Genomic DNA, 57671 nt, shown 5'->3' with positions numbered 1-57671 from the left:
TAGAAGTTAAATCAGTAAGTACTATAAAAGAAATTATGGATATTGTTTTTGAATAATGAAATAGGCTTCCTTGAACTAGGAAGCTTATTTTAAATTAAAGTTTAGACTGTGTTTTATTAAATTCAAAAAGGGAGGACTGTTTTTGGAATCACAAGTTATGAGAACTTTACCTCAGAGTATAGAAGCTGAACAATCGGTAATAGGATCTATGATTATAGATAAATCTGCTATTGCTAAAGTCTTAGAAAGCTTAGAAGAAGAAGATTTCTATAGAGATGGTCATAAAGTAATATTTAGAGCTATATTAGATATGTTTAGAAAAGATATGGGTGTAGATTTAATTACTTTATTAGAAAACTTAAAAAGTACGGAAATGCTTGAAAGAGCAGGTGGAGTAACTTATATAACAGAAATAAGTGCATCAGTTCCTACTACAGCAAATTTATCTTCTTATATAAAAATAGTAGAAGAAAAATCGGTTTTAAGAAAACTTATAAAGGCTTCAACATCAATAATAGAATCCAGCTATAATAATCAAGGCGAAGTTGAAAATGTATTAGATGGAGCTGAAAAAAGAATATTTGATATAGCTGAAAAGAAAACATCAAAGGATTTTGAACCGTTAAGTGATGTTTTAGAAAGAGGTTTTCTTGAAATAGAAAGACTTTTTAATAATAGAGGTGAAATTACAGGGGTAGGCTCTGGTTTTGCAGATTTAGATTCTAAAACATCAGGATTTCAAAAAGGTGATATGATTCTTATTGCTGCTAGACCATCTATGGGGAAAACTACATTTGCATTAAATATAGCAGAACATGCAGCGTTAAGAGAAGGAAAAAGCGTAGTTGTATTTTCTTTAGAAATGTCAAAAGAACAATTAGCATATAAATTACTTTGTTCTGAAGCAAATGTTGATATGTTAAGACTTAGAACAGGTGAGTTAGATGATAAGGATTGGGAGAATATAGCTAGAGCTACAGGTCCATTATCTAAAGCAAAAGTTTATATAGATGATACAGCAGGGGTTTCCGTTATGGAAATGAGATCTAAATGTAGAAGATTAAAAATGGAATATGGAATAGATTTAATAGTTATAGACTATTTACAACTTATGTCTGGAAGTACTAGTAGTGATAATAGACAACAAGAAGTATCAGAAATATCAAGATCGATAAAAGCGCTGGCAAAGGAAATGGAATGCCCAGTTATAGCATTATCGCAATTATCGCGTGCTCCAGAACAAAGAGCAGACCATAGACCAATGTTATCGGATTTAAGAGAATCTGGTTCTATAGAACAAGATGCTGATATTGTTATGTTCTTATATAGAGATGAGTATTATGACAAAGAAACTGAAGATAAGAATATTGCTGAATGCATAATAGCAAAGCAAAGAAATGGTCCAGTAGGAACAGCTAAACTTGCATGGCTTGGTCAATTCAGTAAATTTGGAAATTTAGATGTTATTCATAAAGAATAAAATATTTACATTACTATTTTTAAGTCAATATTTAAGAATAATAATATACCAGGTAAGATATATTACTTAGTGAAAAACTGAGAATGAGCGTGTTTAGTTTAAATTTTAAGACAATACTAATAATCAAGAAAAAATTCTTATTTGGAATTTTAAAATATACATTTTAAAGTCTTTGATTTTAAATTAAAACTCTCAACTCTCAATTTAGCAATTTTATTTTTAAATACATCTAATTTTTTTTACTTTAGGAATATTAATTTTAATTTCTTTTTTTTCTTTGAAAAGAGAGATTTCTTCTACATTAATATCTTCTAAATAATAAATTCTTCTAAAATTATAATTTACATCATTATATTCATAAAATTCGAAAATTAAAAAATTATTCTTATAGAAGATTTCTAAAAAATAATTCCTATTAGAGGAAAATAATATATCTATATAATAAAAATTATAAGTTTCCTTTAAGTTAATCTTAGGAATTTTTGAGTCTAAGGTTTTTTTATCTAAAAAGTAATTTATAAAATCTTCTTTATTTAATAAAGAGTTATAACAAAGCATAGAATCATTGTTCATAGATATTAACCTCCCTTCTAATGTCATTATTAGTTTATGAAATAGAAGAGTAGCTATACTATGATTATAGTGGAGAAAATTTTAAAAATAGGCTATGTTTTAAGAATGTGTTGATATATGCATAAGTAGGTGTACAGAGTAATTGAATTTAAAAATGTTATTTTAAAACATGCATTTAAAATGTAATAAAAATAAAAAAATGGGGGCTTAAATTATGGATAGAAAAATTGGTTTTATAGGTTGTGGAAATATGGGAAGTTCTATGGTTGGAGGATTAATTAATTCAGGATCTTTTGAATCTAAGAACATATTTGTTTCTACAAAAACAGAAAGTTCAGCAAGCAATATGAAAGATAAATTCAACATCAATGCTAGCATTAATAATAAAGATGTAGTCAAAAATTCTAATATAATTATTTTATCTGTTAAACCATATATGTTTAAAGATGTAATTAATGAAATTAAGGATTATTTAACTGAAGATAAATTAATAATTAGTGTAGCAGCTGGGATTACAATTGAAAATTTAGAAGAGTTAATAAGTAAGAAGCATAAGATAATTAGAAGTATGCCTAATACTCCAGCCTTAGTTGGAGAAGCAATGTCTGCAATATGTCCAAATGCAAATGTATCTAAAGAAGATATGGAAGTATGTAAAAAGATATTTGAAAGCTTTGGAGAATGTGTTGAAATATCAGAAAAAGATTTTCATGCATTTATTGCTTTATGTGGATCGTCACCAGCATACATATTTATGTTTATAGAAGCTATGGCAGATGGTGCAGTAAAGTTGGGAATACCTAGAAATAAAGCTTATAAGATGGCAGCACAAAGTGTATTGGGTTCTGCAAAAATGGTTTTAGATACAGGAAAACATCCAGGAGAATTAAAAGATGCAGTTTGTTCACCTGGTGGAACTACAATTGATGCTGTAGTTGAATTAGAAAAGTTAGGTTTTAGAAGCAGTGTTATAGAAGCTATGGATAAATGCGCAGAGAAGTCTAAAAATATGTAGTGTATCTAAAATAGATTATGTTTTAAGAGAGTATTTATATATGCATAATCGAAGTGGACTGAGTAATTGAACTTAAGAGTTCTATTGCATATATAAATACACATTAAAAATATAATTATAAAATTTAAAAAATAAATATAGTTTTTCTTTTAATTAATCATAAAAAATAAAAAAATTATATTGCTCCCTCTGTTTTGTGGACAAAAATTTAAACTTTTTTTGGGGATAACTTTTTTAATTATGAATTGTGGATAAATTTCAAAAAAATTTTATGTGGATAAGTATTTTGAAAATTTGTGTGAATAATTTTTAAAAATATAAATAAAAGCATCGTAAATTCATAAGAACTATTACGATGCTTTTCGTTTTAGATTGTATTTAAATAATATTTTAGTTAAATTAAGTATTGTTATATTTGTGCAGCTCCGCTTTCAATTGCAGCTTTTTTCACAGCATCTGCAACAATAGTTTGAACTTCTAAATTAAATGCTTTAGGAATTATAAATTCAGCACTTAACTCTTCATTGGAAACAGAATTAGCTATTGCATAAGCAGCAGCAACTTTCATTTCTTCATTTATTTCTGATGCTCTTACATCTAATGCACCTCTAAATATGCCAGGGAAAGCTAATACGTTATTTATTTGATTAGGATAATCTGAACGTCCAGTGCCCATTACAGCAATTCCAGCTTCTTTTGCATCTTCAGGGAATATTTCTGGAGTTGGATTTGCCATAGCAAATATTATTCCATTTTCATTCATAGTCTTAACCATTTCTTTTGATACTATATTAGGAGCAGACACACCTATAAATACATCAGCATTTTTTATTGCATCTTTTAAGTTACCACTCTCATTATTAGGATTAGTTATTTGAGCTAATTCCTCCATATATGAATTATTAGAATCCTTACCTTTTGTAATTATTCCATTTATATCACACATAACAACATTTTTAACTCCTGAAGATATTAACAATTTACATATAGCAGTTCCAGCAGAGCCAGCACCATTTATAACTACTTTAATATCATCTAGACTTTTATTTACTATTTTCAAAGCATTAATCATACCAGCAAGAACAACAATAGCAGTTCCATGTTGATCGTCATGAAAAACTGGTATATTTAATTTTTCTTTTAATTTCTTTTCTATTTCAAAACATCTAGGAGCTGAAATATCTTCTAGATTAATTCCACCTAAAGTTGGAGCTATATTACAAATAGTAGAAACTATTTCATCAACTTCTTTAGTATCTAAAACTATAGGAAATGCATCAACATTTGCAAATTCCTTAAATAAAACACTTTTACCTTCCATAACGGGTAATGCTGCAAGTGGTCCAATATCACCAAGTCCTAACACTGCTGTACCATCTGATATAACAGCAACAGAATTCCACTTTCTAGTATACTCATATGCTTTATCAGGATTTTTATGTATTTCTCTACAAGGCTCAGCTACTCCAGGGGTATAGGCTAGGCTTAAGTCTTTAGAATTTTTTACTTCACAAGTTGATTTAATTTCTATTTTACCTCTTTTTTCTTTGTGGAACTTTAAAGATTCTTCATAAATATTCATACCAACACTCCTCAATAGTTTTTATAAAATTTAACGGTATAATTCTAATGATAATTCAATTATACGAATTATTATTAAAAAAATCAAAAAAATATTCGATGCCTAGTTGACCATATGATTTGACTTTGCTAATATTTAAAAGGAGAGTTATTTAAAAATTAAATAAACATCCAAATATTTTTACATAAAAGCTATTAAAGCTTGTATTTAAGGAGGCAAACGAATGTCAGCATTTATTGTTTTAGGAGCCCAATGGGGAGATGAAGGAAAAGGAAAGATGACAGATTATCTAGCAGAAGAAGCTGAGGTTGTTGTTAGATTTCAAGGAGGTAATAATGCTGGTCATACTGTAGAAGTTGGAGATAAGCAATATAAATTGCACTTAATTCCATCAGGAATACTATATGATGATAAATTAAATGTTATTGGAAATGGAGTAGTAGTAGATCCTAAAGCTCTATTTGAAGAAATAAATTATTTAGAAGGTGTAGGAGTTAAAGTTACACCAGAAAAATTAATCATAAGTGATAGAGCACAACTTATAATGCCATATCATAAAACACTAGATGTTTTAAAAGAAAAAGCAAGAGGTAAAAATGATATAGGAACTACAGGAAAGGGCATAGGTCCATGTTACACAGATAAGTTTGAAAGATGTGGAATAAGAGTTTGCGATCTTATGCATGAAGATGTTTTTAAAGAAAAATTAGAAGAAAATATAAGAATGAAAAATGACTATATTACTAAGGTATTAGGTGGAGAACCTTTAAACTTTAGTGAAATATTAAATGAATATTTAGAATTTGCAAAGAAATTAAGACCTTTTGTTCAAGATACTTCAGTTAATGTTTATAACAATATTAAAGAAAACAAAACTGTACTATTTGAAGGTGCGCAAGGAATGCTTTTAGATATAGATTATGGAACATATCCTTATGTTACATCATCTAACACAACAGCTGGTGGTGTATGTAGTGGTATAGGTATTGGACCTAACATGGTAACTAATGCAGTAGGAATAACAAAAGCATACACTACAAGAGTTGGTAAAGGACCATTCCCTACAGAATTAGTTGATGAAACTGGAGATTGGATAAGAGAAAAGGGTCATGAATATGGAGTAACAACAGGAAGATCAAGAAGATGTGGTTGGTTAGACTTAGTTATAGTTAAAACTGCTGCAAGAGTAAGTGGATTGACTTCATTAGCTGTTACTAAGATAGATACACTAGCAGGATTAGAAAAATTAAAAGTATGTGTAGGATATAAATTTGATGGTAAAGTTATAGATTACTTCCCAGCAAGTTTAGAAGATCTAGCTAAATGTGAACCAGTATATGAAGAATTTGATGGTTGGGATGATAGTGTAGCAGAAGCTAGAACATATGAGGAACTACCTGAAAATGCTAAGAAATACTTAAATAGAATAGCTGAATTTACAGATACTAAGATTTCTATAATAGGTGTTGGACCAAAGAGAGAACAAACTATAAGAATAGATAGTATATAATATTAAGTTTTCATGTTATTGACTTTACTTTTAGTATAAAATATAATTCATAGTAGATAATATTTGTATGAATTGAGTTTTATGAATAAGAAGGTGAAAAATATGATAACAAAGGACATGACAATTGGTGAAGTAGTTAAAAATGATTCATCTAAGGCTGAAGTTTTAATGAGCTTTGGTATGGGATGTGTCGGATGTCCATCAGCTCAAGCTGAAACAATAGAAGAAGCTGCTATGGTACATGGAATTAATTTAGATGAATTAATAGAAGCATTAAATAAATAATACTTAAAAAGAAGAGGCTGTTGCAAAAATGCAATGGTCTTTTTGCTATTAAATTATGATTTACAAAAATTTAAACTGTGCTGTATAAAAAACATTATATATAGGAAGAATTTGCAGTATAATAGATATTATGTATATAAAGGAGGGGGGAAATATTACACAGTAAATAGGGATTATTTTTACTTTAGTAATATTATAATTATGGGTAAGATTTTTAGTAAAGAATATGAAGTTAATTATTATGATGTAGATTCAAATTTAAAATGTAAGCTATCATCTATTATTAACTATATATGTGATGTAGGTAGTAGACAGTCTGAATTAATAGGCGGAGGAATGGAATACTGTACAACGAATAATTGTTCGTGGGTGTTTTATAAGTATGATATAAAAATGTACAGATATCCTAAGTTTGGAGAAACTATAAGTTTAACAACACAAGCTATAGGTTTTAAAAAATTCTATGGATTAAGAAAATATTCTATTAAAGATTCAGATGGTATTTTAATAGGAGAGGCATTAGCACTATTCTTTTTAATAAATATTGAAAAGAGAAGACCTATGAGAATACAAAAAGAACAATATGAATTTTATGGGGTAGATGGTGATTTAGATCATGATGTATCAATGGAAGATATAGAAAAGGTTGAAGAAGAACAATTTACTAAAGAGTTTCAAATCAGATATAGCGATATAGACTCTAATAAGCATGTAAATAACGTAAAATATATAGAATGGGCCATTGAAGCAGTTCCACTTGAAACAGTAAAAGAATATGAATTAAATAGAATTAAAGTGCTATTTGCTAAAGAAACTACTTATGGAAAAACAATTTCGTCAACAGCGACTTTAAGACAAATAGATGAAAATAATTTAAAGACCTATCATAAAATAAAAAATGATGAGGGAACTGAAATAACATTCTTGGAAGCAGATTGGATAAAAAAATAATATTAATGATAATAAAGCCATATCAAAGTATAAACATTAAACTCTACTTTGATATGGCTTTATGTTTTTAAAACACTAAAATTTATTTTTCAGCAGCAGATTTACCCGCTAAACATCCTGAGCTCCAAGCCCATTGTAGATTAAATCCTCCACAATCACCATGGACATCAATTATTTCACCACAGAAATAAAGATCTTTTACTATTTTGGATTCTAAGGTATTATCGTCTATTTCTTTAGTATTAACTCCACCAAGTGTTACTTGAGCGTTAGAGAATCCATTAGTACCAGTGCATTTAAATTCCCAGTTTTTTAATCTAGAAATCAATATGCTTAAATACTTCCAATCTAATTCAGAACAACAAGAATGAATATCTTTAATACCAACGTCTTTTAAAAGAGTAGATATCATTTTTTTATTTATCACACCTATTAGGCAAGATGAAATTTCTCTATAGTTAAAAATTGAAAAATGACTGTATATAAAATTCTCTATTTCTTCTTTTGTTTCATTAGGGAACATATCAACACTAATTTTTACATCTTTGTTCTTATAAAGTGCTTTTGAAGCATATGAAGATAATTGTAAAATTGGTGGACCTGATATTCCGTAGTCATTAAATAGTACTTCACCTTTTTCTGTTCTAATTACTTCACCATCAACTAGAATACTTACTTCACCATCAAATTTAATTCCTGATAATGCTTTCAAATAAGGGTAGTCTAATTTAAGCTGAACAATGCCAGGAAGAGGTTCTACTATATTATGACCTAGTATTTTGCTAAGTTTAAATCCAGAGCCATCAGAGCCTGTTTTAGGGGCAGATTTACCACCACAGCTTAAAATTAATTTTCTAGAGCTAAATTCTTTAAATTCTTCATTATTTGTATTAATGGTGAATTTCTTTGATTTTCTTATATCTGTAACTTTGCAATTGGTGTATAGAGGAATATTTTTATCATCTAAACACATTCTCAATATATCAACTACTGAAGATGCCTGAAGTGATTTTGGAAACATCTTACCATTTTCAAGTTCTACAATAGGTAAACCTAATGATAAAAATAAATTTTTTGTATCTTCAATTGTAAATTTATTTAATGTTTTAGTAAAAAAATTATTATTTTCGCTATGAAAATTAACAAATGGAGAACAGATATTATTATTAGATATATTACATCTACCATTTCCAGTGGTAAGAATTTTTTTACCTATTCTATCAGTTGCTTCTATTATAGCGACATCTTTTCCTAAATCCTTAGCCATTATTGCAGCAATTAATCCTGAAGCTCCACCGCCAACAACTATTAAATCATGATGAATCATATATGTTAATCTCCTTATATTTAAATGAATTATAAAGTAATACTTATATAAGTGTTTTCTAAATTACTTAAATAAATTCTAACATAGTAATATAAATCTTAAAAGCAAGGAATAATAAACTTAAAACAAAGCCAAAATATTTATAAGAAGTGGTGATTTTAGCTATGAAAGCAAAAGTTATTAATAAAGAACTAGAAGACTATGATTCAGTTTTTCAAATTAGAAGAATGAATTTTGATCAAGCTGTAATAAATTATCCTACAGGAAGTGGTTTAAAAACATTTCAAATAGAAGATATAGAATTAATTCCTGAAAACAAGGTTGATGAATTTTTAATAAGCAATAAGCAATTTTTAAAAATTAAACTGACAAAAGGAATATCTGTATTCTTTTATATGGCATTATTGGAGTCCCTGGAAGATGAAATAAATGAAAAAGTAATAGAATTAAATGTATTAAAAGATAAATATAAGATAAATAGAAGGGGTATATGGGATAAAGAAATATTAATATTTGTAAATAATAAGTTCCCTATAGAAGTATTATCTTCAGGACAAAACTTCAAAAAAGAAGGGTATAGCATAAATATCAATAAAGTTTCTGAAGAAAACTTTTTAAATATTTGTTTTAATGAAATCAATAAAATTGAAAAAGAAATACAAGATAGAAATAGGATGTTATCTGGGTTTGGGAAGGCTATTAATGAGATAAAAGGAAGTTATAATAATGAGCAAAAATTGTTGATTTAGCACTAAATAAAAATATAATAATAAAAAAAATTAAAAAATGTGTTGACACATAATATAAAATTATGTATTATAGTCTATGTGGTCGGGAACACGGTCACGAAAAATAAAAAACCAAGGCTCCTTGGTCAAGCGGTTAAGACACCACCCTTTCACGGTGGTAACAGGGGTTCGATTCCCCTAGGAGTCACCATTTTCTATCTTATGGGCGCATAGCTCAGCTGGGAGAGCATCTGCCTTACAAGCAGAGGGTCACAGGTTCGAGCCCTGTTGTGCCCACCATAAGATGGCTCAGTAGCTCAGTTGGTTAGAGTGCCGGCCTGTCACGCCGGAGGTCGAGGGTTCGAGCCCCTTCTGAGTCGCCAATTAAATTAGCTGGCATGGCTCAACGGTAGAGCAGCTGACTTGTAATCAGCAGGTTGTAGGTTCGATTCCTATTGCCAGCTCCATTTAAAAATATTTTTGAAAAATTAATATGGCTCCTTGGTCAAGCGGTTAAGACACCACCCTTTCACGGTGGTAACAGGGGTTCGATTCCCCTAGGAGTCACCATTTTTTATCCTTATGGGCGCATAGCTCAGCTGGGAGAGCATCTGCCTTACAAGCAGAGGGTCACAGGTTCGAGCCCTGTTGTGCCCACCATAAAACATAAAAAATAATATGGCTCAGTAGCTCAGTTGGTTAGAGTGCCGGCCTGTCACGCCGGAGGTCGAGGGTTCGAGCCCCTTCTGAGTCGCCAACAAAACTCTAGTAAAACTAGAGTTTTTTGTTTTTAACGTCAATAACTACTTTTATATATATAAATAGCTTCTAAAATTATTAGAAGCTATTTTTTTATCTATTTTTTTGTAGGTTTTTCTTAATTCTTATATCTTCTGAATAGAACTTACAAAGTTTAAAATCACCAAGTAATCTAGAAGCAATTCTTTCTGTATATTGCTTTGTTATACCTGGTAATGTTAAATTAGTAGAAATAAGCATTTTCTTTTTAGTTAATATTCTTTTATTAATAATATTAAATAATTCTGTTATAGAAAATTCATTTAAATGTTCTGCACCTAAATCATCAATTATTAGTAAATCACAATTTAAAAGTAGTGCCTCTAAATTGGCATTATTATTAAATCTTATTTCACTTAGATTTTTAATTAATTCATCAGATGTTTTATATATAACTAGATAACCTTTATCTAATATTGCTTTAGATAAGCAATATGATAAATAAGTTTTTCCACTACCGGGATTACCATAGAATAATAAATTTATATTTTGAGATGAAAAGTTCGGAATATAATCATTTAAAACATATTCTAATATATTTTCAATATTTTTTCTTGGAGAATACTTTTCATCACCTAATCTATGGGTAGAAAATAGATTTAAATCAAAATTATTAAAATTATTTTCTTTTATAGTATTTTCTAATTCGGAATCTTTGTAGTGTAATCTAATTAATTTTTGTTTGTAACAAGTACATTTACTTGCACCTATAAATCCAGTATCTTTACATTTGCTACATGTATACTTTAAATTTAAATATTCAGGATCATAACCATTTGCTACGAGCATTTCACATTTTCTTACTCTTAAGTCTGTAATTTTTTCTTTATATTGTGTTAATGTTTTTTCACTGTCATCAGCTTTTATGATTTCTAAAGACATTCTTAAAGACATTCTTTGTATTTCATTATCCAACTCTAAAATTTCAGGGCATATATTAGATACTTCTAGCCTTCTTAATTTTAGATTTTTGGCTTCATTTTCTCTAATATTCTCATATGTTTTTAAGATTTCTGCTTGATATCCATTAATCATTATTATCCCATCCTAGTAATTTTTTTTCTAAAGAGTCATAATCATATTCTCTTGCTTCAAAGTTATTAAACTTAAGAGGTGGCTTTTCAGAAGAATAGTTAGTTTTTTTATAATTTTTATTTTTAGGGGTTTTATCTTTAAGTGCTATATCCTCTAATGTTTTTATATTATTCTTATACCAGTTAGATAATATACCATCGATATATTTAAAGTCTGCCCTATTTAACCTTTCAAAACATATATCACAGGCTTTAAATATAATCTCTGTAGGAAATTTATAAACTAAAAGCCATTTTTCTATAATATCTTGTTGAGGTTTCATAATTTCAGTATTTTTTATACCAAGATAATTTAGTATTTTTCTTATGTTTAACCATTTATCTTCTGTTTTCTTTATTAAATTTTGAGCCTGATCAATGGTTCTTATTTTTAAATCATGCCAAGATAAAGCAACCTTTTCTATATATCTTGCATCAGACTTTCCTTTAGATATACAATATTCTATTAATATTAAAATTAGTTCTGAAGAAAAACCTAATTCCCTTTGCCAATTTAAATAAATTGACATTTCTTTAGGGGATAGTGGTCTTGCAAGTAACTTTTCTATATGTTTTAACATATCTTTTGTATTATTTTCATCAAGTGCATTAAGTAAATCAACTTGTTTTGAATCATCTAAATTTTCTTCTGATAAATTTAAGAATTCTATATTAAAATTTCCCATGTTATCAATAGGAGTAAATTTTATTACACCTTCATCATTCCAATAATTAAAGGCATTCATAATATCAGATTCTAATAAATTAAGAGAGGATGCTAGTATTGATGAGCTGACTCCTAATTCGTTACAAGTATTATACTTTAGCATTAATAAATAAACTTTTATAAATTCTCCTCTAGCTTTAGGCATATACTTTTCGATAAAAATATTACTTATAGGAGTAAATGTTGGTACCTTATTTTTTAGCATAAAAGTGCTCATACTTATCACTACCTACCTTTCATAATAAAGTCTTTGTAAATTATTATAACAAACCAATATTATAACCACAATGAATACAGAAAACAACTAATACTTTAAACTAATGAATAAATTTGTTTGTAATAGGATAGATTATAAATTGTATTTTTAATTATAAAAGTGAAAGGATTAAATTATGAACACGAGAAAAATGAAAGTAATTAAATTTATAATTTGTCTTACAGTTATATTTAATTCAATAATTTTAATAGCAAATGCAAATTCTAATAAGGTATTTGAAGCATATGTTGATGGAAGGCTAGTAGGTTATATTTATGATAAGAAAGAATTTAAGCAAATGTATAGTGAGGTTAATGATGAATTAAATAAAAGACTAGGTACTGATTTAGTACAAGATAAGAAATTAAGATTTAAGACTAACAAAGAAAATATAGAAAAATCTAGTGAAGAAAATATTAAAAAGAATATAAAGAAAATCATTAATGATGAAGTTGATGCAAAGTTAATAAACATAAATAATAAAGATTACGGAATAGTATTCAATGAAAATGAAGCTAGTGATGTTTTTAAAGATTTCATAATGCAAAATTTAAATAAGTTTAATATAAAATTAGATTCTGTACTTAATACTGAGATTAATGCTAATGTAAAATACTCAGATGTTAAAGTTCCAATTTCAAATGTAAATGATATTAAGCAAATAGTTGACAACATGATAAATGATGAAAATATAAAAGTAGATGTTAAAATTAAAGAAGAAAAAGAAGTAACTGTAGCGCCTAAAACACAAATAAAAAGAGATGATTCTATGTATATAGGAGAAAGCAATATCAAAGAAGGTGAGACTGGTAGCAAAAAAGTTACTGCTGAAGTTACTTACCGTAATGGAGAAAAGCTGAATGAAAATATAATTTCAGAATATGTAACAAAAGAAGCTAAAGATAGGATTGAATATAGAGGTAGCAAAACTCCAATTGGAACTAAAGCAACATTTTTACAATATCCAACTAGAGGTAGATACATCACATCTAAATTTGGTCCAAGATGGGGGAAGACTCACAATGGAATAGATATAGCAGGGAATACAGGGGACCCTGTTACAGCGGCTTTTGATGGGGTTATTGAAGACGCTGGAGTTGTAAGCGGATATGGTAATATGATTAAAATAAAACATGAAGATGGATTAGAAACACTTTATGGTCATTTAAGCTCAATTCATGTGAAGAAAGGACAAGAAATAAAAAAAGGAGATGTTATTGGTGCTGTTGGTAGTACTGGAAGAAGTACAGGACCTCATTTACATTTTGAATTAAGATCAAAGGGAACTCCAATAAACCCAGAGTCATATATAAAGCAATAAATAAAAGGATCTATTTTAAATGTGTGTTGATATATGCAATAGGTAAAAGTGGCATATATCAACACTCTACTAATATATAGAGCCAAATAAAAAAATAATAAATACTAAAAATATTTATAGTATTTATTATTTTTATAATTTATGGCATCAATATATCAATATTTATAATGCCTTCACCACAAATATTTTTAGGAATATCATCAACAGGATCACATGCAACTTTTAATAATGAAGTTAAATCATTAAAAGTTAGTTTAGGATTATTTTCAAATAGCAAAGCACATAATCCACTAACATATGATACGGCAAGTGATGTTCCGGTAAAAGTTTTATATGGTGCTTCAAGCTTTTTAGGATAAATCTTTAAGCCATTTTTTTCACTTAAGTAATTAGTATCACTGTTCAATGAAACTATATTTACACAAGAAGCAGATAAATTAGGCTTTCCAGATTTTCCAAATGGACCTGATGAAGAAAAGGTATATGGCTTTATTATTGGAGTAGTGCTGTCTAAGCCTGCAACTGTAATACAATTATCACACGTAGATATTCCCATAATAGAAGACGAGTTATTTAATGTACTTCCACTAGGTACTATAGGAATAACATTATTTAATATTGCATATTTAAATGTCAAATCAAAGCAAGAGATGATAAATGTATTATGACTTAATAATTCAAATGGTAGACATAATACTTTTATGTTATTTTCTTTAGAGATTTCTACTAAAGATTCTATTGAATATAATATGTCAGAAGCAAAACCCTTTCCTAGTTTATCAAAAGCTTTATAACAAAATAATTTACTTTTATGTGCTATTCCTTTGTACATATTATTTGAGGCAAGTCCACTACTACATAAAATGCCACTAGTTGATGTACCGTGACCATTATCATCGTATGGATAATTAAAATCATTAATTAAATCAACAAATAATGATATTTTATTGCTAGGAGATATTAAATCAGGATGTGGAAATACACCACTATCTACAATCCCAATTCCTACACCAGCTCCTGACAACTTATATTTCTCTGAAAAGTGTACTTTGTTAGCTGTAGCAACACTCATACCGCAAAGAAATAAATATTCGTCTAAATAAACTTTTTCTATTTCTGGATATTCAACAATTCTTTCAATACCTTTAGAAGTTAAAGTAGCACTTATTAAATTAGAACATTTTATAACATGATGTAATTTACCTTTATATGATGTAACTTTTTTCTCTATAGAGGATTGAAAATTTTTATATTTTATCAGCACTCGATAATTTTTATAACAATTATTAGACATATAGTGTTTTAAATTAGGATCTAGCTTATTTTTATATGAAAATGCAAACATATTCTTCTCCCAATTATTTATTTCAATATATAGTATATGAATAATAGGTGTTTTGTTAATACACAAGTTAACTAAAATATTTACAATTATATTTAGAAATATATAATATAAGTATTTATATAAAGAATAAGACTAGAAAATAAACGTTTCTCCAATATCAATTATCTTTATATTATTATCTTTTAAGTTTTTTAATATCAATTCAGTTTCATTGAAATCTTCTAATGATATTATAAATGTTTTATAGTGAATAGGTATCATTACTTTGGAATTCATCATTTTAAACATTTCATAAGATTCAAGAGGAGTACAATGCATATGAGAAAATCTTTCTGGAATATAACATCCAACTGGCATTAAAGCAATATCAGATACAATTCCTTTAAAATTATCAGTAAATGCAGTATCACCAGCAAAAAAAACTTTTTTATCGTTTCTTTCAATCAGATAAGATAAGCTTTCATCATCAATTCCTACATAAAATCTTCTTCCATCATGATTTGCTTCATATGCAGTTATTTTAATATTATCATCTTCATAGGTTTCATCAGGATGCAAAAGAAATACATTTTTAAATCCTAATAATCTAAGGATTTTCTTATATCCTTTAGGCGCTATAACAATAGCATCTTTATTTAGTTTACTAAGAGATGGAAAATGCATATGATCCATATGTCCATGAGATAGAATTATATAATCTATTTTTAAATCTTTTAAGTAATTAGGTTTTTGAACAACTCTTTTAAAATAACCTAATACATCGGATAATACAGGATCAGTTATAATTACTTTTCCACTTAAGTTTATAACTGTTGTAGCATGACCAAACCAATTAACAGAGTTAAATTGTAGTTGATCAAATTTAATAGCATTTTTTTCTTTAAAATATTCCTTTAAATTGTTGTTAGTTAAATTAAATAAAAAATTTATATTTTTAAAAAAATTTGACATAGAAGGTCCTTTCTATATTTAAATGATTGTTTTATTTTGGATATTTTTTAGTAGAGCACTGATATATGAATAAGTAAAGCTTAGCAGAATTATCAAAATTAAATTACAATGCCACTTTACCTATTCCATATATCAATTACCGTATTTAAAATATGTAATTCAAAAATATTATACAACGATTAAATTAGTGTTTCCATTTAAATATTATAATTCCAACTATCATAATTGCTATTCCTAAAAATTCATGAAGTGTAAATTTGATTTTTTCAGTGCCAAACAATCCAAAGGCATCAATTATTCCTGCTGCTAAGAGTTGAGCTATTAATATAGTACCTATACCAAAGGTAGTACCCATTCCACCAATGCTTTTCATTACAGTAAATATAATAACAACTCCAAGTGTTCCTCCTAAAAGAAATATCTTATTAGCATTTTTTATATTAGAATAACTCCCTTTTCCACAAAAAAAAGATATAACTAAAGTTAAAATTAGTCCAGTAAGCTGTACTATAACATTTGTTTCCCAAATTCCTATTTTTTCACCTAATTTTGTGTTAAATACGCCTTGTAAACTCATTGAAATTCCAGAAATTATAGCATATATTATGCCCATCATAAAAATCACCTCAAAAATATTATGTCCTTACTATGAGGTAAATATTAAGGTTATAAAAAAATGTGAAGGTGATTTTTGGAATTATAAATTATATGATTTATAATTTTTTAAACAATAAAAAAAGTAGCTCCAAATTAAAGAGCTACTTTTTCATACGTATTTTTAGAAAATTCATTTTTTAGTTCAGTTTGAGTAAATCCTAAGGTTATTGCTAAACTTAAGATGTCTTCGAATAAAGTAAGGTAGTGATCTTTTGATGGTGATATAATTAAATCGTTTATATCAATATATAAGTTTAAAAATTGATCACTTAAACAGTAGTCATTAGGTTTTACATCAATCTCAGTTATATCAGAATAATTATTATCTAGTCCGATAGTAATAATTTGCGATAAACAGGATACATATTTTCTAAATACAACTTGCATATCTATAAAATTGTTAGTATCCATCAAGTATTTAAAGCATTTAGTTTCATTAGCTAGTTCGCTAATCTTAACGTTGAATTCCAAATATTTTCTAGTTTGAATCTTACAGTCATCTAATTGATTATTTAATGTTAAATTTTTATTTATTATTCTTTGAGTTTCAAAGAGGTCTTTAACATTCATACTGAATCCCCCTACTTTAATAAATCATTATTTTTATTTTACAAAAGTTTTAAAATAAAAGAAAGTGGAGAAAACGAATACAATAAAAAATATTTTTAATTTTCTTAAAAATACAAAAAATAATAGTAAAAGGGAATGATTAATTATCAAATTCTCTTTTACTAAAACAAATAAATATATTTAAAATTTTTTTAAAACAAATGATTTTAACGGTAAATCTTTTTTAGATGTAGGTATTTTCCAAACTTCTATTTTTTTAATCTTTAATTTTATATAAGGATTATTTTTATATAGGTATGGAAAATTTAACTTTATATCCTGCTTTTTATAGTCTTTTGATATATAACCTAAATTTGATAGAGAAACAAAATTTTCATCAAATGTTTTAATATTAAATCCACTTAAAATAAGCATGTCACTAAGAGCACGAGAAATTCTCTTAATATATCCTCTATTATCAATCCTTAAATTAACGCTTCTAGTATTATCGTATACATAAACAGAATCCAAAGCATCAATCCTAAAAACTTTATATGGCGATATAATTTTGTTTATAATCGGATAAAGTTTATCGAAATTAGGATTATCAACAATACATAAAGGAATAAATGGCATAGGTGAATTTCTATTGCCTCTAAATTTTTTTGACATATTTTTTTGAATAGGTGAAATTAATTGATATGTTTCATCATCAAATACCGCAACTATATAATACTTCATGTAAACCTCACAATCTAAACTAATGTCTTGCTATTACAAAGTTTTAATAAATTATAACACAATAGAACAAATAAAAAAATAGAAGAATAATTAAAATATGAATGATAATAATAAAAATGTAATTAAGTAAATAATTTTACATAATACCCATAATTTATATCGTTAAAATTTGACTATATTACATTTAATATTATAAAAAGGAAATTTATTAAGTAAAATGTTTAAAAAACTATTAATATAAGGAAAAAAATATATTTAAATAAATTAAGTTTATGATATAATGATAAAAGTAGATTTTAATAAATATAATAGGACAATAATGTCTAATGAAAATATAGATATAATCAGGAGTTTGACGTATTTAAATATAGATTTTATGAATAGGGTGAATTCGATGGAAAGATTGATAATAAATGGAGGGAATATTCTTAGAGGTTCTGTTGAGATCAATGGTGCTAAAAATGCAGCTGTAGCAATATTACCAGCAGCAATAATGGCCAGTGAAGGAAAATGTGTAATTGATAATATACCAGATATTGAAGATGTACATTGCCTTGAAAGAATATTAGAAAGTTTAGGTTGTAATACAGTAAAAATAGATAATAATACATTAGAAATAGATAGTACAAATGTAAGTAATTTTGATGCTTCAACTGAGGATGTAAGAAGAATGAGAGCCTCTTATTACTTTATAGGAGCTTTATTAGCAAGATTTAAGCAAGCAAAGGTTGTGTTACCTGGTGGATGTCCAATTGGTGTTAGACCTATAGATCAACACATAAAAGGATTTGAAGCTCTTGGTGCAGAAGTTACTATAGAACATGGTGCTGTAATAGTAAAAGCAGAAAAATTACAAGGAACAAATATATTTTTTGATGTAGTATCAGTAGGTGCTACAATAAATGTTATGATTGCAGCAACATTAGCAGATGGTGTTACTACTCTTGAAAATGTGGCAAAAGAACCACATGTAGTTGATGTAGCTAATTTTTTAAACTCAATGGGTGCAAATATTAAAGGTGCTGGTACTGATGTTATTAGAATACAAGGTGTTGAAAAACTAAAAGGTTGTTCTTATAGTGTTATACCTGACCAAATAGAGGCTGGTACATTTATGATAGCAGCTGTTGCAACTCGTGGAGATGTTTATGTGAGGAATGTTATTCCAAAGCATTTAGAATCAATTTCAGCAAAACTTAAAGAAATGGGTGCAGTAATTGAAGAAGATGATGATTGTATAAGGGTTTGTGCTAGTGATGAACTAAAAGCAGTAAACGTAAAGACCACCCCTTATCCAGGATTCCCGACTGATATTCAACAACCTATGTCAGCTTTATTAAGCGTTATTTCTGGAAAGAGTATAGTTACTGAGTCTATATGGGAAAATAGACATAAACATATAGATGAACTTAAAAAGATGGGCGCTAACATAAAAGTTGAAGGTAGAGTAGCTATTATTGAGGGTGTTAAAAGACTTACTGGAGCAGTAGTAAAAGCAACTGATTTAAGAGCTGGAGCTGCTATGGTTATAGCTGGTTTATTAGCTGAAGGAAGAACAGAAATAACAAGTATAGAACATATAGATAGAGGATATCCACATATAGAAAATAAATTAAGAGCTTTAGGAGCGGATATAAAGAGAACTATAGTAGAATAGGGTGGCTTTTTATGTTATCATAGGAGGAATTTAAATGATATTCTGTTCTTTATACAGTGGAAGCAGTGGGAATAGTATGTTTGTTGCTTCTGAAAAATCAAAAATATTAATAGATGCTGGACTTCCAGGTAAAAGAATTGATGAAGCATTGAAATCAATAAATCAGTCACCAAATGATTTAGATGGTATTTTTGTAACACATGAACATAGTGATCATATAAAGGGTGTTGGAGTTTTATCAAGAAAATATGATATACCAATATATGCAAATGCCAACACTTGGAGTGCTATGGAATCATTAATTGGAAAGATAAAAGAGCATAATATAAAGGTAATTGATAAAAGATCAGTTACTCAAATTAAAGACTTAGATGTGAAAGCCTTTAATATTCCTCATGATTCAATATCTCCTATGGGTTATACTATTGCTAACAAAAATAAAAAAGTTAGTGTAGCAACTGATTTAGGAACATTTACAAAAGAAATATATGATAATATTAAAGAATCAGAAATTATTTTACTTGAAAGTAATCATGATGTCAGTATGCTTAAATATGGACCATATCCGTATAGCTTAAAAAGAAGAATATTAAGTGAGATAGGACATTTATCTAATGATGATTGCGGTGAAGCTATTGTAGAAATATTAAAGAATGGCTTTAATAAGAAGGTTATTTTAGGACATTTAAGCAGTACTAATAATCAACCTGATTTAGCATATCAAACAGTAGTTAATGTATTAAGAGAAAATGGAATTAATGAAAAGAATGACATAACATTAACTATGGCAAATAGACATGAACCTAGTGAATTTATAGAATTTTAAATTGGTTACTATAAAATAAATTTATAAATATAAAACAAAAGCAACATTAAGGGAGGATTTTAAAAATGAGTTTATATACAGATTGGACTAATATGGTTGTAGACTATGTAAAAACTAAGGGAGAAAATGCTTTCTGGCAAGAATATAGTAAGTTAGAAAAAAGCATTTATAAAGATTTATTAGCAAAACATAAAGAACCTAAGAAGACAACAATTGCTGGTTTAGCAAAAGAATATGATTCTTCATTAGAATTTATAATGGGATTCATTGATGGAATAAATGATAGTTTAAAAAATCAATATGATTTAGAAAATTTAGATGAAAATACTGAATTAGTATTAGATATTGATTTAGAAAATTTATATTATAATATGTTAGATGCAAAAGCTGAATATCTTTACACTTTACCACAATGGGATGGAATATTCTCAGAAGAAAAGAGAAAAGAAATTCAAAAACAATTTAGAGATTCTAAAATCATTAGAAATAATGAAAAAGTTGGAAGAAATGACGATTGTCCATGTGGAAGCGGAAAGAAATATAAAAAGTGTTGTGGTAAATAGTTTTCTAAAAAGGGATCTACAATGATCCCTTTTATTTATATATAGAAAATTTTAATGGACAACCACTGTAAAAATATATAAGAATTTAAATTCATAATCAACTATGTTTCTTTTGGGTATTAGTTGATAAATACAGTAAACCTTTTATTAATAAAAGATAATATACATTTTAAAATTAAGTGAAAATATTATAGGGATATTATTTGATTTCCATATGGTAAATTTTGTATAATGATATTATGATTTATACTCAATATGATTGATTGGGATTATAAATACAATATAGCGTGGGGTGATAATATGGACAATAATATTATGTTGGTAAATGAACAAAAAATATTAAGAACAATAGATGAGTTAAGAAAAAGTAATATGAATGGGTATTTTGCTAAATCTAAAGATGACTTAATAGGTATTATAGAAAATATAATAGAACCAGGTAATAAAATTGCATTTGGAGGATCAATGACCTTATTTGAATGTGGGGTTATGGATTATCTTAAGAATGGAAAATACAATTTATTAGATAGAAATAAACCTAATATCACACGTGAAGAAGTAAATGAAATATACAGACAAGCATTTCTTTCAGATGCTTATTTCACAAGCTCAAATGCTATTACTGAAAAAGGTGAAATTTATAATGTTGATGGTAATGGTAATAGGGTAGCAGCTATTCTTTATGGACCAAAAAAAGTAATAATAATTGCAGGCGTAAATAAGATAGTTCCAACTATAGAGGATGCAATTAAAAGAAATAAAGAAGTATCAGCACCAGCAAATACAAAAAGATTAAACAAGGCTACACCATGCTCAAAAATAGGAAAATGCATGGACTGTAATAGCAAAGAAAGAATTTGTAATGAATACACATTAATTAAGAGACAAATTGATAAAGATAGAATACATGTAATATTTATAAATGAAACTTTAGGCTATTAAAACAGAATTGTGTTTTAAGTGTATATTAGTATTTTAGTATAGGTAGAACTTTTAGTTTTATATCTTAGCTTGTAGAAAAGATTAAATTTTACGAGCTTATTTTTGTACTAAAATATTAATAATTACCTAAAATATAAGGTGAAAATAAAATAGATTATGAGACTAAAACTAAGGAGAAAATATGAATATAACAATTATTTCAGTAGGAAAACTTAAAGAAAAATACTTGAAACATGCTATAGATGAGTATTCTAAAAGATTATCTCGTTATTGTAAATTAAATATAGTGGAGCTACAAGATGAACAAACTCCAGACAATGCGTCTGAAAAGGACGAACTCATCATAAAAGATAAAGAAGGCAATAAGATTTTAAATTCTATAAAAGATAATATGTATGTAATTACATTAGATCTTAAAGGTAAGATGATGTCATCAGAAGAACTATCTAAATTCATTGATAATTGCGGAGTAAGAGGTAATAGCAACTTATGCTTCGTAATTGGAGGAAGCTTAGGTTTAAGTGAAGCTGTTTTAAAAAGATCTAATCATAGTCTTTGCTTTAGTAAAATGACATTTCCACATCAACTTTTCAGAGTTATGCTATTAGAACAAATATATAGAGCGTTTAGAATAAGTAACGGAGAACCGTATCATAAGTAAATGCGAACTTTACTAAAATTGGATAGAAATAAGATATACTTATTAAAATAAGTATATCTTATTTTTTATACTATAATTCTGTGCTTTATGAAAAATAATTTTAATAAAATACAGAATAGCTGAGTAATTTAAAGTCTATATATAGAAAAAAATATACTATATGAATAAATTATTAGTTATTTGTGAAAAATAAATGTTGATCTTTTCCAAAAATTAAATTATAATATAAGTATAATTAAAAAACGTATGTACGTATGAAAATACTATATTGATAACTCACGATAAGAGATATAAAAACAAGAGAGAGAGCGTGTATAGATGATAGAAAAAACAGTATGTGAGCTATTTGCAGGTGTTGGGGGCTTCAGATTAGGGTTAGAAAAGGCTTCTAAAGAATGGAATACAGTTTGGGCAAATCAATGGGAGCCAGGAAAAAAGGTACAACATGCCTTCGAATGCTATTGTAGTCACTTTGGAAATAGTGAGAATCATGTAAATAAAGATATAGGAGAGATTGATAAAAGTACAATACCTAATCATAATTTACTAGTAGGAGGTTTCCCTTGCCAGGACTATTCTGTTGCGAGAACAGGTGCAAAGGGAATAAATGGAGTAAAAGGTGTACTTTGGTGGCAGATAAGGGAAATATTAGAGAAGAAATCACCCAAATTTGTGTTGCTTGAGAATGTTGATAGATTATTGAAGTCTCCTGCAAATCAAAGAGGTAGAGATTTTGGAGTTATGTTAGGATGCTTTAATGATTTAGGATATAGTGTGGAGTGGAGAGTTATTAATGCAGCTGAATATGGATTTGCACAACGTAGGAGAAGAACGTTTATTTTTGCATATAAAAATACTACAAAGTATTTTAAACAAAGATATAATGACACAAATAAAGATATAATCAATAAAAGAGGCTTTTTTGCTACTACTTTTCCGATTGAAGAATGTACAAATATAAATGTTAAGGAACTTGAATATAATGATATTTATGATATATCAGATAATTTTAGTTATGAATTCTGCAATTCGGGATTAATGCATAATGGTGAAATTGCTACAGTTAAGGCGACTCCAATATTTGAAGAATCAGTAACAATTAGGAATATAATTGATACTAATGTTGATGATAAATATTATTTAGGTGAGGAACTTTCAAAATGGCAATATTTAAAGGGTTCAAAAAAAATAGATAGAGTAAGTAAAAGTGGTCACGCTTATACTTTTTCAGAAGGACCAATAGCATTTCCAGATCCAATAGATAAGCCAGCTAGAACTATGCTTACAAGTGAATCTAGTGTTAATAGAAGTACACATGTAATCGAAGACCCAGAAACAAAACAACTACGACTAATTACTCCGTTAGAAGCTGAAAGAATACAAGGATTCGATGATAATTGGACTAATACAGGAATGCCTGAAAAGTTTAGATATTTTTGTATGGGTAATGCACTAGTTGTAGGCGTTGTAGAGAGAATGGGAAAAACATTAAATGAAATTTTTGATAAAGAATAGAAGAAATACTCTTTTGTATTTCTTCTATTTTAATTATATTAGGAAGTCTTCATTTAATTGACTTAATATATAACTATTGTTTATCCAAAAACTTTGAGTAGTCATCCATTGACCATCTGGGAGTTCATTCGCATCACGATAAATATTTCCAATGATACTACCATCTTTAAATAAATAAGCACTTTTTTGAGCATGTGGTCTAACATGGACAATAGAATTATCAGATTTTTTAGGGAGATTATTAGAAATTATTATTGATCCATTTTTATTTTTACTCATTGTAAATTTGAGTCCATTAAGAATAGTGTTACGAACATTATTCCAACCACTATACACGGTATTATTTAAATCATAATATGGCATATTCCAAAGCTGACTGCCTTTTAGTATGTAGCTATTTCCCTCCTTTTTATATATAACAAATAGGAAAGAGGTTTCGTCAAAGTATGTAAACAAATCTGAATCTTCCCAATCTTGATTAATCAAGTCCTTAAATTTAAATGCAGGGAAAGACATACTTTCTTTCATGCACATATTTTCTTCTATTCTAATTGCTTTTACAACAATATTAGCTTTTACAAATTCTTCAGCTTGATTAGATTTTATGCCTAACATTCGATAAGTTAAATCAATCCATTGTGATTTATTATTATTGTATTCTCTATTAAATAGCATACATAATTCCATATCAGACATTCCCATGTAGGAATTGATTTTTGATATTATATATTCTTTAAAACTTGTACCACTTAAAACATCAGGATTTTTAATTATTGGTTCATATGTAGTTTTATTTGGTATAATAAAAGTATTAAGTACATATGTCATATATGATGTTTTAAATGAAAAAGCTCTAGGTTTTGCAGGAATATCAGAAAAAGGTTGTCCTCTTCTATTGGAAGAAGAAGAAGATTTTGTAGCAGCTCCTAAGTAAACAGTATCTGATTCTGAAAGTTCATGAGCTTTACCAGATTTTATTTTGCTAATAATAGTTTCATAGTCATCTTTTATTATTTTTATATCTTCTTTAGTTGGTGAAAATAGTTTAGAATAATTTATTTGATAATCTAGGCGATTACTAATACTTTTATTATATAAATAGTATACAAGTAATATTAATTGACACTTATTCCATAGATGGCTTGAAAAGAAATCCTCATGAACTACCTCAAAATAGTCAATCATAGTTATGATTAAACGTTCTTTAGCTGAAATAGAATTATTTTTATTAATTTTATATGGAGTTACTTTAAGCTCTACACCAGCTTTATCAAAATCAGCATTTGAATCATTATTACATTTATAATGAAAAAAACACTCCTCAATTAGTTCACCTAAGCCACCTTTACGTTTTTTATTTTCATGAGATATTCCATAGTCAGAAGAATCTTCATTAATTAATGTGTTATTGTAATCTTGTTCAAGTATGTCAGCAAAAGTTTTACCAATAAGATTTTGTGAATATGCTTCAATGCTTAGAGGATTAGTTTCATCATATTCCCTAGCTACCATAATAATTTCCTCCTGTTAATTGTAAAATTATACATACAATTATACTATAATATGTGTTTTAAGTAATGTATAAATATATATTATTATTAAGGGAAAATAATCAAAAGGAGAAGAATAATATGTGCAATCAAAATATAAGAATAAAAATAGTGAAATTCCTTCAATGGAATGATAAAAATGGATGTTATACTGATGAAAACTGTGATATTGAAGGTGTAGAAAAAATGTCTTATGAAGATGCAGTAAAATATTTCTTTGGAGTTATAAATGAAGATTTCTACTACAACATTACAGACAATATTTTTGAGCTTACATATGAGGATGCAATAAGATATGCAAAAGAAAATAATTTGTATGATAAAACAATCAATAAGCTTAATACATTAATCAATGCAGAAAATCTTGATAATACATTATATAGAAGCTTATTGGATTAAATATTAACGATAAATATATATTATAATAATAGATTAATATAAGTAAAGGTAATACTTAGAGCAATAAGAGCTTTGAGTATTACCTTTTCTATTTTGAGGAGGAATTGAATATGAAGAAATTATACAAAGTTGTACAACTAGAGGAACTAAAAGAAAAATACTCAAAGGAGATGCTAAAAGAAACAGAAGAAATAATAGTACTATTAGATGAAAACTATGGAGCTAATAGAGATGTAGACAAAGATTTAGGTGGTTACATTGCATTATTGGAATCAAAAAAAGATGTTTCGGAAATAAAAGATAATAGTATAAAAGGACTACTTCCAGAGTATACAGATATTATAAAGTGCGATGATGGTATTGATTACTATTCATCGCTTTTTCTATTATCCGATGATTATTCGATTGTAGTATTTTCAACTAAGGAGCTTCATGAAATTCTAATAGAAAAGGAGTTGTAATTGAAATGGCAAAGCAAACTGAAACTAAAATAATAAAGGAAACAAGCTATTGCAAAATCTATAATAAAGTAAGCATAGAAGATGATGATTACTATAGTTGTATAGAGAGGATAGAAGTCAAAGAAAAAAAGCGTGAGGAGATACGATTTGCATTGTACAAAGATACAATAAGAGGAGATAACAGATACATTCCCAAAAGTCTTGATGTAACTGAAATACAACTGTTGGAGCTAATAAAAAAGGCGATACAAAACAAAGTGTTTTCAGATGAATTCATTGATATCCTGAAACAAGAATTGAGTAATAACAAAAAATCCTAATTGCTAAATTAATAGTGATTAGGATTTTTCTATGTAGAGCTTATTAATAGGATAAATTCTACAAAGTTTATTTTACTATAAAAAAGTAGTCAGATGTAATAAAAAATTGATGTTAATAAATAATATTTTCTAAAAGAAAATAGTAACAAGATAATTAAAGGTACTATGACTATTACTGGTGTAATTATTGCAGTATTAGTAGCTAATTATATCTATGAAAATACTATAAATAATGACCAAGAAGAATCTGAAGACAATCAAATTGATTCGGAAACAATACCAGAAAATCATGAAGAAAATACATCGTATAAGTATTATGATACTGCTGATAAATTTTTAGGGTATTATTTCCAACGATTAGAATAAGTGATTTAAGTGATGAGGAAAAACACGAAAATATAGACAGATATAATAGAGAAATAAATGAACTCAAAGATAAATGTAATGATTTGTGGGAAGAAAAGAAATCTTGGTACTGCTCAAATCCAGAGTATGATTCAATGGAAGAAAAAATAAATGATACATTATTTGCAATAAGTGAAAGGGAGAGATATATTGAAAATATAAATATTTCTTTAGATAGTGACAACTATTTTTAATAAACTTGATGTACAAAAAAATGTTATCACTTACTACTGATACGGTGAACCGTACCATAAGTAAATGAAGTTTATAGCCTTAGGCATTGATATAACTTGTCTAAGGTTATTTTTAAACTGAAAATACTGTATCATAAGTAATGATAAATTAACAAAATATGTTATAATAAAATAGAAAAATTTTTAAGTGATAGACAAAATAATAATTTATTTGAAATGTTAGATAAAGTTTTATATAAATAACTTATTGGGGGGATTGAAAATGAAACATATAGATAAATTAAAAGTTGGTAACTCTATTGGTATTTTTTCACCATCATCACCAATAACATATTCATGTCCTGAAAGATTTGAACGAGCAAAAAAATATTTACAAGAAAAAGGATTTAATATTATAGACGGAAATCTTACAGGGAAAAATGATTTTTATAGATCTGGAAGTATTAAAGAAAGAGCAGAAGAATTAAATGAGTTGATTAGGAATCCAGATGTTAAATGTATTATGTCTACAATTGGAGGAATGAATTCAAACTCTATTCTTCCTTATATAGATTATGAAGCATTTAAAAAAGATCCTAAGGTCATAATAGGTTATTCAGATGTTACTGCAATACTGCTTGCTATATATTCACAAACTGGAATAAATACATTTTATGGACCTGCATTAGTTGCATCATTTGGTGAACTACCTCCATTTGTAGATTATACATATGACTATTTTAAAGAAATTATTATAGAGGATATAAAATTTCCTTATAGTTTTAAAATGCCTCAATTTTGGACTGATGAATATATTAATTGGAATACTCAAGATAGAGGAAAAGAAAATAGAAAAAATAGTTGGATAACGGTTTGTGAGGGCGTCGCACGTGGTAGAGTTATTGGCGGAAATTTAAATACAATGCAAGGAATATGGGGCAGTAAATATATGCCTAAAATAAAAAATGGTGATATACTCTTTATAGAAGATTCGTTAAAAGATATTGCTACTATTGAAAGAAGTTTTTCTTTTTTAAAGATAAATGGTGTATTTGATAAGATTTCTGGAATAATACTTGGTAAGCACGAGTTATTTGATGATTTAAAAACAGGTAAAAAACCGCATGAAGTTTTATTAGAAGTTTTAGTTGATAAAAAGATACCATTTATTGCAGACTTTGATTGTTGTCATACACATCCAATGTTTACATTACCTATAGGATGTAAGATTGAACTTAATGCTACGGAAAAGAAAATATCAATTATAGAATAGTAGAATTAATGAAATATTATTTTATAAAGATGAACTCCCTATAAATGTATAATATGTATAAGATGTTATAATTTCTGTCCTAATAAAGCACAAATGACGAATAAAACAAAAAATATAGTCAAGTATGTTAGATATGATGGACCTGAAGGGTTAGGAATTAGAACTACATTTAATAAAAATAAATAAAAATGTTTAATTTATATAAAAATTTGATATAATATAAATAAGAAAAGCTTAGTGCGTCAACACTAAGCAATCTTTAGAACAAAAGCAGATAACCCAAATCTTAGATTTGGTGTTAGTCGCTTTCACAGCGTGCTTATTTTGTTTTAGGGCTATTGGATGAATTAAATAAAGATTTAATTAAGAGTGAAGCACTATTCTTTGTCGGATGGGTGCTTTTTCTCTTTGCCATTAAGTTCTATATGAATACCAAGAAATTTAATCTTGATAACTAACTTTGAATAAAAATGATAACTTAATAATGTACCTAAGTAATGGAGGAGAACCAAGTCCAGATGGAACTGGAGGAGGTTCTCTTCCTTATTTTGTTTTCAGAATAAATTTAAATTATTTTGAGTGACAAGATAAAATTAAAAAATATTTTAGCAAGATATTAATTGGGTAAGCCTTGTGGGTTTTTGCAATGATTTTTAGGAATTAAGGTTTATTTAAGCTTATATTAAAGATTGAAGTTTATTCAAAATATATAATATTAGACAAATAGTAAATCTACTTCATGTACCAAGAGAGATAACTATCAAATTTATTGATATTGAAGATAAATATATAAGTATAGAAATTTATAAAAATGAAACGCTAGTATTTTGTACAAATTTTGAAGATTATGAACAAAGTATGACTAGAATTGAAAAGTTTTTGAGAATAAATAAAGGAGTTATTATGATTAAATTAAAACACATTAATAAATATTATGGTGATTTTCATGTTACCAAAGATTTAAACTTGCATGTAAAAAAAGGAGAGATATATGGTTTAATAGGAAAAAATGGTGCAGGTAAGACAACTATTTTTAAAATAATCCTTGGTTTATCAGATTTTTCAGATGGAGAGTTGTCTATCAAAAACAGTAAGAATTATTCTGAACTATTAACTAATAGAAAAAAAATAGGTTTCTTTATAGGAAAAAACTTTTTTGACTATCTTGATGCAAAAGAAAATTTACAATATTATCGTAAATTAAAAGGTATTAAGGATAAGAAGGAAATAGAACGAGTCCTTAAAATAGTTGGATTGAATACTACTAAAGCAAAATACAAATCTTTTTCAATGGGAATGAAACAACGATTAGGAATTGCAAGTGCATTACTTGGAAATCCAGAGATTCTTATATTGGATGAGCCGACAAATGGACTTGACCCTCAAGGAATTGTAGATATTAGAAATCTGGTAAAACAACTGAATCAGGAATATGGAATGACAATTATTGTTTCCTCACATATATTAGGTGAACTTGAACATACTGCAAATAGATTTGGCATTGTGCATGAAGGAAAAGTATTACGTGAAATTACTCTAGACGATTTAAAAAGTGAATCAGATACTATCCAAATAAGTGTAAATGACATAGATAGAACTAGAGAAATTTTAAAGTCAAATCATATTGAAATTTTAGCAGAAAAATCTTCTACTAAAACTTTAGAAGATTATTACTTTGAACTTGTGGGAGGGAAAATAAAATGATTAATTATATTCTAGCTGATATTCGTAGGATTAGTCGTAAGCAATCATTTATTTATACACTAGGTGGATTTATTGGATTGTTTCTACTAATGATTTTTATATATTATAATCCAACATTTAATCAGAATGCATATCTTGAAAAAACAGATACATTTTTAGGTTTCTTTCCATTGGTTATGGGACTTTCTATTTTTTTATCAATTTATTATGATGATTTTAAAAGCAAGTCTATGCAGATTGCCATTGGATATGGAATTTCAAGAAGTAAAGTTGTTTTAACAAAAATTATTGAAGTGGCTATACTTTCACTCTTATCAGCATTATTGTTGGGAATTGTGATTTTAGTTATTCCAATATTTTTAAAAATGTCTTTATCAAGTAAAGAAATATTTACAATTATTTTAGGCGTTGGCGCAGAAGCATTAAGAATTATTGGATATATCAGTATGTCAACTATATTAGTTTATTATTCACAAAATGCAATGATAGGTACTATATTCTACGTTTTGTTATCATCAAAGACTGTTATGCTAATTTTAGCGACTATTTTAGGGCAAGGTTTTATTATAAATTCAATTGGGGACTTGACTAAATTCATGTATACAATAATTTTATATAAAGAAAAATTATCTTTCATTGAAACAGGAAGTTTTGACTTTTTAATCATAGCAGGAATTTTGGTATATATTGTATTACCTACCATTATTACAATAATAATGTTTAGAAAAAAAGAATTAGAATTTTAGGAGGAATAATTATGAAAAAAATAATAGGAATTATTGCTATAGTAATCATTATATCTGGAGCATTTTGGGCCAAAGGATACTATAATAGTAAATATGTTGTTTCAGATACATATTACACTCAAATACCATTAGATGAAGTAAATGAGGATTCATGGTTAGTTGATAATAAAGGTGAAAAGCAAGAAAAAGGAAAATCATATGATTTAATTGGATTTAATAAAGAAGGAAAAGAAAGAGAAGTTCATTTTTTCAAACGAGGTACTGCTAAAGATTACTATGAACCAGGAACTTATATTAAAGTAGATGTAAGCAAAACTATTGAATTAGATACCAATGTAGTTGAAAAGCATAATGTTCCAGAAAAGGCTCTAGAAAAAATTAGTGAAAAAGGTACTAAGAAATAAATTATTATTTTATTTCTTTGATAAGTCCAAAATGGTTAATAGGTGTCAGCTTTAAGTTGACACCTAATTTTGTAGATATTACTTGGTTAAAGCTACTTTTATGAACAAAAATTAGAGAATATCTTAAGATATAATAGTAAGGCAAATTACCAACTAAAATTCACAATAATGTATATATTACNNGTAATATATACATTATTGTGGTATAATTGTTTCCGGAATAAAAATATATACTAATTTAAGAAGGGGTAGATAGCAAATGAAAAAAAAAGTAATAGCCTTTTTTTGCGGAGTAATTTGCACTCTATTAATAGTAGGGTGTAGTGGAGGCAGTAAAGTAAAAGAATTAACAGATCAGGATACAAAAACATATGCAGAACAAATGAAAGAAGATCCTTTATCTGGAGATATTAACTTGAATGGGGTCAAGTTATCGTTGCCTATTAATGTAAAAACGTTGGCTGATAATGGATTTAAATTTAATGATTATGATCATAAGTCACAAGAATTAGAAAATGATTATTATGTAGATGATATAATAATGGATGATGGAAAAAAAGGTGAGGATACTAGAATTAGGGTAACAATTTATAATAATAGTGGAACAACAGTGAAGTTAGATGATGCTAAAATTGGTGAAATCAAAATTAAAAAAAGTAAAGAACCTTATAAGAACACTGTTGTATTACCTAAAGGTATTACTTTAAATTCAACTTATGATGATGTTATAAATGCATATGGTAAGCCAAAAGTAGATTATATGAATGAAGCTGGTTTTGTTAATTACTTTACAAGCGATATTGGGGAATATGGTCAAAAGATGGAAATTTATTTTGATAAAACTACAAAAGTAGTTAATTCTATAGAATTAAAAAATATACCATATCAGTAATTAGTAAAGATAAAATCTGACATTAGTTCAATAAAAGTTTTTTATTGTTTCTGAGGATATTATAAATAAATGATGCTATTTTACTAAAATAATTGTATAATAATTATGAGAGACTCTCGCTATAAGTATGGGTTTGTTACTTACATATAGCTAGTGTCTTTCTTTGTTTTTTGTAAAGAAATAAATATAAGAGTTTATTTTAATAATATAATTTATGAGGGCAGTGAATTTGTATAATGCCCTAAAAAGGAGAAAAGATGTTATTTAAAGATTTAAATATAATAGAACCAATTCAGAAAGCTTTAACAGAAGCGGGATACACAAATCCAACACCAATACAAGAACAATCAATTCCATCATTATTAAAGGGAAAAGATTTTCTAGGATGTGCACAAACAGGTACAGGTAAGACAGCAGCTTTTGCTATTCCTGTTTTACAAAACATAGCAAAAAATCAAAAGAAATCAGATGAACCAAGAACAATAAAAGCTTTAATATTAGCTCCAACTAGAGAATTAGCAATTCAAATAGAAGAGAATTTTACTCTTTATAGTAAGCATACTAATATTAAAAATACAGTAATCTTTGGTGGAGTATCACAAAAACCCCAAACTAGAATATTAGGTGAGGGAGTAGATATCTTAATTGCAACACCAGGTAGATTACTTGATTTAATAGATCAAAAATATATTGATTTAAGTAATGTTAAACATTTTGTGTTAGATGAAGCTGACCGTATGTTTGATATGGGAATGGTTCGTGATGTTAAGAAAATAGTAGCTAAGTTACCAAAGGTTAGACAAAATCTTTTATTCTCTGCGACTATGCCTTCAGAAGTTAAGAGCTTAGTAAACAGTATTCTTAAAGATCCAGTAAAAGTTGAAGTAGCACCTGTTTCATCAACTATAGATACTATTACTCAAGGAGTATATTTTGTTACAAAGAAAGATAAGAAGTCTTTACTTGTTCATCTTCTTAAAGATGAATCTATTAAGTCATTATTAGTATTTTCAAGAACAAAATATGGAGCAAATAATATTGTAAAAGATCTTGCTAAGACTGGAACTGAGTCTCAAGCAATTCACGGTAATAAGTCTCAAAATGCAAGACAACTTGCTTTAAGCAATTTTAAAGAGGGGAAAATAAGGGTTTTAGTAGCAACTGATATAGCTGCAAGAGGAATCGATGTAGATGGATTATCACATGTTATAAATTATGATTTACCTGACGTACCAGAAACTTATGTACATAGAATTGGAAGAACTGGTAGAGCTGGACATAGTGGTGTAGCAATATCGTTTTGTGATGTTGATGAAAAAAGTGCACTTAAGGATATTGAAAAGACAATAGGAAAAAACATTCCTGTAATGAAGAATGTTGAATTTGAAAGAATAGTTATAACTAGAGAACCAGCTCAAAAGAAAGAAGCAGATAAGAAGACTACTGATGCTAATAAAAAACCAAGAAGAAATTGGTATGCTGATAAAAGAAGAAGCCAAGGCAATGGTAGTCAGCAAGGAAAGAGACAAAGTGGTAGAACTCAACAAGCTAGATAGAATATAAGTATATGATAAGTTTGTTGTAATACATATAAAAATTACCGATAGTTAGAAGAAAAACCTAAACTATCGGTAACTTGTTTTTATTTAGCCTGTTCAGGTATACTTATACATGGATTAATACGTGACTAAAGTATAAACATTTATTTAAATTATTTAATTGGTCCTTCGCTTTTAGCCTTTACTCCGATATCAGCGAAATCTGTAAATAAACCATCTACATTAACTTCAAATAATAATTTTCTAATGAATTGGTCTGCATCTTTAGCGTATTTTGGTAGATCATCTTTACGCACTGTATATGGATGTATTTCAAGATTATTAGCATGTGAATCTTTTACAAAGTTTGCATTAGCAACTAAAGCACTCTTCTTTTGATTTCCGTTTTCATCTAATATTTGATCTGTACATGGGCCTACGCCATCAGCAAATTTTGCAATTTCTTTTAATCCCTTAGCAGAAAGCATGTATGGAACATCATCGCCTTCATTATCTTCCCAATCTGAATGACCTATTAATTGAACTAATTTACATTTAGGGTTTAATGTTTCTTTAAAACTCTTTAAATAAGTTGGGTCAAAACATTGAATATAACATTTAGCATCTTTTTGGTTGTAACCATATTTATCAAGCATTTTTAAAGTGATAGCTCCAATATCATGTCCATTTTCTTTATAGAATTTAGGGAATTTTAATTCAGGATATATTCCCACATTACGTCCTGTACTCTTGTTAAGTCCTTGTATTAATTGAATTTCTTCTTCTAAAGTAGGTACCTCAAAATGAGAACTTCCTAGAGGAAATCTATCTTTGAAAACAGCATTTCCTGTATCAAGGTCTATACGTTCATGCACAGTAAGGTTTTTAATTTCTTTTAAAGTAAAGTCAACTATATAGTATCTTCCATCAGCACGTTTTCTGTTTGGATAAAGCTCAGCTACATTAGTTGTTGTATCTAGATGCGTGTCATGCATTACTACTGGAACACCATCTTTAGTAATATTAACATCTGCTTCTATATAATCTACTCCCATTGCATATGCTAAAGAATATGCTTCTAAAGTATGTTCTGGTAAGTAACCTGAAGCTCCTCTATGAGCAATTATTATTTTATCAGACTTATTAATACTTTGATTTGCTTCTCTTGAAGCTGAGATTGTTGCTGCATTACAGCTCACTTGTCCACAAACAACAAGACCTACACTTAAAACTAATGCAGTAGCTAAAGCTACTAATTTACGTGTTTTTTTCATTAATACCACTCCTAAACGTTTTCATTTAATTCGTAATAATAAAATTAAAAAAGCGCTATTAATAAAGGCAAAAAATGCATCTTTAAAAATAGCGATCAATAAACTCTCTTACTATAAAATATTATTCAATTATGGTTAATATTGCTACCACAATTGAATGATACTACAGATTTAAATTTCTAGCAAGTATCATTTAAGGATTTTTTTACCACAAATTTAGACATTGAATTTTAGTTTTTATATTAAATAATTTATGGTAATAATAAAATAAACCAGTTATTATGTAAATAATTAGTTAATTTATTATTTTTTAGGATAAAAATACATAATAAATAAACTTAAAAGTAATTATTTTACATACAAAATAATAGACTCTTATTAGCGTTTATAAGTTAAATACTTTACATAAAATATTAAATCTATGTTAAATTTCTAAAATTTTACTCAAACCAGTTTAAAAATTTACCACAAAAGGAATATAATTATTTTGGGGTTAAAATCAGATATAATATTTTTATATTAATCTAGGAGATGAAATAATGTTTAATTTTAATTGTAAAGAAGATAAATTTTACCAGATGTTATTAAAATCAGCTGAAATTGTTAATGAAGCGGCTATTGAATTGAGAAAAAGTTTGGAGTGTTTAGATAAGAGAGAGATACAAGTAAAGAATACATCAGAATTAGAAAACATTGGTGATGAATTAGTTCGCACTTTAATTAAAGAATTAAATGATGCATTTATAACACCTATAGACAGAGAAGATGTATATGAAATCATAAAAGAAATGGATAATATTTTAGATTCCATTAATTCAACAGTTCACAGATTTATAATGTTTGATATAACAGAAAGTACAGAAGAATTAAGAGAAATATGTAATATGTTAGTACAAGCTACTAAAGAACTTGTAGTTTTAATGAGTGAGTTAAAAATACATGGCTGTAAATCTAAAAATATAAATACTAAAATCATGAATATAAGTAAAATTGAAAGTGAAGCAGATAAAATATTTAGAAAAACTGTACAGCAATTATTTAAACATGAGAGAGATCCTATAACAATTATAAAGTGGAAAGAAATCTATCAGATTTTAGAAGACACAGTGGATAATTGTGAAAAAGTAGCTAATATAGTAGAAAGAGTTGTAATTAAAAATGCATAGTTCGTTAATTGTAACAATACTAATAATAATTTTTGCAGTAGCATTTGACTTTATAAATGGTTTCCATGATACAGCTACAGCAGTTGCAACTTCAATAACTACAAGGGCACTTACCCCTAAACAAGCTATTATAATATGTTGTATATTTAATTTTTTCGGTGCCTTTATGGGAACAGCAGTTGCAAAAACAGTTGGCGAGAACATTGTAAGCCATGCATCTATACCACAATGGGTAATAATGTGTGTATTAATTTCGTCTATAATTTGGAATTTACTAACATGGTATTTTGGAATTCCAAGTAGTTCATCTCATGCCTTAATAGGAGCACTTGTAGGAGCGGGAATTGCATATACTAGTACTCTTAATGTTGTTAATTGGTACAACCTTTTTCACAGCGTAATTTTATGGTTATTTCTTTCACCTGTGATAGGATTTATAGTTGGATATATATTAATGATAATATTAAATTTTGTATTAAAGTCTTATACGAGAACTGTTGTGAATAAGATATTTTTAAAATTACAAGTATTAGCTGGCGCATTTATGGCATTCAATCATGGTGGAAATGATGCGCAAAAATCTATGGGAATAATAACTATGGCGTTACTAAGTGGTGGATTAATAAGTACATTTGAAGTGCCTACATGGGTAATTTTTATTTGTGCATTATCAATGGCACTTGGAACTTCTATAGGTGGTAAAAAAATAATAAAAACTATGGGAAGTGGAATGGCAAAATTAACTCCTGTAAATGGATTTGCAGCTCAAACTGGTGCTGCTTGCGTAATATTAACAGCAACATTATTTAATGCACCAGTAAGTACAACACATATAATAACAACAACTATAATGGGGGTTGGAGCATCTAAAAGATTTAAAAATGTAAAATGGGGAGTAGCGAAACAAATAGTTTGGGCATGGTTTTTAACTATTCCAATAACAGCAATATTTTCAGCATTGTTTATATTAATAATTAAATTATTTATATAATAATGAATACATAACATACGCAATAAAAATAATTTTATAGCTATATAATTAAAAGTGCTATCTTTGAAATAAAATGTACTCTATGATTTAAATACATTTTATAATCAAAGAGCGCTTTTTTATTTGTTTTAAAAGTCTTATTTTATTTCAATAGACTATAAGTAAGATGAATATATAAAGTTAAAAAAATATTAAAAAAAATCTTTTATTATAAATGAACCATTTTTAAAGTTAAAGTCTCTTATATATAGATGCATCTAGAGAGGCCTTTAAGGAAGGAGATATAAAAGTGAGTGAAAAAGAACTTGTTCAAAAAATCCAGTCTGGTGATATTAACGCTTTAGGCGAAATATTTGAAATATACAAAAGTCAATCATTAAAATATGCATATTTAATTACAGGTAATAAATTTACTAGTGAAGATATTGTACAAGAAGCATTTATAAAATGTTATTTAAGTGCTAAGAGTCTAAAAAATATAGAACAATTTAAACCATGGTTTTTTAAGATTCTAACAAGAATTGCCTGGAAACATGTAGGTAAAGAGAAAAAAGCTTTGCCTTTTGAAAATATTTTTGAAAAAGCAAATGATGAAAGTATTGATAAATCAATTGATATATATATAAGAGACCAAGAGGCAGAAACACTTCATGCTGAAATTGAGCATTTGGATTTAAAGCAAAAAACAGTGATAATACTTTTTTATTTTAATGGATTAACTGTAAAGGAAATTGCAAAAATTATGGGATGCTTTGAGGGAACGATAAAATCAAGGCTTTATACTGCAAGAAAAAAATTAAAAGAAACCTTATCAAAAGATAAAAAGTGTGAAATATCAAAAGCAAAGGAGTGTGAAGTTTAATGGACAGAAAATTAAATGAAAACATAGATGAAAAAATTATAGATTGTTTAAATAAAAAATCTGATGAAATTTCAGCTCCAGAAAATATGTTTTTTAAAATTAGAGCTGGAATTTTAGAGGAAAAAGATAGGGGAGTGTTATTTAATATGAAAATTAGATTTTTAAAAGCGAAAACCATGATAGTAGTAGGCCTTTTATTTATAGCAACAACTGCAACTTGTGTTGCAGCAACAGGAGGATTACACTGGAATTCAAGCAGTTCTAGAATGAATGAAATTAATAAGTTTCCAACAGAAGATGTAGTTAAAAAAACAGTCGGCTATTGTCCTAAATATGTAGATGAATTTTCAAATGGATTTAAGTTTGAATCATTTAACTTTTCAGATAGTTCATTAGAAAATGATAATGGTGATTCAGTTTTAAAAACTAAAGATGCAAATTTCAGCTATAAAAAAGATGGTGCTAGAAAAGATCAAAGTTTATTTTTGGAAGCAACACCTATTAGTGAAGAATATTTTAATAAAGATTCGGAAGATAAAAAAGATATTACTGAGTACAATGGAATCAAGGTATATTACAACAATTTTAAATATAAAGCTGTACCAGTAGATTACGTAGAATCAGAAGAAGAATCAAAGTTAATTCAAGAGGGAACTTTGCAAATTGGATTTGGAGCTGATGAAATTAGTGAATCTAATACACAATTTGTAAGATGGTATGAAAATGGTATTCAATATAGCATTATGAATATGGGGTATGATGATGTTGATAAAGATCAAATGATTGAAATGTCTAAAACAGTTATAAATAAATAACATTAAAAAAGAGAGAGTAGTTTTTAGATTTAGAATGCATTATATTTCAAATGTATTTTAAAACAAATAACTACTCTTTTTATTATTGCAACAACTATACAAAAATTTAATATTATAGAGTTTAATTAATACTATTAAAGAATTTTATATTAGATAATTATATTGATTTAATGTTATAGTAATCTAAATTTAAAATATTTTTATATGGTAAAATTATATAAAAAGTAGTGAAAAAAATAATTTATATTTTGGGTTAGAGGTTAGATTATGGAAAAAAATCAACTTAAGGAAATTAAAAAGCATGGAACTGTAAATTTTCCATGTGCATTTTACTATACAGGAAGTGATTCGGAAGATTTAATCGTGAAACACCATTGGCATGATCAATTAGAGTTAATTCACATGAAAAAAGGTGAATTTCAAGTAGAAATAGATATGGATAAGCATGTTGTACATGAAGAAGCTATTTGTTTTATCAATAGTGAGGAGCTTCATTTTATCAAATCAAATCACCCGTGCAAAGAAAGTGCTATTGTTTTTGATTTAAAAATGCTTAGTTTTGATATGTTTGATTCTATACAAGGCTCATTAATTCAACCATTATTAAATGGTGAATTAAAGATGCCACATTTTATTTTTAAGAAAGAAAAATATGGAGAAGAAATTTTAAAAGAGTATTATGAGATTTTAGACGCATATAAAATAAGTGGACAAATATCACAAAATCCAGAAGGTAATATTGCAGAAAAATTATCATCACAAATAAAAATAAAAGCATCTTTATTAAAAATTTTAGCAATACTATATGAAAATAATTTGCTTATAAAAGAGAATGATAACAATAAAGATTATAGAGTAGATTATATAAAAACAGCTATTTCTTATATTCAAAATAATTATTCAGAAAAGATACATATAAAAGATTTAGCTAAGCAAATTAATATGAATGAACAATACTTTTGCCGTTTTTTCAAAAGGATGATTGGTAAAACGCCTATGGAATATGTTAATGAATATAGAATAAAGAAGGCTAAAGAACTGTTAAGGGAAACTAATAGGCAAGTCATGGATATATGTCTAGAGTGTGGATTTCACAATATGGGGAATTTCATTAAGGTATTTAAAAGGCATACAGGAATAAATCCAATGAAATACAGAAAAGATTTTGGTAATAAAAAGTCATAAAAACGTAACTTTAAATCATTAATACGTAAGAAAACTCAAATTTAAGATTGTATTATATAATTATAGTAAAACAACGAGAGTCTTATGAGGAGGTGAATTTTAGTGAGAGATTTATATGAATTTAAATATTTAAATCTCTTACTAAATATAATTATGATAAAAAAATGGTGGCATGACAAAGTAGCATATCAAATATATCCTAAAAGTTTTAATGATTCTAATGGAGATGGAATAGGTGATTTAAGAGGAATTATTAATAAACTTGATTATCTAAAAGAATTGGGGGTAGATATAATTTGGATTTCTCCAGTTTATTGTTCTCCAATGGTAGACCAAGGATATGATATTTCTGATTATTATAATATAGATCCTAGATTTGGAACAATGGAAGATATGGATGAATTATTAAAGGAAGCTAAGAAAAGAGATATGCATATATTAATGGATTTAGTTGTTAATCATTGTTCAGATCAACATGAATGGTTTAAAAAAGCAATAGAAGATCCAGAGGGAGAATTTGCTGATTATTTCTATTTTAGAGAAGGTAAAGATGGAAATCCACCTTGTAATTGGCGTTCATATTTTGGTGGAAGTGTATGGGAAAAGATACCTAACAGCAATAAATACTATCTTCATTTATTTGCAAAGGAGCAACCAGATTTAAATTGGGAAAATCCTAAACTAAAAAAGAAATTATATGACATGATTAATTGGTGGCTTGAAAAGGGTTTATCTGGATTTAGAATTGATGCGATTATTAATATAAAGAAGGATTTAAGATTTGAAGATTTCCCATCTGATAGAGAAGATGGACTTTGTAGTATGCACAATATGTTAGATGCAGCTGAAGGTGTTGGGGATATGCTTAAAGAATTAAAAGAAGAAACTTTTGATAAGTTTGATGCTTTTACAGTTGGAGAAGTGTTTAATGAAAAAGAAGGCGAGCTTTATAAATTTATAGGCAAAGATGGTTATTTCTCTTCTATGTTTGATTTTAGTATGAACATACTAGGAGAAAATGAAAAGGGTTGGTATGGTTATAGAGATTTTACTCCAAACGAATTAAGAAAGGCGATTTTTGATAGCCAAATAAAAACAGCTGATATTGGATTTAAAGCAAATATTATTGAAAATCATGATGAGCCAAGAGGGGTAAGCAGATATCTTCCTACTGAAGAGTGTAATGATTATAGTAAAAAGATGTTGGCAGCTATATCACTTATGTTAAGAGGAATTCCTTTTATTTATCAAGGTCAAGAGCTTGGAATGTCAAATAATAAATTTAATTCAATAGAAGAAATTGATGATATTTCAACAATAGGTCAATATAATGTTGCAATTGAACATGGCTATAATAATGAAGAAGCACTAGAAATTGTAAATAAATATAGTAGAGATAATGCTAGAACACCATTCCATTGGAATGATAGCAAGAATGCAGGATTTACAGAAGGAGAGCCTTGGCTTAAAGTTAATGAAAACTATAAATCAATTAATGCAGAATCACAAATTGATGATGAAAATTCAGTGCTTAGTTTTTATAAAAAGCTTATAAAATTAAGAAAATCTGATGAATTTAAAGATGCTATAGTATATGGTAAGTTTAAGCCAGCATTAGAAGAGCATAATAATATTTTTGCTTTTTACAGAGAGAGCTTAGATAAGAAGTTAATGTTAGTAGCTAATTATCAAAGAGATGAACAAGTAATTGAACTATCAAGTTATAAGAACGTATTAATTAATAATTATGAAACAGTAAATGTTGAAGACAAGAAAATAACATTGCAAGGATATCAAGTATTAATTTTAGAAATTTAATAGTAATATAAATAGTAGTAAAACTAAGTTTTTAATTATTTATTTGATTATGCTTTAACAATAACACTTAAGAAAATAATCTTAAATTTTAGAAGGCTATAGGGATAAGAAACATCTCTATAGCTTTTTTTGCTATATAACGATGTATATAATTTTATTTAAAAAATCGGCTCTGTTTTAAATATACACTTCTTAGGCATAGATTACACTACGCCGAAATACAGTTTAAAAATTAAAAATTGAAAATCAATAATAGGAAAAAATTTCCTGGGAAATTTCAATATATATTTTAATTCACTACATCATTTTTAACTAAATAGGATGTATCCATTTTCTATATTAATAAAATCTAATTAATATTAAAATAATATAAATATTAAACAGATTTGTTGGTTTAATAGAATATTGTTTTTAGTACAAATCGTATAATTATGATTCCAAAAAACAAATTTTAATGACAAAATTCTATATAATAAAATATAAAAAGTACTTAAAGTATAAACTGAAATTTAAATATATTATAAAAGTTGCCACAATTCGTGAAGTAAATTGGTATAGAAGAAACTAATGAAACCGACTACAATAATGACATAAGGTAGCTTGAGGAGGGAAAAGTTGATTACACTTAACAAGAGACAGAAGGATATAATTAATTTTTTAGAATCAAAAGATGAATATGTAACAATTGATTGTATTGCTAAGTTTTTTGAAGTTAGTTCTAGAACAATTAGGAATGACTTAGACTCTATTGAAGATTTAATGAAAGAATCAAATATAATTCTCGAAAGAAAGCCAAGAGTAGGAATTAAATTAATTCTTAAAAATGGTCAAAATATTCAAGAAGTAATAAATGAACAAGATTATAAAGTTTATTCTTCTGATGACAGAATAACAGTAATTATATTGAGTTTAATTATAAAAGGTAAAGTGACAATAGAAGAGTTAGCTAAGGATGTTGATGTTAGTAAGAATACATTAGTTCAAGATTTTAAATTAGTAACTGCTAAATTAGAAGAATATAATATACAGGTTTCAAAGAAAACATATTACGGAATAACTATAAATGACAATGAAGAAAAGATAAGAAATGTTTTCTTCAGTATATATAGTAAATTAAGTGATGAGCTGAAACATGATATTAAAAAGAGATTAATGCAAGAAACAAACTTAAAAAATTCTTTTATTAAGGAAAAAATAGAGAAAGTAGAAAAAAACATAGGCACAGTATATTCTGAAGAATCAATAGAAGAATTAGAGATTATAACTTTACTATCAATAAATAGATATAATAATAATTTCAAAATTGATTATTCTGAAAAAGAAAAAAGCAGTTTAATAAGAAGAAGAGAATTTAGTGTTTTAAAAGAAATCTTAAGTTTAGATGATTTAGAAATATGTTATTTATTGAAAATATCTGATGGATCTAGAAGAGCTGTTGGAGGAGAAGTAAATAATATAACACAAGAAATATTAGATGAACTTTGCAAAACTCTTAATATAGACTGTAGTAATGATTTAGAATTTACAAGCCAAATAGCAATGCATTTAAAAGTAGCAATTCATAGAATAAAAAACAATTTAGTTATAGAAAATCCTATGTTAGAAGAAATAAAATACAAGATGTCTTTCATATACCAAATAACTGAAACTATACTATCAAGCAAAGAAGACATCATAGGTGTAAAGTTCCCAGAAGAAGAAATAGCATATATGGCAATGTACTTTGATGCTATATTTGAGAGAAATATAAAATCTAAATTTACATATAAAATTTTACTAGTATGTAATGGAGGACTAGCAACATCAAGTCTTTTAAAAGTAAGAATAGGGGCTATGCTTCCTGAATTAGAAATAAAAAATGTATGTAGATTAAAAGATCTTGATAAAGAACTTGAAAATACAGATATAGACTTTATAGTAAGCACTATTCCAGTTAAAGCGGATAAATACAAGGTTATAAAAGTAAACCCATTATTAGATAATAGCGATGTAGATAAAATTAAAACTGAAATTTACAATAAACGTTATGAAAAAAATTGTGAGTATTTAATAGATTTAGTTAAGAGTGATAATGAAAGTGAAATAATTAAGTTATTACCACAAGATGTTACTCAATTAGATGTAGATATTGATGACTGGAAAGAAGCTATAGAAGTAGCAACAAAACCATTAGTAAATAAAAATAAGATAACTAAAGATTATTCAAAAGAAATTATAAAAGTTGTAGAGAACTTAGGCAATTACATGGTGTTTATACCTAAAGTAGCATTTGTTCATGCTACACCAGATAATGTTTTAGAAAATTCTATGGCATTATTAACTCTTAAATCAGAGATACAATTTGGCAGTAAGAACAAAGTTCCAGTTAAAGCTATGGTTGTATTAGCAAATAAAACTGAGAATATGAATTTAGTAAACTTATTAGAAATAATTACAAAAGACCAGAATATAGAAAAACTTAAAAATGCAGCAAACTATGATGAAATAAAAAGTATAACTTAGGAGAGGTAATATAAATGCTAGTAAAAGTTGTTGATAGAGTAGAGGATTATAAAGAAGCTATAAAGCTTTCTTGCGATATATTAGAAGAAAACGGAATTGTGGAAAAAAGATATTATGATTCTATATTAAAAAAGATAGAAGATCTTGGCCCATATTTTTGTATAGCTGATGGGGTAGCAATGCCGCATGCAAGACCAGAAGATGGAACTTTAAAAGAGGGTGTTAGTGTTGTAAAACTTAACAATCCGGTAGATTTTTTAGGAAAAGAAATAAATGTGTTTTTTACACTTTCTGCAAAGGACAATGACTCACACTTAGATTTATTAAGAAAAATTGCAGAAGTTTGTATGAATAAAGAAAAATTAGATATAATAATAAATTCAAAATGTGAAAAAGAAATCAAGGAGGTACTTTAATTATGAAAAAGATTATGGCAGTTTGTGGATCAGGTTTAGGATCAAGTTTTATGGTGGAAATGAACATTACGGATGTATTAAGAGAATTAGGCGTAGATGATCAATATGAAGCAAGTCACACATCTTTAGCTGACGTAACAGCATCAGACGCAGATATATTTGTAACAGGAATAGATTTAGCAGATAGTGCAAGTCACTTACCAGAACTTATAGTTTTAGACTCTTTATTAGATAGAGATGAATTAAAGAGAAAGATTCAAGAAAAAATAGGTCTTTAAAACAAGTAAAGTGGTAATTTAAATTACCACTTTACCAAAAAATAAATATGTAAATTATTAAGCTTAGGAGGAATTATAATGGGTGGTATTTTAAAGGTTGCAGTAGACTTTTTATCAGAACCAGCAGTATTAATAGGTATTATAGTTTTAGTTGGATTAGTACTTCAAAAGAAACCAGCTGATGCAATAGTAAAAGCTACATTAAAAGCAATGGTTGGATTTGTAGTTATAGCATCAGCAGCAGGCGTAATCGTTGGATCATTACAACCATTTGGAGTTATGTTTGAAGCTGGATTTAATATATCAGGGGTTATACCTAACAATGAAGCTGTAGTAGCAATGGCTATGGACAAGTTTGGAACAAACACAGCTTTAATTATGACTTTTGGTATGATAGCTAATATAATAATAGCAAGATTTACAAAGTACAAATACATATTTTTAACAGGTCATCATACATTATTTATGGCATGTATGATAGCCGTTATATTAGGATCAGCTGGAATGAGTGGAGCTCACTTAATCTTCACAGGTTCATTAGCATTAGGTCTTATAATGATCTTATCACCAGCTATATTACAACCGTTCATGAAGAAAATTACAGGAAATGATTCTGTTGCACTAGGTCACTTCTCAGGAATTGGTTATGCAGTATCAGCTATAATCGGTAAATTAGTAGGAAAAGGTTCAAAATCAACAGAAGAAATGAAAGTTCCTAAATCTCTAAGTTTCTTAAGAGATTCAGTAGTTTCAATTTCGCTTACAATGTTAGTATTGTATGTTGGGGTTGCTATAGCAGCAGGTCCAGAATTTGTAGAAACAGAGTTGTCAGGTGGAAAGAATTTTATAGTTTATTCAATGATTCAAGCATTAACTTTCGCAGCTGGATTTATATTAATCCAAAATGGTGTTAGATTAGTACTTAATGAAATAGTTCCTGCATTTAAAGGAATTTCAACTAAGTTAGTTCCTAATTCAAAACCAGCATTAGATTGTCCTATAGTATTCCCATATGCACAAAATGCTGTATTATTAGGATTTATCTTCTCATTCTTAGGTGGAGTAGTATCAATGTTAGTATTAGGAGCATTAGGATTAGTAATCATAATCCCAGGTGTTGTTCCTCACTTCTTTACAGGAGCTACTGCAGCAGTATTTGGTAATGCAACAGGTGGTAGAAGAGGTGCTATGATAGGTTCATTTGTAAATGGAGTTATGATTTCATTCTTACCAGTAGCATTATTACCTGTACTAGGAAACTTAGGTTTTGCTAACTCAACATTCTCAGATGGTGACTTTGGAATAGTTGGTATATTCCTTGGTAAAGTTCAAGAGTTTGTTGGAGGAGTAGGATTAACTGCAACATTACTTGGAATAGTTGCTATAATGATAGGCTTAACAATGGTAAGCAAGAAAAAAGAAGCATAAAAAAAGAATAAATATATAATAAAAAAATGAGGAATTTAATTCCTCATTTTTTCAAATATAAAATTGGAGGTAACAATCTATGAATAAGCAACATTTAGAAAATATATCAAAAGAATTAAGAAAAGATATTATTGAAATGATTTATGAATCAGGTTCAGGACATCCAGGTGGATCTTTATCAATAATAGATATAGTTACATATTTATATTTTGAAAAGATGAACATAGATCCTAAAAATCCTAAATTAGAAGGTAGAGATAGATTTATTTTAAGTAAAGGTCATGCTGCACCAGCACAATATTCAGCTCTAGCTAAAAGAGGATTCTTTGAAAGAGAAGAATTAAAGAATTTAAGAAAATTAGGATCATTTTTACAAGGACATCCTGATGCAAAGAAATGTCCAGGCGTTGAAATTTCTACAGGATCTTTAGGACAAGGATTTTCAAATAGTTGTGGATTAGCTTTAGCATCTAAAATGGATAATAAAAGTGAAAAGATTTATGTTGTCTTAGGCGATGGAGAGATACAAGAAGGAATCGTTTGGGAAACAGCTATGGCAGCTGCTAAATTTAAATTAGATAATTTAGTTGCCATTGTTGATAAAAATGGAATACAACTAGATGGAAGAACATCAGAAATAATGGATGTAGATCCACTAGGCGATAGATGGAAAAGTTTTGGATGGAATGTTATAGAATGTGATGGACATAATTTTGATGAAATAGATGAAGCATTTAATAAAGCAGGACAAGTTGAAGGAAAACCTACAGTAATAATAGCTCATACAATCAAGGGAAAAGGTATATCTTTTATGGAAGACAATGTTGCATGGCATGGTATGGCTCCATCAAAAGAACAAAAAGAACAAGCTGTAATTGAATTAAGTAAATAGTAGGAGGAGAAAGCACATGAAAAGAGCAACTAGAGAATCATATGGAGCAACTTTAGCTCAATTAGGAAATGAAAATAAAAATATAGTAGTATTAGATGCGGATCTTTCAAAAGCTACTAAATCAGAAATTTTTGCAAAAGCACATCCAGATAGATTTATTAATGTTGGTATAGCTGAACAAAACATGATTGGAATGGCAGCAGGTCTTGCCAGTGGTGGAAAAATACCTTTTGCTACTACTTTTGCAGTTTTTGCAGCAGGTAGAGCATTTGAAGTAATAAGAAATTCAGTGTGTTATCCAAATGTTAATGTTAAAATAGCTGCAACTCATGCAGGAATAACAGTAGGTCCAGATGGTGGATCGCATCAAGCAATAGAAGATATTGCACTTATGGCATCATTACCTAACATGGTAGTTTTATCACCAGCTGATGATATTGAAGCTTGCAAATGTATTAAAGCAGCTGCTGAAATTAAATCACCTGTTTATATAAGATTAGGAAGAATTGCATTAGATGATATATATACAGAAGATTATGATTTTGAGATAGGAAAAGGAAGTACTTTAGTTGAAGGAAATGATGTAACAATAGTTGCAACTGGAATAATGGTTCATAAGGCATTAAAAGCTGCTGAAGAACTTAAAGCAGAAGGTATAAATGCTAGAGTTATAAATATTGCAACTATTAAACCAATAGATGAAGAAATAATAATAAAAGCAGCTAAAGAAACAAAGGGAATTGTAACAGTTGAAGAACATTCAATAATTGGTGGGTTAGGTGATAGAGTAGCAAGTGTAGTTTGCGATAACCATCCGACTATGGTTAAGAAAATAGGGGTTAATGATGTATTCGGAGAATCTGGAGATCCAGATGGATTATTAGAAAAGTATGGATTAACTATTGAAAACATTAAGAAAGTTTCTAAAGAGTTAGTAAAATAAAGTTTTATAATTTGTTGATATTATAGTATAGAGTTTAATTTATAAATTTTTAAAATAGTTTCCAACATAAGCTTATTTTTATACTGCAATATCATAATTTAAATTAGCCATATTAGTTTATAAAATTTATATATTTAAAGTAAGGATGTATCAATATTTTGTTTTGATATGTCCTTATTTTTTGTATATAGAATTTTATATTATAGGGATGATTATAGGTATGTCATAATTAAATAAAAATTTTATAGATATAAATATATTTAAATATTGCTCGATATCTTAAAGTAGAGGTAAATGTTTAAATATATTTATATTTTTTATTATTATTTTGAATATATATAATCAAAATACAATATTTGGACAATATGTACAAATATTGATATAATTTAATATAGAATACTTAGATTGTTTATTTTTGTAAATTTTGGTTATTGAAAGGGTATAGAATTATGACAATTATAGATATTTTGGAAAAAAAATATTCAAGTAATCCATCAGTTATAAGATCATTAGAAATTATTAAAGATAACTTTATAAACCTGGTTAACGATAATTATGAATTAGTTTTAGATGTAAAAGGACAATTAAAAGTAAGAATTCCTAGTCTACAAAATAGAAATGAATACGAATATAATGACATAAGTGATTATGAATATCCATTAGTAATGTGTATGAGAATTTCAGAGATAAAAAATAAAGATATATACAAACATATAATATCTCAATTTATTGAGTTATATAAAGATAAACTAGATGTGTTTTTTAAGGATGTATCTACAGTAGACAAATTAGTAAGTAAGATAAAGGATACTAAAAAAATTATAAACTTTATTACATATATATCAATATTTGTAGTAATCTTTTCATCAATATCTTTATGCATATTCTTAAATTTATCTAGTACAATGAGATATGTAATAATAATAGCAATTATAGGATTCTTTTTAACTATGATAACTGTGCAATTCACTAAAGAAGAACGAGTAAAAAGAATAGTGGATGGGTATATAAGTGTAATAAAGACAGATTGGTATCAAAAAGAACTAAATAAGCAACATGCTTTTTTCTGTCATCTTATAGAATAAATAGGCTATGTTTTAGCAGGGGGTTGTGAGATATAGATAAGTCCAACTTCAATGTAAAATAATCTATTGTAAATATTAACACATATTTTAAAATAGGGTCAATAAATAAAAAAGAGCTATTTTCAAATTTTAAATAATAATTTTGAAATTAGCTCTTTTTTATATTTCTTTTTTAATATGGGTTTTATAAAATGAAAATTTAAGTACACTAAAATAGCAAAAATTTTTTCTACTATAGCTGAGATTAAAACAATTGATATTTTAAGAAAAAGAAAATAATATTTAAATATTGATATTCTTATTATTGGAATTAAAGCAAAATAAGTATAATATATGTATAAATAAGAAATTTTCAAAGAAGGGTAAATAGGAGATACAATGAGAAACGTTACTTTAAAAGATGTAATAATAATAATGCAAAGGGCATTTAATGCAATGGACAAAAGATTGTTAGACCATGGAGAAAAAGTATCATATATATTATTGAAGCTATTGCAAGCTGATGGAAGTTATACTGATGATGAGGTTTTAAAATTATGCACAGTAGCAATATTTCATGATATAGGGGCATACAAAGTTTCAGAAAGAAATAAACTTATAGAAATAGATTCAATAGCGCCAATAAATCATGCTATATATGGTTCATTATTTATTAAATATTTTTCACCTGTATCTGAGATGCATAAAGTGGTACTAGGTCATCACTTTACAGACACAGAGATTAAAGAAAAAAATATTAAAGATATGCCAAATGAAGCTCTATTAATGGGATTGGCAGATTATATTTCATTACTTCATTTAAAGCATAATAAAATAAATAAATCATTAATTATAAATAGAACAAAAGCATATAAAAAAGAAAATATAGATTTATATTTAAAAGCTTTAGAAACAACAGATTTTAATAAAAAGCTTGCGGATAACACATATAAAGATGAGTTAATTGAATTTTTTGATAAGAAATATATTAGTAGAGAAGAAATCATAAATTATATAAAGATGTTAACATATGCAATAGATTTTAGAAGTGAGATAACAGTAAAACATACTATAGTGGTACAAGCTATGAGCTATGAAGTAGCGAAATTGATGAATTTTGATGATGACTTGTGTATAAAAATTAAAATTTCAGCTATGATTCATGATATAGGAAAGATAGCTACTCCTATAAATATTTTGGAGAAGCCAGGAAAACTTACAGATGAAGAATTTGAAATCATGAAAGATCATGCTATTATTGGATACAAAATATTAAGTAATTTGGATATAGATGATATTAGAGATATAGCTATGGCTCATCATGAGAAATTAGATGGAACAGGATATCCATTTGGTTTAAAAGGTGAAGAAATATCAAGAGAAGCTAGAATAGTAGCAATTGCAGATATTTTTAGTGCACTAATGGCTGTTAGAAGTTATAAAGATGAATTTAGCAAAGACAGAATAGTTGAAATACTTAAAAATATGGCAAATAGTAATAAAGTAGATTACAACATAGTTCAATTAATTGTAGAAAATTATGATTATATAGTTGAAAGAGTAAAACAAGAAACTGATGATTTAATAAAAATATATGAAGATATAAAAAATGAATATGTTGATTTGTTAAACAAGTTATTATAAAGGAATGTTAAAAAATAGAATAAAATAAAAGTTTATTACCAATAATTAAAATAAAATTAAAATTTATGTATATAGAAAGAAAAGAAGCTAAAAATAATTCTAACAAACAAATATAAAAATTGGAGGTTAGAATTATGATAAAACAAGTTTATAGTTTTGATTTTAAAAAAGAAATAGAAGATGGGACCACAGTAGTGAACTTTTATTCAAATTTAGGAAGTCCTTCTAAGTTAGTTGCGCCTGTATTTAATGAGGTGAAAGATGAAGTAGCTGATAAAGCAAAATTTTTGAAAGTAAATGTAGACGAAAGTAGAGATTTGGTAAACAAATATGATATTCCTTCAATTCAATCTATTATGATATTTAAAAATGGTAAAGAAGTAAGCAAATTAAATGGATTTTTACCTAAGGATGTATTAAAACAAAATATAGAAGCTAATTTGTAAAAAACAGCTTCTTATTATATTAATATAATAAGAAGCTTAAATTTTTGTATAAAAAATTATAAAATTTTTTAAGGCTGAATAAATTTAATTTTAAATAGTATATGATAGAGCTACATTATTTATATGTGTTGACATAAAATTTATATAATTATAATATTATTTTAATAGATTTAATTTGTTAAAATTTAATTTTGATATTTTAATTTGAAATTTATATATATTAAGAATAGGAGAATTTTATGAGTAAATATGATTGCATTAAATTAGAAAATCAAGTTTGTTTTTCTTTATATGCAGCTTCTAGAGAAATAATTAAATTATATAAGCCAGTTTTAGATAAATTTAATCTTACATATACTCAATATGTTGCAATGCTTGTTTTGTGGGAAGATGAGAAAATTACAGTAAAAGGCATTGGTAAAAGATTGCATTTGGATTCTGGCACATTAACACCGTTATTAAAAAAATTAGAATTTATGGGATTGGTTAATAGATATAGAGATAAAAATGATGATAGAGTAGTTATTGTTGAATTAACTGATAAAGGAAGACAGTTAAAAGAGGAGATAGTTACTGTTCCTAATGAGATGTGCTGTAAAATAAATATATCTCAAGAACAAGCTAAATCTTTAAAAGAAAACTTAGATAATTTATTAAATAGTATTAAATAGTGTAATAGGGGATATTTCTAAAAATAGAATTTATTTTGGAAATATCTTTTTTTGTACAGGAAATTATAGAGATGGACAGACTTTAGAGTAAGTAATATCAATAGGTTTCAAGAAAAGTATAGAGTAGATACTTTATTTCTTATCTTTCAAAAATGTAATTTAAATGAAAGATATATAGATATGTGATTTTAACTACATTGTTTATAATACTGTCTATAAGAATGTTTGGAGTGATGTAATTGAGTACGATATTAAAAATGGATAAGATTGAAAAATATTATGGAAATAAGGATAACATAACAAAGGCAGTAGATAATATAAGTTTTAATGTAGAAAAAGGTGAATTCATAGGTATAATGGGACCATCAGGTAGTGGAAAGACAACATTATTAAATTTAATTTCTACAATAGATAATGTAACAACAGGAAGTATAACAATAAACAATAAAGATATTACTAGATTAAAACTTAAATCTTTAGAAGATTTTAGAAGAGATGAATTAGGTTTTGTATTTCAAGACTTTAATTTATTAGATACTTTAACAGCATATGAGAATATAGCATTAGCATTAACTATTCAAAATAAAAGAAAAAGATCAATAGATTCATTAATAAAAAATGTAGCAAAAGAATTAGGAATAGAAGAGATATTAAATAAATATCCATACCAAATATCTGGAGGACAAAAACAAAGAGTTGCGTGTGCAAGAGCAATAGTTAAAAATCCTTCATTAATATTAGCCGATGAACCAACAGGAGCATTAGATTCTAAATCTTCAAGAATGCTTTTAGAGTCATTTGAAAAGTTAAATAGTAATTTAGAGGCAACTATACTTATGGTTACTCATGATGCATTTACAGCTAGTTATGCACATAGAATTTTATTTATTAAAGATGGAAGAATATTTAATGAGTTAATTAGAGGTACCGATACAAGAAAAGAATTTTTTAATAGAATAATTGAAGTTGTAACTCTTTTAGGGGGTGACTCTAGCGATGTTTTTTAAAATTTCTAAAAACAATGTAAAAAGAAGCTTTAAGGATTATGCAATATATTTTTTAACACTTACTTTTGGTGTATGTATATTTTATAGTTTTAATTCTATAGAATCACAAAAGATGATATTTTCTCTTAATGGTAGCCAAAGTGAGATTATGACATTAATAAATAATTTTATTTCTGGAATTTCAGTTTTTATTTCTTTTGTATTATGTGGATTAATTTTATATGCAAATAATTTTTTAATAAAAAAGAGGAAAAAAGAATTTGCAATATATATGACTTTAGGAATGAAAAAATCTGAAATATCTAAGATTTTAGTTTTTGAAACATTTATTATTGGATTGATTTCTTTAATTATTGGATTATTTATAGGTGTTATCTTATCACAGGGATTATCAGTATTTACCGCCAAGATGTTTGAAGTACCTATGATAGATTATAAATTTATAATCTCAGGATCAGCAATATTAAAAACTATATTGTATTTTAGCATTATATTTATATTTGCAATGATATTTAATGTAACTATTATTTCTAAATATAAATTAATAGATATGATTAATTCACCTAAAAAGAGTGAAAATATTAAAATAAGAAATAATAAATTTAATATAATATTGTTTATATTATCAATAATTATACTAGTGTTAGCTTATTACTGTATTAATAAAAGTGGATTAAATATTAATGATATTAGATTCAAGTTAGCTATATTATTAGGTGTTATTGGAACTTTTATGTTTTATTTTGGATTAGCAGGATTTATTTTATATATAGTAAACTCAAATAAAAATATATATTTTAAAAATTTAAATATATTTGTAAGCAGACAAATATATAGCAAAGTAAATACTAATTTTATATCTATGAGCTTAATATGTTTAATGTTATTTTTTACGGTAACAATATTATCTACAGGGATTAGTCTTAAGAACACAATGGAAAAAAGCTTAGAAGCATCAACTCCCTTTGATGTATCTGGATATATGTTTTTACAAGATGATAACAAAATTGAAAATATGAAAGACGCACTAAATGAAATTAACTTTAACTTTAATGAAGGTGAAAATATAGAATTTTATAATGAATATAGAGTTGAATTTAATATCAATAATTTATTACAGGATGTAGATGATTCTACTAAAAAATTATTACAAGATGGACCAAATGAAATAAGTTTAGTGAAAATTTCTGATTACAATAATATATTAAAATTAAAAAATAAAGAATGTGTAAGCTTAAAAGATAATGAAGTAATAATAACTTCTAATTTTAATGATTTAGAAAAATCATTAAATAAGTTTGTAAAAGAAAAAAATAAAATAAGTTTAAATAATAAGGATTATAAAATATATAATGAAAAAATTTTCAAAGAAGCTTTGAGTAGTTCAACTTTATTAGGAAATATATTTACAATAATAGTTCCTGATAATGTTTTAGAGAATATTAAACCTAGTGTAGCATATTTTAATGTAAACTATCCTAAAGATAATAAAGAATATTTTGAAGAAAAATATCATAAGTTTTTCAAAATGTTTACTGATTCTAATAAATCAGTTGGAGAAGATAGTATATTTATTTTAGGAGATACTAAGACTGATATATATGCAACAAATAGAGGAGAATCTACTTTAATAATATATGTAGGAATATATATAGGAATTGTATTTTTAATATCTAGTGCTGCAATTTTAGCATTACAACAATTATCTGAAATAAGTGAAAGTTTAGAAAGGTATAAATCACTTAAGAGAATTGGAGTTCCTAAAAAAATGATAAATAAAACTATACTTGTTCAAGTATTTATATATTTTATGATTCCGCTAGTTTTAGCATTAATACATTCAGTAGTAGGAATACATGTTGTTAATGATTATATAAAGTTTTATGGTAAATCTGATATAGGTATAGCATCTATTTCTACAGTAGCATTAATACTAGTTATATATGGTGGATATTTTTATACAACTGTTGTTGCATATAAAAATACGATAAACAACGCAAAATAAATTAAAACAAGTAACTACTTTAGATAATAAAATTTTATTTAAGGTAGTTATTTTTATAGAGATAGTACGATATTAAACTTGAGAACAAAAAAATATATCAAAAAAGGAGAAGTATCATGTATAAGATAATGATAGTCGAGGATGATGTTACTATAAGAGATGAATTAAAAAATCTTCTTAATAGATATGGATATGAAGTTGGTATTACAGATGATTTTTCTAATGTAGTGAATCATATAGAGCAAAATAATTATGATTTAATTTTACTTGATGTAAACTTACCATTATTTGATGGATATCATATATGTAGAGAAATAAGAAAAAATTTAGATATACCTATAATTATAGTTACAAGCAGAAATAGTGAAATAGATGAACTTATGAGTATGAATTTAGGTGCAGATGATTTTATAACTAAACCATATAATACACAAATACTATTAGCTAGAATATCATCAATTTTAAAGAGAACTTATAAAAAGAATGATTCATCTGAAATTTTAAAGTATAAGGATTTAACTTTGGACTTGTCTAATGGAAGTATTAGTTATAATAATGAATATTGTGAACTTACAAAAAATGAATTAAAAATTCTAGCTTATTTAATAAAAAATCAAAAAAGTATAGTTTCTAGAGATATACTAATGGAAGCACTATGGAATTCGGATATTTTTGTAGATGATAATACGCTTTCTGTAAATGTAACAAGATTAAGAAAAAAGCTTGAGGATATAGGAATAAAAAATGCGATAGAAACTAGAAGAGGATTAGGATATATAATGCCATGAGTATATTAGAATATTTAAAAGATAGATTACTTTATTTAATAATAAACTTTATATTATTTATAAGTATAATTAGTGTAATGATAATTTTAAAAACACCACTAGTATTAATTTTTATAACATTTTTAATATGGTTTTTACCAATAGGAATATATTTTGTTATAGAAGTTTTTAAATATAAGAAATTTTATGATAATTTAAATGGTGTGATTGAAAAGCTAGATAGAAAATATTTATTGTCAGAACTTATTGAAGAGCCAAATTTTATTGAAGGACGACTTCTTTATAATATATTAAAAGAAACAAATAGAGATATGAATGAGGAAATAAAGAAATATAAAAATGCTCAAATAGACTATAGAGAATATATAGAAACTTGGGTACATGAAATAAAAACACCTATAGCATCATCTATGTTAGTTATAGATAATAACTTAAATGAAACTACCAATAAAATAAAATATCAAATTAAGAGAGTAGAGGAATTTGTAGAGCAAGTATTATATTATTCAAAGATAGGTGAAGTAAGCAAGGATTACATAGTTAAAGAATTTAATATAAAAAAGGTAATTAATAAGGTTATAAAAAATAATTCTAGAGATTTTATAACTAAAAAGATATCCCTAGAAATAAATGATTTAGAAGAGAATGTATATAGTGATGAAAAATGGATCTATTTTATACTTAATCAGATAATAGGAAATTCATTAAAGTACTCTAAAAACAATAATGCACAGATAAAAATTTATTCTTTAAAAAATAATCATAATGTAACCTTAGTTGTTGAAGATAATGGTGTTGGAATAAATGATCAAGATATAGATAAGGTTTTTGAAAAAGGTTTTACTGGAGAAAACGGAAGAATATATGGAAAGTCTACAGGCATGGGACTTTATATTTGTAAAAAGCTTTCAGAAAAACTAGGGATATCTATAAATATTAATTCTTTAAAAGACCAAGGAACTAAAGTAAACATCATTTTCCCAATAGGAAAGTTAACTTATATATAAATTAAACATTGTGCTGGTGTTTAATTTGAATTAAAAAGAAGAACTGATAGATTGTGTGTTTCACAAGTAGGTTTTATAAGTACAATATAAAATACTAAAAATATATATTTAACAGGGGGAACACATTAGATGTGCTTATAATTAAAGCTTATTAATGGAATAAATATACAATTAATAGCTCTGTTTAAGTATTTAATATAGTAATTTCAATAGAAAGACTCAGTAAAGTAGTAGTATACAATAATAACTTATCCACGTGTGTCAATATTAGGATAAATTAATTAAAAAGAGAAATAAAGAGTATATTAAATATAATTTATAAATATGAATTGATTTGTTATAAATATATATTATGGATGATGTTAAGATAAAACACGTCGCTGAGAGATGCGGCAAACAAGTTAAAAAGAAGTTAAGAAATTAGATTTCAACTGATTAAAAAACTTGTTGACAGAAAAGAAATTAAATGTTATAATAATTAAGTCGCTTAAGGGTGACACGATAAAACAAAAGTTGACAAGAAAGTCAACAATGAAAATTTGGTCTTTGAGAATTGAACAGAAATCAAGAA

At 26.8% G+C, this 57671-nt stretch carries 57 protein-coding genes and 7 tRNA genes (1 of these 64 running past the window's edge); 52 read left to right on the top strand and 12 right to left on the bottom strand.

Translation table 11 applies throughout. The annotated features are described in order from the left end of the window. Window positions 1–56, top strand: the 3' portion of a protein-coding gene (gene lonC, locus NG904_RS09295) for a Lon family ATP-dependent protease (RefSeq protein ID WP_252231267.1). The gene continues 1837 nt to the left of window position 1, outside the view; only the last 56 of its 1893 coding nucleotides appear in the window; its start codon lies off the left edge, out of view; its stop codon occupies window positions 54–56. Window positions 57–142: 86 nt separating this feature from the next. Beyond that, window positions 143–1480, top strand: coding sequence for a replicative DNA helicase (locus NG904_RS09290; protein ID WP_252216523.1), 1338 nt, complete (start codon window positions 143–145; stop codon window positions 1478–1480). A 219-nt stretch (window positions 1481–1699) separates the two neighbouring features. Here the strand turns inward: NG904_RS09290 and NG904_RS09285 are convergent, their stop codons facing one another. Beyond that, entirely contained in the window at window positions 1700–2053 is a 354-nt protein-coding gene (locus NG904_RS09285) for a protein phosphatase (protein ID WP_252231265.1), read from the bottom strand. A 214-nt stretch (window positions 2054–2267) separates the two neighbouring features. Here NG904_RS09285 and proC point away from each other — a divergent pair, with 214 nt between their 5' ends. Then, on the top strand, window positions 2268–3068 hold the full coding sequence (proC, locus tag NG904_RS09280; protein ID WP_252231263.1) for a pyrroline-5-carboxylate reductase: 801 nt from the start codon (window positions 2268–2270) through the stop codon (window positions 3066–3068). 409 nt (window positions 3069–3477) lie between these two features. Here proC and NG904_RS09275 read toward each other — a convergent pair whose 3' ends face one another. Then, a complete protein-coding gene (locus NG904_RS09275; RefSeq protein WP_252231261.1) occupies window positions 3478–4650 on the bottom strand; it encodes an NAD(P)-dependent malic enzyme in 1173 nt (390 codons plus the stop codon). A 223-nt stretch (window positions 4651–4873) separates the two neighbouring features. On the opposite strand from NG904_RS09275, the gene NG904_RS09270 reads away from it, so the two are divergent. The 3 genes from NG904_RS09270 (at window position 4874) to NG904_RS09260 (ending at window position 7396) form a co-directional block, all read left to right on the top strand. Next, on the top strand, window positions 4874–6160 hold the full coding sequence (locus NG904_RS09270) for an adenylosuccinate synthase (protein ID WP_252231259.1): 1287 nt from the start codon (window positions 4874–4876) through the stop codon (window positions 6158–6160). Window positions 6161–6262: 102 nt separating this feature from the next. Then, the gene (locus NG904_RS09265; protein WP_003371961.1) at window positions 6263–6445 is read left to right on the top strand and encodes a DUF1858 domain-containing protein; all 183 of its coding nucleotides are present in this window, start codon (window positions 6263–6265) and stop codon (window positions 6443–6445) included. Between the two features lie 201 nt (window positions 6446–6646). Then, entirely contained in the window at window positions 6647–7396 is a 750-nt protein-coding gene (locus NG904_RS09260) for an acyl-[acyl-carrier-protein] thioesterase (protein WP_252231257.1), read from the top strand. Between the two features lie 82 nt (window positions 7397–7478). Here the strand turns inward: NG904_RS09260 and NG904_RS09255 are convergent, their stop codons facing one another. Continuing rightward, window positions 7479–8723 (bottom strand): BaiN/RdsA family NAD(P)/FAD-dependent oxidoreductase, encoded by a 1245-nt coding sequence (locus NG904_RS09255; RefSeq protein WP_252231255.1) that lies wholly within the window; start codon window positions 8721–8723, stop codon window positions 7479–7481. Between the two features lie 164 nt (window positions 8724–8887). Here NG904_RS09255 and NG904_RS09250 point away from each other — a divergent pair, with 164 nt between their 5' ends. From NG904_RS09250 to NG904_RS09215, 8 genes are all read left to right on the top strand, one after another. Next, a complete protein-coding gene (locus tag NG904_RS09250; RefSeq protein WP_252216499.1) occupies window positions 8888–9472 on the top strand; it encodes a hypothetical protein in 585 nt (194 codons plus the stop codon). 115 nt (window positions 9473–9587) lie between these two features. After that, a tRNA-Glu gene (locus tag NG904_RS09245) sits at window positions 9588–9662 on the top strand. A gap of 13 nt (window positions 9663–9675) precedes the next feature. Next, window positions 9676–9751: transfer RNA gene (locus tag NG904_RS09240), tRNA-Val, on the top strand. A gap of 6 nt (window positions 9752–9757) precedes the next feature. Beyond that, window positions 9758–9834: transfer RNA gene (locus tag NG904_RS09235), tRNA-Asp, on the top strand. A gap of 9 nt (window positions 9835–9843) precedes the next feature. Continuing rightward, a tRNA-Thr gene (locus NG904_RS09230) sits at window positions 9844–9918 on the top strand. 28 nt (window positions 9919–9946) lie between these two features. Continuing rightward, window positions 9947–10021: transfer RNA gene (locus tag NG904_RS09225), tRNA-Glu, on the top strand. A gap of 14 nt (window positions 10022–10035) precedes the next feature. After that, window positions 10036–10111: transfer RNA gene (locus tag NG904_RS09220), tRNA-Val, on the top strand. A gap of 20 nt (window positions 10112–10131) precedes the next feature. Further along, window positions 10132–10208 (top strand) — tRNA-Asp (locus NG904_RS09215). 95 nt (window positions 10209–10303) lie between these two features. On the opposite strand, the gene NG904_RS09210 is transcribed toward NG904_RS09215, so the two are convergent. Beyond that, window positions 10304–11284 carry an ATP-binding protein gene (locus NG904_RS09210; protein ID WP_252231253.1) on the bottom strand — a complete coding sequence of 327 codons (981 nt, stop codon included), beginning with the start codon at window positions 11282–11284 and terminating at the stop codon, window positions 10304–10306. Then, entirely contained in the window at window positions 11277–12266 is a 990-nt protein-coding gene (locus tag NG904_RS09205; protein ID WP_252216406.1) for a DnaD domain protein, read from the bottom strand. Before NG904_RS09205 ends, NG904_RS09210 begins: the two co-directional genes overlap by 8 nt. Before the next feature lie 175 nt (window positions 12267–12441). On the opposite strand from NG904_RS09205, the gene NG904_RS09200 reads away from it, so the two are divergent. Next, a complete protein-coding gene (locus NG904_RS09200; RefSeq protein ID WP_252231251.1) occupies window positions 12442–13626 on the top strand; it encodes a peptidoglycan DD-metalloendopeptidase family protein in 1185 nt (394 codons plus the stop codon). Window positions 13627–13765: 139 nt separating this feature from the next. On the opposite strand, the gene NG904_RS09195 is transcribed toward NG904_RS09200, so the two are convergent. The 5 genes from NG904_RS09195 to NG904_RS09175 form a co-directional block, all read right to left on the bottom strand. Then, a complete protein-coding gene (locus NG904_RS09195) occupies window positions 13766–14971 on the bottom strand; it encodes a S8 family peptidase (RefSeq protein ID WP_252231249.1) in 1206 nt (401 codons plus the stop codon). Window positions 14972–15103: 132 nt separating this feature from the next. Continuing rightward, a complete protein-coding gene (locus tag NG904_RS09190; RefSeq protein ID WP_252231247.1) occupies window positions 15104–15922 on the bottom strand; it encodes an MBL fold metallo-hydrolase in 819 nt (272 codons plus the stop codon). A gap of 184 nt (window positions 15923–16106) precedes the next feature. Continuing rightward, complete coding sequence (locus NG904_RS09185) at window positions 16107–16538, bottom strand: DMT family transporter (RefSeq protein ID WP_252231245.1); 432 nt, start codon at window positions 16536–16538, stop codon at window positions 16107–16109. Between the two features lie 134 nt (window positions 16539–16672). Next, complete coding sequence (locus NG904_RS09180) at window positions 16673–17149, bottom strand: dUTP diphosphatase (protein WP_252216411.1); 477 nt, start codon at window positions 17147–17149, stop codon at window positions 16673–16675. Window positions 17150–17329: 180 nt separating this feature from the next. Then, window positions 17330–17869 carry a hypothetical protein gene (locus NG904_RS09175; protein WP_252216413.1) on the bottom strand — a complete coding sequence of 180 codons (540 nt, stop codon included), beginning with the start codon at window positions 17867–17869 and terminating at the stop codon, window positions 17330–17332. Window positions 17870–18263: 394 nt separating this feature from the next. Between NG904_RS09175 and murA the strand changes: the two genes are divergently transcribed. The 6 genes from murA (at window position 18264) to dcm (ending at window position 24033) form a co-directional block, all read left to right on the top strand. Next, window positions 18264–19526 carry a UDP-N-acetylglucosamine 1-carboxyvinyltransferase gene (gene murA / locus NG904_RS09170; protein WP_252231244.1) on the top strand — a complete coding sequence of 421 codons (1263 nt, stop codon included), beginning with the start codon at window positions 18264–18266 and terminating at the stop codon, window positions 19524–19526. A gap of 34 nt (window positions 19527–19560) precedes the next feature. Further along, entirely contained in the window at window positions 19561–20352 is a 792-nt protein-coding gene (locus NG904_RS09165; protein WP_252216419.1) for an MBL fold metallo-hydrolase, read from the top strand. A 65-nt stretch (window positions 20353–20417) separates the two neighbouring features. Beyond that, on the top strand, window positions 20418–20915 hold the full coding sequence (locus NG904_RS09160; RefSeq protein WP_035783332.1) for an SEC-C metal-binding domain-containing protein: 498 nt from the start codon (window positions 20418–20420) through the stop codon (window positions 20913–20915). 300 nt (window positions 20916–21215) lie between these two features. After that, the gene (locus NG904_RS09155; protein ID WP_252231242.1) at window positions 21216–21857 is read left to right on the top strand and encodes a lactate utilization protein; all 642 of its coding nucleotides are present in this window, start codon (window positions 21216–21218) and stop codon (window positions 21855–21857) included. Between the two features lie 181 nt (window positions 21858–22038). After that, on the top strand, window positions 22039–22518 hold the full coding sequence (rlmH, locus tag NG904_RS09150) for a 23S rRNA (pseudouridine(1915)-N(3))-methyltransferase RlmH (protein ID WP_053342617.1): 480 nt from the start codon (window positions 22039–22041) through the stop codon (window positions 22516–22518). Window positions 22519–22839: 321 nt separating this feature from the next. Beyond that, a complete protein-coding gene (dcm, locus tag NG904_RS09145; RefSeq protein WP_252231298.1) occupies window positions 22840–24033 on the top strand; it encodes a DNA (cytosine-5-)-methyltransferase in 1194 nt (397 codons plus the stop codon). 33 nt (window positions 24034–24066) lie between these two features. Here the strand turns inward: dcm and NG904_RS09140 are convergent, their stop codons facing one another. Then, a complete protein-coding gene (locus tag NG904_RS09140) occupies window positions 24067–25545 on the bottom strand; it encodes a Sau3AI family type II restriction endonuclease (protein WP_252231241.1) in 1479 nt (492 codons plus the stop codon). Between the two features lie 119 nt (window positions 25546–25664). On the opposite strand from NG904_RS09140, the gene NG904_RS09135 reads away from it, so the two are divergent. From NG904_RS09135 to NG904_RS09085, 11 genes are all read left to right on the top strand, one after another. Next, a complete protein-coding gene (locus NG904_RS09135; protein ID WP_252231240.1) occupies window positions 25665–25982 on the top strand; it encodes a hypothetical protein in 318 nt (105 codons plus the stop codon). 110 nt (window positions 25983–26092) lie between these two features. Continuing rightward, window positions 26093–26443 (top strand): hypothetical protein, encoded by a 351-nt coding sequence (locus NG904_RS09130; RefSeq protein ID WP_252231238.1) that lies wholly within the window; start codon window positions 26093–26095, stop codon window positions 26441–26443. Between the two features lie 5 nt (window positions 26444–26448). Further along, a complete protein-coding gene (locus NG904_RS09125; protein ID WP_252231236.1) occupies window positions 26449–26763 on the top strand; it encodes a hypothetical protein in 315 nt (104 codons plus the stop codon). Between the two features lie 165 nt (window positions 26764–26928). Next, a complete protein-coding gene (locus tag NG904_RS09120) occupies window positions 26929–27129 on the top strand; it encodes a hypothetical protein (RefSeq protein ID WP_252231234.1) in 201 nt (66 codons plus the stop codon). A gap of 83 nt (window positions 27130–27212) precedes the next feature. Then, a complete protein-coding gene (locus NG904_RS09115; RefSeq protein WP_252231232.1) occupies window positions 27213–27362 on the top strand; it encodes a hypothetical protein in 150 nt (49 codons plus the stop codon). Between the two features lie 262 nt (window positions 27363–27624). Beyond that, window positions 27625–28614 carry a S66 family peptidase gene (locus NG904_RS09110; protein WP_252231230.1) on the top strand — a complete coding sequence of 330 codons (990 nt, stop codon included), beginning with the start codon at window positions 27625–27627 and terminating at the stop codon, window positions 28612–28614. A gap of 858 nt (window positions 28615–29472) precedes the next feature. Next, the gene (locus NG904_RS09105; protein ID WP_252225717.1) at window positions 29473–30318 is read left to right on the top strand and encodes an ABC transporter ATP-binding protein; all 846 of its coding nucleotides are present in this window, start codon (window positions 29473–29475) and stop codon (window positions 30316–30318) included. After that, on the top strand, window positions 30315–31064 hold the full coding sequence (locus NG904_RS09100) for a hypothetical protein (protein ID WP_252216435.1): 750 nt from the start codon (window positions 30315–30317) through the stop codon (window positions 31062–31064). The genes NG904_RS09105 and NG904_RS09100 overlap by 4 nt, the downstream gene beginning before the upstream one ends. Window positions 31065–31075: 11 nt before the next feature. Beyond that, window positions 31076–31468 (top strand): YxeA family protein, encoded by a 393-nt coding sequence (locus NG904_RS09095; protein ID WP_252231228.1) that lies wholly within the window; start codon window positions 31076–31078, stop codon window positions 31466–31468. Window positions 31469–31727: 259 nt separating this feature from the next. Beyond that, a complete protein-coding gene (locus tag NG904_RS09090; RefSeq protein WP_252231226.1) occupies window positions 31728–32360 on the top strand; it encodes a hypothetical protein in 633 nt (210 codons plus the stop codon). A gap of 257 nt (window positions 32361–32617) precedes the next feature. After that, window positions 32618–33916 (top strand): DEAD/DEAH box helicase, encoded by a 1299-nt coding sequence (locus NG904_RS09085; protein ID WP_252216440.1) that lies wholly within the window; start codon window positions 32618–32620, stop codon window positions 33914–33916. 155 nt (window positions 33917–34071) lie between these two features. On the opposite strand, the gene glpQ is transcribed toward NG904_RS09085, so the two are convergent. Beyond that, window positions 34072–35172, bottom strand: a complete 1101-nt coding sequence (gene glpQ / locus NG904_RS09080; protein WP_252216441.1) for a glycerophosphodiester phosphodiesterase — start codon at window positions 35170–35172, stop codon at window positions 34072–34074. Window positions 35173–35711: 539 nt separating this feature from the next. On the opposite strand from glpQ, the gene NG904_RS09075 reads away from it, so the two are divergent. The 20 genes from NG904_RS09075 (at window position 35712) to NG904_RS08980 (ending at window position 57100) form a co-directional block, all read left to right on the top strand. After that, on the top strand, window positions 35712–36338 hold the full coding sequence (locus NG904_RS09075; RefSeq protein ID WP_061280548.1) for a DUF47 domain-containing protein: 627 nt from the start codon (window positions 35712–35714) through the stop codon (window positions 36336–36338). After that, complete coding sequence (locus NG904_RS09070) at window positions 36331–37329, top strand: inorganic phosphate transporter (protein WP_252216443.1); 999 nt, start codon at window positions 36331–36333, stop codon at window positions 37327–37329. Before NG904_RS09075 ends, NG904_RS09070 begins: the two co-directional genes overlap by 8 nt. A gap of 289 nt (window positions 37330–37618) precedes the next feature. Beyond that, window positions 37619–38191, top strand: coding sequence for an RNA polymerase sigma factor (locus NG904_RS09065; protein ID WP_252216445.1), 573 nt, complete (start codon window positions 37619–37621; stop codon window positions 38189–38191). Further along, complete coding sequence (locus tag NG904_RS09060) at window positions 38191–39006, top strand: hypothetical protein (protein WP_252216448.1); 816 nt, start codon at window positions 38191–38193, stop codon at window positions 39004–39006. Before NG904_RS09065 ends, NG904_RS09060 begins: the two co-directional genes overlap by 1 nt. 267 nt (window positions 39007–39273) lie before the next feature. Next, window positions 39274–40191, top strand: a complete 918-nt coding sequence (locus NG904_RS09055; protein WP_252216451.1) for a helix-turn-helix domain-containing protein — start codon at window positions 39274–39276, stop codon at window positions 40189–40191. A 153-nt stretch (window positions 40192–40344) separates the two neighbouring features. Further along, entirely contained in the window at window positions 40345–42009 is a 1665-nt protein-coding gene (locus NG904_RS09050) for an alpha-glucosidase (RefSeq protein ID WP_252225737.1), read from the top strand. 615 nt (window positions 42010–42624) lie between these two features. Next, window positions 42625–44511, top strand: a complete 1887-nt coding sequence (locus NG904_RS09045; RefSeq protein WP_252231224.1) for a BglG family transcription antiterminator — start codon at window positions 42625–42627, stop codon at window positions 44509–44511. A 14-nt stretch (window positions 44512–44525) separates the two neighbouring features. Beyond that, a complete protein-coding gene (locus tag NG904_RS09040) occupies window positions 44526–44927 on the top strand; it encodes a PTS sugar transporter subunit IIA (protein ID WP_252216458.1) in 402 nt (133 codons plus the stop codon). Window positions 44928–44929: 2 nt separating this feature from the next. Then, window positions 44930–45205, top strand: coding sequence for a PTS sugar transporter subunit IIB (locus NG904_RS09035; RefSeq protein ID WP_053341758.1), 276 nt, complete (start codon window positions 44930–44932; stop codon window positions 45203–45205). A 78-nt stretch (window positions 45206–45283) separates the two neighbouring features. Continuing rightward, window positions 45284–46633 carry a PTS ascorbate transporter subunit IIC gene (gene ulaA, locus NG904_RS09030; RefSeq protein ID WP_252216460.1) on the top strand — a complete coding sequence of 450 codons (1350 nt, stop codon included), beginning with the start codon at window positions 45284–45286 and terminating at the stop codon, window positions 46631–46633. A gap of 79 nt (window positions 46634–46712) precedes the next feature. Then, window positions 46713–47525 (top strand): transketolase, encoded by an 813-nt coding sequence (locus tag NG904_RS09025; RefSeq protein ID WP_252231221.1) that lies wholly within the window; start codon window positions 46713–46715, stop codon window positions 47523–47525. 16 nt (window positions 47526–47541) lie between these two features. Further along, window positions 47542–48468 carry a transketolase family protein gene (locus NG904_RS09020; protein WP_252216464.1) on the top strand — a complete coding sequence of 309 codons (927 nt, stop codon included), beginning with the start codon at window positions 47542–47544 and terminating at the stop codon, window positions 48466–48468. Window positions 48469–48917: 449 nt separating this feature from the next. Further along, window positions 48918–49553, top strand: coding sequence for a hypothetical protein (locus NG904_RS09015; RefSeq protein WP_252216473.1), 636 nt, complete (start codon window positions 48918–48920; stop codon window positions 49551–49553). Between the two features lie 378 nt (window positions 49554–49931). Further along, window positions 49932–51176 carry an HD-GYP domain-containing protein gene (locus NG904_RS09010; protein WP_252231219.1) on the top strand — a complete coding sequence of 415 codons (1245 nt, stop codon included), beginning with the start codon at window positions 49932–49934 and terminating at the stop codon, window positions 51174–51176. A gap of 134 nt (window positions 51177–51310) precedes the next feature. Further along, a complete protein-coding gene (locus NG904_RS09005; protein WP_252216479.1) occupies window positions 51311–51622 on the top strand; it encodes a thioredoxin domain-containing protein in 312 nt (103 codons plus the stop codon). A 239-nt stretch (window positions 51623–51861) separates the two neighbouring features. Then, window positions 51862–52293, top strand: a complete 432-nt coding sequence (locus tag NG904_RS09000; RefSeq protein ID WP_252216483.1) for a MarR family winged helix-turn-helix transcriptional regulator — start codon at window positions 51862–51864, stop codon at window positions 52291–52293. A gap of 257 nt (window positions 52294–52550) precedes the next feature. Next, window positions 52551–53300 carry an ABC transporter ATP-binding protein gene (locus NG904_RS08995; RefSeq protein ID WP_434062235.1) on the top strand — a complete coding sequence of 250 codons (750 nt, stop codon included), beginning with the start codon at window positions 52551–52553 and terminating at the stop codon, window positions 53298–53300. Beyond that, window positions 53290–55305, top strand: a complete 2016-nt coding sequence (locus NG904_RS08990) for an FtsX-like permease family protein (RefSeq protein ID WP_252231217.1) — start codon at window positions 53290–53292, stop codon at window positions 55303–55305. Before NG904_RS08995 ends, NG904_RS08990 begins: the two co-directional genes overlap by 11 nt. 116 nt (window positions 55306–55421) lie before the next feature. Further along, on the top strand, window positions 55422–56093 hold the full coding sequence (locus tag NG904_RS08985; protein ID WP_252231215.1) for a response regulator transcription factor: 672 nt from the start codon (window positions 55422–55424) through the stop codon (window positions 56091–56093). Further along, the gene (locus tag NG904_RS08980) at window positions 56090–57100 is read left to right on the top strand and encodes a sensor histidine kinase (protein WP_252216494.1); all 1011 of its coding nucleotides are present in this window, start codon (window positions 56090–56092) and stop codon (window positions 57098–57100) included. Before NG904_RS08985 ends, NG904_RS08980 begins: the two co-directional genes overlap by 4 nt. Window positions 57101–57671 lie beyond the last annotated feature (571 nt).

Origin of the sequence: Clostridium sp. ZBS15 (assembly GCF_023845705.1) — a bacterium.
GTDB lineage: Bacteria > Bacillota > Clostridia > Clostridiales > Clostridiaceae > Clostridium > Clostridium aquiflavi.
The sequence above is the reverse complement of the archived record's forward strand: the minus strand, read 5'-3'. Positions and strand labels throughout refer to the sequence as shown.

Bases quoted from the DNA above. Each gene is read 5' to 3' on its own strand.
- NG904_RS09285 (WP_252231265.1), bottom strand. From the start codon at position 2,053: ATGAACAATGATTCTATGCTTTGTTATAACTCTTTATTAAATAAAGAA.
- proC (WP_252231263.1), top strand. From the start codon at position 2,268: ATGGATAGAAAAATTGGTTTTATAGGTTGTGGAAATATGGGAAGTTCT.
- NG904_RS09275 (WP_252231261.1), bottom strand. From the start codon at position 4,650: ATGAATATTTATGAAGAATCTTTAAAGTTCCACAAAGAAAAAAGAGGT.
- NG904_RS09270 (WP_252231259.1), top strand. From the start codon at position 4,874: ATGTCAGCATTTATTGTTTTAGGAGCCCAATGGGGAGATGAAGGAAAA.
- NG904_RS09265 (WP_003371961.1), top strand. From the start codon at position 6,263: ATGATAACAAAGGACATGACAATTGGTGAAGTAGTTAAAAATGATTCA.
- NG904_RS09260 (WP_252231257.1), top strand. From the start codon at position 6,647: ATGGGTAAGATTTTTAGTAAAGAATATGAAGTTAATTATTATGATGTA.
- NG904_RS09255 (WP_252231255.1), bottom strand. From the start codon at position 8,723: ATGATTCATCATGATTTAATAGTTGTTGGCGGTGGAGCTTCAGGATTA.
- NG904_RS09250 (WP_252216499.1), top strand. From the start codon at position 8,888: ATGAAAGCAAAAGTTATTAATAAAGAACTAGAAGACTATGATTCAGTT.
- NG904_RS09210 (WP_252231253.1), bottom strand. From the start codon at position 11,284: ATGATTAATGGATATCAAGCAGAAATCTTAAAAACATATGAGAATATT.
- NG904_RS09205 (WP_252216406.1), bottom strand. From the start codon at position 12,266: ATGAGCACTTTTATGCTAAAAAATAAGGTACCAACATTTACTCCTATA.
- NG904_RS09200 (WP_252231251.1), top strand. From the start codon at position 12,442: ATGAACACGAGAAAAATGAAAGTAATTAAATTTATAATTTGTCTTACA.
- NG904_RS09195 (WP_252231249.1), bottom strand. From the start codon at position 14,971: ATGTTTGCATTTTCATATAAAAATAAGCTAGATCCTAATTTAAAACAC.
- NG904_RS09190 (WP_252231247.1), bottom strand. From the start codon at position 15,922: ATGTCAAATTTTTTTAAAAATATAAATTTTTTATTTAATTTAACTAAC.
- NG904_RS09185 (WP_252231245.1), bottom strand. From the start codon at position 16,538: ATGATGGGCATAATATATGCTATAATTTCTGGAATTTCAATGAGTTTA.
- NG904_RS09180 (WP_252216411.1), bottom strand. From the start codon at position 17,149: ATGAATGTTAAAGACCTCTTTGAAACTCAAAGAATAATAAATAAAAAT.
- NG904_RS09175 (WP_252216413.1), bottom strand. From the start codon at position 17,869: ATGAAGTATTATATAGTTGCGGTATTTGATGATGAAACATATCAATTA.
- murA (WP_252231244.1), top strand. From the start codon at position 18,264: ATGGAAAGATTGATAATAAATGGAGGGAATATTCTTAGAGGTTCTGTT.
- NG904_RS09165 (WP_252216419.1), top strand. From the start codon at position 19,561: ATGATATTCTGTTCTTTATACAGTGGAAGCAGTGGGAATAGTATGTTT.
- NG904_RS09160 (WP_035783332.1), top strand. From the start codon at position 20,418: ATGAGTTTATATACAGATTGGACTAATATGGTTGTAGACTATGTAAAA.
- NG904_RS09155 (WP_252231242.1), top strand. From the start codon at position 21,216: ATGGACAATAATATTATGTTGGTAAATGAACAAAAAATATTAAGAACA.
- rlmH (WP_053342617.1), top strand. From the start codon at position 22,039: ATGAATATAACAATTATTTCAGTAGGAAAACTTAAAGAAAAATACTTG.
- NG904_RS09140 (WP_252231241.1), bottom strand. From the start codon at position 25,545: ATGGTAGCTAGGGAATATGATGAAACTAATCCTCTAAGCATTGAAGCA.
- NG904_RS09135 (WP_252231240.1), top strand. From the start codon at position 25,665: ATGTGCAATCAAAATATAAGAATAAAAATAGTGAAATTCCTTCAATGG.
- NG904_RS09130 (WP_252231238.1), top strand. From the start codon at position 26,093: ATGAAGAAATTATACAAAGTTGTACAACTAGAGGAACTAAAAGAAAAA.
- NG904_RS09125 (WP_252231236.1), top strand. From the start codon at position 26,449: ATGGCAAAGCAAACTGAAACTAAAATAATAAAGGAAACAAGCTATTGC.
- NG904_RS09120 (WP_252231234.1), top strand. From the start codon at position 26,929: ATGACTATTACTGGTGTAATTATTGCAGTATTAGTAGCTAATTATATC.
- NG904_RS09110 (WP_252231230.1), top strand. From the start codon at position 27,625: ATGAAACATATAGATAAATTAAAAGTTGGTAACTCTATTGGTATTTTT.
- NG904_RS09105 (WP_252225717.1), top strand. From the start codon at position 29,473: ATGACTAGAATTGAAAAGTTTTTGAGAATAAATAAAGGAGTTATTATG.
- NG904_RS09100 (WP_252216435.1), top strand. From the start codon at position 30,315: ATGATTAATTATATTCTAGCTGATATTCGTAGGATTAGTCGTAAGCAA.
- NG904_RS09095 (WP_252231228.1), top strand. From the start codon at position 31,076: ATGAAAAAAATAATAGGAATTATTGCTATAGTAATCATTATATCTGGA.
- NG904_RS09090 (WP_252231226.1), top strand. From the start codon at position 31,728: ATGAAAAAAAAAGTAATAGCCTTTTTTTGCGGAGTAATTTGCACTCTA.
- NG904_RS09085 (WP_252216440.1), top strand. From the start codon at position 32,618: ATGTTATTTAAAGATTTAAATATAATAGAACCAATTCAGAAAGCTTTA.
- glpQ (WP_252216441.1), bottom strand. From the start codon at position 35,172: ATGAAAAAAACACGTAAATTAGTAGCTTTAGCTACTGCATTAGTTTTA.
- NG904_RS09075 (WP_061280548.1), top strand. From the start codon at position 35,712: ATGTTTAATTTTAATTGTAAAGAAGATAAATTTTACCAGATGTTATTA.
- NG904_RS09070 (WP_252216443.1), top strand. From the start codon at position 36,331: ATGCATAGTTCGTTAATTGTAACAATACTAATAATAATTTTTGCAGTA.
- NG904_RS09060 (WP_252216448.1), top strand. From the start codon at position 38,191: ATGGACAGAAAATTAAATGAAAACATAGATGAAAAAATTATAGATTGT.
- NG904_RS09055 (WP_252216451.1), top strand. From the start codon at position 39,274: ATGGAAAAAAATCAACTTAAGGAAATTAAAAAGCATGGAACTGTAAAT.
- NG904_RS09050 (WP_252225737.1), top strand. From the start codon at position 40,345: ATGATAAAAAAATGGTGGCATGACAAAGTAGCATATCAAATATATCCT.
- NG904_RS09040 (WP_252216458.1), top strand. From the start codon at position 44,526: ATGCTAGTAAAAGTTGTTGATAGAGTAGAGGATTATAAAGAAGCTATA.
- NG904_RS09035 (WP_053341758.1), top strand. From the start codon at position 44,930: ATGAAAAAGATTATGGCAGTTTGTGGATCAGGTTTAGGATCAAGTTTT.
- ulaA (WP_252216460.1), top strand. From the start codon at position 45,284: ATGGGTGGTATTTTAAAGGTTGCAGTAGACTTTTTATCAGAACCAGCA.
- NG904_RS09025 (WP_252231221.1), top strand. From the start codon at position 46,713: ATGAATAAGCAACATTTAGAAAATATATCAAAAGAATTAAGAAAAGAT.
- NG904_RS09020 (WP_252216464.1), top strand. From the start codon at position 47,542: ATGAAAAGAGCAACTAGAGAATCATATGGAGCAACTTTAGCTCAATTA.
- NG904_RS09015 (WP_252216473.1), top strand. From the start codon at position 48,918: ATGACAATTATAGATATTTTGGAAAAAAAATATTCAAGTAATCCATCA.
- NG904_RS09010 (WP_252231219.1), top strand. From the start codon at position 49,932: ATGAGAAACGTTACTTTAAAAGATGTAATAATAATAATGCAAAGGGCA.
- NG904_RS09005 (WP_252216479.1), top strand. From the start codon at position 51,311: ATGATAAAACAAGTTTATAGTTTTGATTTTAAAAAAGAAATAGAAGAT.
- NG904_RS09000 (WP_252216483.1), top strand. From the start codon at position 51,862: ATGAGTAAATATGATTGCATTAAATTAGAAAATCAAGTTTGTTTTTCT.
- NG904_RS08995 (WP_434062235.1), top strand. From the start codon at position 52,551: ATGGATAAGATTGAAAAATATTATGGAAATAAGGATAACATAACAAAG.
- NG904_RS08990 (WP_252231217.1), top strand. From the start codon at position 53,290: ATGTTTTTTAAAATTTCTAAAAACAATGTAAAAAGAAGCTTTAAGGAT.
- NG904_RS08985 (WP_252231215.1), top strand. From the start codon at position 55,422: ATGTATAAGATAATGATAGTCGAGGATGATGTTACTATAAGAGATGAA.
- NG904_RS08980 (WP_252216494.1), top strand. From the start codon at position 56,090: ATGAGTATATTAGAATATTTAAAAGATAGATTACTTTATTTAATAATA.